Origin of the sequence: Micromonospora nigra (assembly GCF_900091585.1) — a bacterium.
In the GTDB taxonomy this organism is placed as follows: Bacteria; Actinomycetota; Actinomycetes; order Mycobacteriales; family Micromonosporaceae; genus Micromonospora; species Micromonospora nigra.
In genome coordinates this window covers 1-57,671 of the sequence record NZ_FMHT01000002.1, presented here as the reverse complement: position 1 = coordinate 57,671, position 57,671 = coordinate 1, and the positions used below count along the sequence as shown (strand labels likewise).

Genomic DNA, 57,671 nt, shown 5'->3' with positions numbered 1-57,671 from the left:
GCGGATAACCGGCTGGGTGATGCCGTGCAACAGTGGAGCGATCCACCGGGTGTGTACCGGCTCGGGTGTCACCGCAGACGCGGGGATGGCCGCGACGCGGTGCCACCAGGCCTCATCCACCACTGCGGCGTGCCGCAACGTGCGGCGCGATCGAAGCCAGGTGCCGGAGGTGACGTCGACCGTCTGATCGACGGGGTACTGCGGGTTTTGCAGATGGCGCAGCAGCGCCGCGAGGCGGTGGGTGCTCACCAGCCGCGGATTGCGCAGATCCGCTCGACGTGCCAGCGTCGACACCCAGTGCGCCTGCTCCACCGCCAGCTGTGCCCACCCCGCTTCCCCCTCCCCGTGGGCAGCGGCGGCCCGCGCGAACACCGCGGTGACCGGTAGCCGCAGCACGAGGTAGTGGCGCATCATCTCGGTCGCGCCAGCGGTCATCCGTACCAGCTCGGCATAGGACTGGATCAGCGTCGCCGGCGCCAGCGGGTCCACGTGGTCGGCCGCCCACCGCTCGTGCACGGCGGAGTCGGTGGGCATGATGCGGGTGACCGACTGGATGCCAGAGATCAAGCCTTCGTCGCGTGCCAACCGGGCCAGCAGGTGCCCGTACGCTGCTGCGGCCCGGTCGTAGTCGCTTTGGGCGCGCAGCCCCGGGGGCTGGCCGTCGACCTCGATGGCCACCGACAGGTAGGACTGCTCGCCGGGGGACCGATGCAGGAGCACCGCCGCATCATCCGGCCCGGACAGCCACGTCAGCCCTTCCAGCCCTGGTGCCTCGTCTCGGGTTCGCCGTGCCCATCGACCGGCCGCTCGCCGGTCAGCTTTCGTCGTCGGCACGGGGATTGGCTCGGCTAGGTGGACAGGAGTCAGCTCTGTCTCACCCCGTCGACGACGCAGCTCCCACCACCCGCGCAACACCATCTCTGTGCCCGGTGACCGGCCGGTGAGGTGGCTCTGTCGGGTCAGCACATATCCGCCGCAGAAGATCGCTGCTCCGGACGCCAGTCCGCCGAGCCCGCCGACGCTCACTGCGATGAGGAGACCGGCGCCGAGACAGACGCTGACCACGATGTTGCCGGTACGACTGCGGGCGCCCCCAAGGAATCCACGCGCCCGGATCTCTCCGCCGAGCCGGGAGGTGCGAACCGGTGCGTCACTCACTGGCTAATCTCCCACCACGTCGCCTGCGCGATGCGCAGCATCGTCGATCTTCTGCTTAGTGGCTGCGGCGGCCTGCGCGGCGAGCAGAGCCCCTGCGGCCACACCTCCGGTGGCCACGGTCGCGCCGGCACCAGCCGCCGCGCCCGCTCCCCCGGCCGCGCCCGCCCCGGCACCTGCCCCACCGCCAGCGGACGCACCACCGCCGGCAGACGCACTGCCGCCGGCGGACGCGCCACTGCCCGACACGGCCGACGAACCAGCGGCCGACGACCCCGCGCTGCCAGACGATGCCGAGGTCCCCGCGGTGGACCGCGAAGGTGCCGCCTCAGCCTGGCCCCCACCGCTGCCCTGCCCTGCGCGGCTGGACGCGGAGCGCGGCTGCGTCGACGACTGCGCAGTGGCGCCTTGATGCTGCGGCGAGCGTGACCCGGACCCGTTCTGACCACCATCGGCGGGGCGAGGACCGCCTCCGCCCCCTCCACCAGAGTCGGACGATGGACCGGAGGACATCCGTCGATACGCCATCTGCATCATCGCCGAGCTGGCAACCCCGCTGAACGCGCTGTTCGATGACCGCTTTGATCGGGCTATTCGCTCCGCGCCGCCACCGGGCAACACTGGCGCGAACTTCACCACCGCCCACGGCGCGAACCCGACGAACAGCAGCATCAATGCCGCTACCAGCGCCGATACCAGCGCCCGCATCCCGTCGTCCTGGATGGCCGCCACGCTGAAAGAGTTGTCACCGTACTTGGCCACCACACCCAGCATGAAGAACACCAGGGGTCGGCCAGCCAGCAACCACAACCACAGGGCCGGCAGCTTCTGCGCCTGGGGCCGAGTCGCCGGGTCGATCGCCAGAACGAACGCGATCGCCATGACTGCGCCGGTGAGGTACAGGGTCAGCAGCTGCACGAGCAGACCCACCAGCAGCGCGAACGCCCCTACCAGCGCGGCCACCATGATGAGAATCACGATCAAAGGGCCGCCCGGGATCAGCCCTATGTTGGCCGGCACCGCCATCTGATTCAGCTTCGCCGCCAGCGATGCCACATCCGTGGCGAAATAGCCCATGATGCTGGCCGTCGCGCCGTTGGACAGCTGCACCAGCAGGTAACCCAGGCCCGGCCCGAACAGCACTAGGACCATCGCCCACGGCAGTCGCCGCCACACTGAATCAGCCAGCTCCTCGCCCGTCATTTCGCCCGACCCGGCTTTGTAGAAGACCCGCGCGAGCATCGCCGCCAGGACGAACATGGCGATCCCGGAGCCCGCCGCATATGACTGGACGAACGCCTCTGACCGCACATCTGGCGCGGTCAGATGCGCCAGGTTCGTCACTACCCGGGTCAGCAGGTCACTCAGCGACGTGCCCAGGTGATCCGCCACCCGTTTCATGGCCTGGCCCCAGGGATCCTGAGCGAAGTCGACGCCTGCCTTCAGCGTCGCGAGTCGCTGCTGGTACTCCTCGGCGATGCCCGCCATGAGCTGCTTCACCCGACTGCAGACATCGCCCACCAGCGGCAGATCAGGCAACCACTCACAGATTCGCTCGACCGCGTCTCCGGTCGACGCCGCGCCCTCCTTGAGAGCGTCGACCAAGCGGGACTCGCAGACCTGCACGAACGGCCGGGGGATCATCAGGTCCTCGCGCACCTTCGCGCACCGCCCTGCCGCGACCTCCGCCGCTGCCTGGTCTTCGGCCGGGTCCGCCGATGCTGGTGATGCCGCCGGCATCACCGCCAGGCACGCCACCACGATCACCAGACACCGCGCCGCCCACCGACCGGCCTTGCGGAGGTTGTCAGCAGTCGCCACTGGCGTACCTGCGGAATCCGTTGGCGCTCAGCGCCGACCCGTAGCGGGACCAGTCCTGATCGGTGACCGCCGCGCCCTGCAAGGGCTTCACTCCGTCGGGGAGTTCACTGCTCGCCGCCGACACCACCGCCCACCGATCCGCCAGCCGGTCCAGGCGGACGTCGACAGCCCGCCAGTCGTCGTGCACCGCAGCACCCGTGGACCACCGCACTGGCAGCAGCACGGTCACCGTGGCGCTAGTCCCGTCCCCCATCACTCGGAAGGCGCCACGTGACGGCTGCGGGTGACTGACCGTCATCCGCGACAGGTAGGGTGCCTGCCCCTGCTGGAGGGCTATCAGCTCCGGCGATCCGAAGTCGTTGCCTACCCGACGCACCATGTCTACCGCCCCCGGCTGGGCGAACACGGTGCTCTCTGTCCACCGCACCACCGCGGCGGCCGTTTCCGCCGCGCCCTCCGGGGTCGCTGCGGTGGTCAGGGTCGCTACAACCGCCTGCGCCGGTTCGGCGCCACCCGAGCAAGCGGGCACATCCGAGCGTAAACCAAGCTCACCGGCCGGCGGTGTGGCGCTCGTAGCTGGAGCGGGGCTCTCGTCCCCACCGCGAGTCAAGGCCACGATGGCACCGGCAACAGCCAGCGCAGCGACCACCGCCACCAGGAGCAGGGATCGGCGAGACCAACCCGCACGTCCCCATTCCCCTGCCGTACCCGCGGCCTGATCCTTGTTGCTCACGTCAGTTCTCCTCAGTCCAATGACGTCGCATACAGCCGCCACCCTTGACCGATGCCGGTCAGGGCATCTGCCTTGTCCACTGCGGACGGCTCCGGTACACCCGGGTCAGGCCCGTCCTCGATCACCAGGTCCGACACCAGACGCCAGTCCCCCTCCGCTGCCGCCCACCGCAGCTGCACCTTCGCGCGATGCCACCGCAGCGGTGCCGCCGGCTCGCCAGCCACCCGTACACCTAGCGTGTACGCGTACCAGATGTCGATCTCAGCCGATACGGATGAGAAGCGGGCCACCCGATACGCACCGCGATCCAGCCACACCACCGCCATCACCGGCCCCCGAGCGGAGAGCCCGCGGTCATCCAGCCCAAGCACCAGAGCCCGCGCCGTTAGCCGTGCCTGCGCCGCCTGGACGAACTCGCCGCCGCCGATCCCGGAGAGCAACGCCTCGCGTCGGGAGGCATCCAGACCCGCCGCGCCTTCAACCAACGCCAGCCATGCCGTCGCCGCCTGCACCGCTCCCTGCTCAGTACGCGCGTACCCGACCGGCACGCCCTCGCTGACCCGCGCGGCGCCCTCCCCCGGTATTACTTCGGATCGCGGCAGCCCTACTACCGGTGGGTGCTGCACACTCCAACCCGATGGCAGGGTCGGGGGTGATGCCGCCGGCATCACTGTTCGGCCGGTCGGCACGAGCCACGCCACCGCCACCGCGGCGATCACGGCCACCGCGACCGCCAACCCACCCCGACGCGTCACGACTACCCCACCGCGGCGATCACTGCGCCGACGATCAACGGCAGCAGCACCACGCCCCCCAGCGCCGCCAAGCGCAGCTTCACGCTGCTCGTTGCCTCGCTCATCATGTGTGAGTTGTTCAGCTGGCGAGCCTGCGCCATGGACACAAAACCCGCCCCGACATACAGGGCCACCACCGCGATCATCAGCGCCCAGATCGCACCCGCGACGCGCACCCAGGTAGCCGTGAAGGGACCACCCAGCACCCCCATGTCCGGCGTCACCCCGTCCAGCGGGTTCTTGACCCCGCCTCCCCCCGGTGCCGGAGTCGGTGTCGGCGCCGCCGCCCACCACTCGATGACCGTCCGCAGTGCGCTCATCCCTCATGCCCCCTTCTGCTGCTGCGCTGCTGACAGAGCGTCAACGACTGCGACGGCCGCCATCAGGAGCGCTCGACGAAGCGGTTCTCCCAAGTCCCGGTACGTCACCCGGTCGCCGGCGCTCAGCCGTGGGTCGAACGGCAACACCACCACCTCCCGCACCACCTCGCGGTAGCGCTCGACGATGGCGGTGAGCAAGCCGTGGTCCACCTTCGGGTCCGCGCACGACACCACCGCCACCGCACCGCGAACCAAATCAGTACGACCCAGACGCGCGAGGTGATGCAGCATCCACAAACCGGTTTCCGCGACATCCGCCCGTACCGTCGTCGGCACCACAAGACAGTCGGCCGATGAGGTCGCCGCCCACCAATTCGCGGCCCTCACATTGTTGCCCGTATCGATAACCATGAACCGATAGAAGCGGCCAAGGACATCAGCGAGTTGATGGAAACCGGCAGCGTCGATGACGTCCATTCGTCCGGGCACATCATCGCTAGCGAGCACATCGAAATGCGCGCTCTGCGGACGAACGAAACCGCCGAGGTGCCCGACGCTGGCACGAGCGTTCAGGAAGCCGTCGATGGACTTGAGCAGGTCCACGACGTTCCTCTCGTGCACTGCCTCCTCCGCCCGCAGCCCCAGGGTGCCGCGCGTCTCGTTGTTGTCCCAGGCCAAGGTGTAACCGCCCCGGAACCATCCCAACGTGGCGGCCAAGCCCAGCGTGACCGGCGTCTTGCCCGCACCCCCCTTGGGATTGGCGACCACCACCTGCTGCGGCGCGGCGAACGCCCGGAGGACTTGCACCTGGCCCACCCGATAGGCCCGCTCCTCCCGAGTAGCAGGCACCCTGGCCATGCCGAACGTCCACCTGTTCAGGCGCCCCCGCCACCCCCATTCGGCTGCCGCGACCACCCCGCCCGCGGCATCCACCAGCCGTCGACCGCGCTCACCGTCGCGATCCGTGCTGCCCTGCGACCGGTGCTTCCGGTCGCCCGCCGGCCCGACAACCTCCTGGTCAGCGGCGGGCACCACCGGTGGCGGCGGTATCTGCGCCTGCGCCTCCGACGAGGTGTCTCGCACGCTCGGCGGTGACGGCGGCGCTCCGTACGCGCGTGCTCGCTCCGCTCCCGGAAACAGCACATCGCGACTTTGACCCTCGGTCACGGTATCTTCTCCCCCGTTCAACATGGAGTACGGTACCAACTTATGCGGCGAGTGACACGACCCGGCGGCTGCACCCCGAGCGGTCCGTCGCCACGGCGCTGGAAGACCAACAGCCCGGAAGCGCCCGGAATCACGAACCGGCCTATTGACAGGATGGAGAAGATATGCTACAGAGGCTTGCAACGTTCGTGGATGGCGATAAACCGATGAGCCGGCTCGCCGCCGCCGGTGCCGGCGTCGTCCTCCTGCTCGGCGGTGTCATCGTCGCCACCACCGCAGCGACTCCCAGGCAGTCCGCCGTCGCCAGCGCCACGGACTGCCTGACCTCCACGGGAACCGCATGGCGCTTGGACCCCGAGCAGCAACGCCACGCCCGAACCATCCTCGCCATCGGCCAACAGCGACAGCTTCCGCCGCGAGCCTGGGCTATCGCCATCGCCACGGCCGCCCAGGAATCCAGCTTGCGCAACGACCCCACACCGGACCGCCACGGATCCAGCGGGCTGTTCCAGCAAACTCCGCCCGGCTGGGGCACCCGTGAGCAGGTCAACGACCCCACCTACGCGGCGACGGCCTTCTACACCGCCCTGTCCAAAGTGCCGGACTGGCAGACCCTGCCGCTGACCGTGGCAGCCCAGACCGTCCAGCGCAGCGCCTATCCCGACGCGTACGCCAAGCACACCGCTACCGCCCTGGCGGCCCTGCGTGAGCTCGCAGACACCGAGCTCGACTGCGACCAGATCACCGCAGGCTCAGCGGCACCCGCACCCCGCAACCCCGACGGGACCTGGCCCAAAGAGGGCTGCGTCGTGCGCCCCGACCCCACCACCAACCGGGGCTGCCTGACCCCGCGAACCGCCCACCTCATCGCCCAGGCCAAGGGCGCCGGCTATGCCAACCCCGGCTGCTTCAGACCGTCCGGCCCGGGCGAGCATCCCAAGGGCCGCGCCTGCGACTGGATGATGACCTCCGGAGGTGCCGCCACCGGAGCCCAGCGCGCACGCGGCGACGCCATGGCGGCGTGGGCCGTCGCCAACGCCGACCGACTCGGGATCATGTACGTCATCTGGTACCGGCAGGTGTGGTCCCCCGCCGAGGGATGGCACTCCTACACCAATCCCTTCGGCGGCACCGGACCGAGCGGAGAACACACCAACCACGTCCACATATCCGTCTACTGAAGACGGACCACCCAGCCGCCCTAGACAGCCTTAGAAATCCGACGAAAAACGCTTCCACACACGCCGAAAACACGCCGGAGGAATTGTGGTACGTACCGGGTCCGGCATGGTTGGATCATCACATGCCACAGCGCAGAGGAGCACGCCTCGGAGCCCCGCAGAAGGGCAACCCGCCGCAGTACGACGCCTCATCCGGTGGCACCTGGCGGCCGAACCCGACGATCGAACCGGCCAACGCCGCCAAGCTCAACCAGGCGATGAAGGCGATGGGCACCAGCGCATCGGCAGTGATCAACGAACTGCTCGCCCGGATGCCCGTCGACGAGGACGGCCTACCCGTCTGGGCCACCCGGCCCACCGAACAGGCGTCCCTGGTCGACCTGCCTCACCGCGCGTCCTACGCCGCCTGACGAACGCCTACACCACGGAAAGGATCTCGCCAGACGCTGACATGAAGAACGCCCCGGTACGGAACCGGGGCGCACTAGCGAGGTAAGGCCGAGGGTCGCAGCTCGGCCACCTCACAACTGAAGACCAGCACTCAGTCCGAGATTCCTTGTGGTTGCCCGCCGCCGGAGGTCCCGAACCGAGTTGCGCTATGCCTGTGGAGGCGTCGCTGCCATGACGGTAGCACCTGCCCCGCTGGCACGCATCAGCCTGTCCGAAATCGGCCCGGCGTGTCACCGCGTGCCCGCGGTCCAGACCCCTCTCCCCGGCCTCACGCCGGCGGGAGCCGACCACCCGGCGATGCCCTCGGCATCACCGCCCCCGACCATTCCTCCTAGCAGACTAGGAAGCCCGGCGGAGTGTGACCCGCGTCAGGTCGCGGAGCACACCTGGCGAGCCCTCGCGCCCCACCTCACCCGCAGCCCCTACATGCGCCTGCGCCGCTACTCGCGCACACAACGCCGGCACGTCTATCCGCGCGACCAGCGACTCACCCCGACCCTGCCCGACCGGCCCGCAGCCCTCCGGCTCTACAGCGGGGGAGTGGGCTGGGCTCTCGGCCTCGACTTCGACCCCAAGGGCCACGACGCCGCCACTGTCGCCGCCCACGCCAACGACGCCGCACAGTTCTTCCGGCAGCTCGGCGGCCGACCCATCTGCGACGTCGCCGCCAGCGGCGGCCGCCACGTCTGGATCCCCCTCGCAGTCCCCATCACCCTCGATCAAGTCCGCCAACTCGTCACCGCCTGCCGCCGCCTCTGGCCCACTCTCGACATCAGCCCCACGGTCAACCCCGACGAGGGCTGCCTCACCGCCCCCGGCTCGCCCTGCAAAGACGGCGGATTCCGCCGCCTGACCACCCCGCTACCCGAGGCCTACCAGGCGGTGACCACCCGATCAGCGGCCGACCTCGTCACCCGCGCCCTGGCCCGCCTCGCGGACCTAACCCCCGACCACCAGCCCATCACCACCACGCCGCACGTTCTGCAGGCCGGTCGGCCCCGCCCGCTAAGCCCCCTGCACACGGCGATCGCCGAGCAAGGCGTATGGCCCGACTCCCACACCACCCACGACGGCCGCCCCTGGACCCGCTCAGAAGCCTGCTATGCCGTCCTCTGCGCCGCCGCCGCGCGGGGCCACACCCACACCGACGTCCTGCATAACCTGGACACCGGACGCTGGTCAGGCCTACTCACCCTCTACACCGGACGCTACGGACCCCGCTGGCGCCGTCGCCTAGCCGCAGAATGGCGCAAGGCCCACGCTGCCGTCAGCGCGTCCACACATGCCCCACAAGCAACCCACAACACCGGGGGGGTAGGGGAGAGGTCACTGATCGTGATTTCGTTCGTCGCTGGCTCGCGGTCGCACTCGCAGCCGTCGACCAGCTCGTCAGCGGAAGACAAAGACACAACGCCCGGGTGCTGCTGTGGGGGATGGCCTGGCTCGGCTGGCGCGTCGGCCGCCGCCACGTAGAGGCCGGAACCCGCTCCTACTCGCGAGCATGCGCGGGCATCATCGACCACACCACCGCGGCGGCCATCCTGCGCGAGCTGCGTGACCTTCCAACGGAGCAGGCCGTCGTGCGGCGCGTGTCAGCCGGACGCGGAACCCACGGTGACCTGTACGAACTCGTCATCCCGGCCGCGTACCGCCACCTGGCCACCGACCCCGAAGCCTGGCCCGAACCCCGACCGATCCCCGCTGTCTTCGGCGTGCGCAACCGCGCGAGATCACGGCCCTTGCTCGGAGCGACCGGCTGGCGCGTCCACCAGGCCCTCACGGCTGGCGCGAACGGCACGGCCCCCGAGATCGCCGTAGCGGCCGGCGTCAGCCGCTCCGAGGCCTACAACATCCTGCCCGAACTCGTCCGACTCGGACTCGCCCGCGCGCACCCGAGAACCGCTAGCTCCGGGGTCGAGTGGGGGGAGGGGCGGACCACAACCCGGCAGGCCGGAGAGGCCGTCGACGCCACGGCGTACCTCGCGCGCCTCGACGCTAGGCACCGCCGCGAGCGGCGACTGTGGCGCGAGGCGTTGGACCGCTTCGCCGCGCGCCGCCGAGCCGCGACCCCCACACCGAGCGAGCCGGTCTGGTGGCCACCGGATTGGGCCGACGAACCCCTCCCCGGCAGCGCTGGCCATACCGATGGGCACGCAGAAATCCGCGCACTAGCGGTTCTCGCCACGGCGTTCGAGGTCCGGATCATCTAACGTCAAAACGTTTGAACGTTAGGGCGACAGAACGCTAGAACGTTTGATACGATAGGAATGTGACGGAGGAGACGTTGCCCACTCAGACCCGGACGTGCCAGCACCCGGCATGCGACAACGAAGCCCAAGACGACGGGTGGTGCGCGAACCCTGATCACGCGCCGTGCCAGTTCCCCGGGGGCTGCGAGGAGCCGATCAAGCCCCGCAAACCGGGCCAGTCGAAGCCGAACAGTTACTGCTTCACGGTCAAGCCCAACAGCCGAGGGGAGGAGGTCGAGCACAACAGGAACACTGCCTATGCCGAATCGAACAGGCTTGCACGACGTGATGCCGCCGGCATCACCCCCGATTCCTCTTCGCGTCCGTTCAGTCTGGGGATTGACCGAGCGGAGTTCGTGCGCGAGCAGATCGCCAAGACCGTCACTGACCTGCAATCACAGATCAGTCGAGCGGTAGCGGAACTGTCCACCCTGTCCAATCCCAGCACCGCCGCTGAGGAGATCGCGGCCGTCCGCAGCGAAGCCGCTGAACTCATTGCCAACGCGGAGCGACGAGCAGTCGACACCGATCGTCGTGCCCGCAGAGCCGAGGAACTTCGCCAAGAGGCCCGGCAGGAGGCCGCTGAACTTGAGTCTGAGCGTGACGAGGCGTTGCGTCAGGCCGAGGCCCAGCGGGTCGCTGCGGAGGAGGCAACCGAGCGTGCAGCGCAGCAGGTTGCGTCGGCCGAGGCGCAACGGGTGGCGGCAGAGGAGCAACAGGCAGCGGCGCTGCGACGAGCTGACGAAGCCGACGAACGGGCCGCCCGCGAGAGGACCGCCCGCGAGACCGCCGAAACCGAGCGGGATAAGGCCTCTGCCGACGCGGCCAGCGCCCGCGTCGCGAGAGACGAGGCGCTGGAGAAGACGCGAGCCGCCGAGGCCGCGCGCCAGAAGGCGCAGCGGGATGCCGAGGACGCCAACCGGCGTGCTGAGGCTGCGACAAACGCGAACATAGCCGCCGAAGCCGCCCGGGACGCCGCAGTCGCGGGGCAGCGCGAGGCAGACACCGCGGCAGCCCGAGCCAGCGAGCGCGCCGAACGAGCCCTCGCGGATCTCGCGGACGCTGAACGGGCCCGAGAGGAACGAGCCGCCGAGGCCGCCGAACTCCGCGACCAAGTCGACACTCTGCGCCGCGACCTCGCCGCCATCACAGCCACTCGCGATGCTGCAATCGAAGCACGAGACGCTGCCAGCCAGCGGGCGGACGAACTCGCAGGCCGCCTCACGACGACCGAGAGACGCCTCGCGACCGCCGAAGCCGATCGCACCGCCGCCGACAACGCCCGTACCTCAGCAGAACGGGCACTGGCCGACCTTCGCGCCGCGCATGACCAGCTCGCCCGCGAGCACAACACCACGGCGCAGCAACTCGCCACTATCAACGCCAACCTGACGGCCGCCCAAGAACAACTCGCCGCTGAACGCGTCCACGGCGAGCAGCGCATCAATGACCTGCGCGAACAGTACGAACAGCGGCTGGCCGAGCTGCGAACTGCACAAGGTGAGTCGGCCACCGTGCCGAAACCGGCGAAACGAGGCCAAGGCCCCCGCTCAGCAGCACAAAGGCCTACCGGCGCGGAGGAATAGGGGCCGGCGGACGACAAAAAGGCGCTGCCCGCACGGGGGAACGGGCAGCGCCTGTCCCAACACGATAGACCAAGAACCGCCGCCCTCGCGCCCCTGGGAACAGCCCGTTATACCGCGATAGGAGATCCGCGTGCCGCAACTGGCGCCGGTCAAACTGACGGTGCAGCTCGACCGGCAGACCCTCGCTCAGATCCTGTTCATCACCGACCTCTTCGACCGAGCCACCACCTCCCAGATCCGCCTAGCGGTGGGTGAAGCCATCGCCGAACACGGCACCCGAGGCTGCCGCCGGCGCTACGACCTCGCCGCCCGCGACGCCGAAAAGCTCGACGAGATCGAACCCGATGCCCGCCACCGCCACTACCACAGCCAGCGCCTGCTCTGGTGCCTCGAACAGGTCGACCGAGCCTTCCGCCCCCGACCACCGCGGCGACAGCGCACCGCGGCGGCAAAACCGTTGATCGAAGTCCTCGGCGAACCGTTGTTCGACACACTGCTGGACGAACCAGACTGACGCGAATTGCTCTCAGAAATCCCCGTCGTCAACTCCCTACGCCGCTACCCACCTGGCAGGGGAGAGGGGAGAAGGGGGAGTGGGGGGTGATGCCGGCGGCATCACCCCCCACTTGTCAACCCCTATCTCCTGCGGAAAGGCCCGAATGGCCCGCCCGTAGTTTCCGGACTAGAGGTGCCGCTAAGGATCAGCGTCGGCGGCGGCCGGTTGCTGTCGTCGTTCGGCAGTGATGGGGGTTCGACGGCGACGACCCGGCCCGGTACATGGGCCGCGCGGTGTCCGACATCGCCGCCTGCCTCCGCGCGCAGTAAGGGGTAGGTGCGGGCGTCGGCCCGGACCGCTACTGTCCCGGCATGAACGACCCGACCTTCGAGGTGCCGCTCCTGCTCGCGGCCAGCACCGGCATCCTCACCACGCTGGCCGGGATGCTCTTCGCCGTCGACCGGTTGCGCCCCTCCTTGTTCATGACAGCATGGCTCAGCCTGGCCACCCTGGCGGAGCTGGGGCTTGTCGCCACCACGGTCTGGCGCGGCCACTGGTTCTTCGCCGTTCCAGCCGTCGGACTCGGCCTGCTGCTGGTCGCGCAGTGGAACATGCACCTGGGAGCGCGCCGCGGTGACGGCGGCCGGCTCCTCGCGCTCATCGCCCGGCGGTTCCTGACCCGGCAGTCGCCCCGGGTCGACGGCCGGCCGCTGCGGCCGATGGACGACCTGCGCGCCGAGTACGGCCAGGGCATCCTCGACGATTCACGACGGGATCCGACCCTCGCGCACCTGCTCGACCAAGCCGCCGCCACGCTCGATGACCGGCTGTTCGGCAAGGGCCGGTCGAAGGAACTGCCGCTGATCCGGATCGAGGCCTACACCAACGGGCTCGTCGACGCGCTGAGCGAACCGGGCCGGGCACCGTCGCAGCACCGCTACCGGGGCTACTCCTCCGACATGATCCTGATCGCCGCGCTGTGCCAGCTGTACGACCGGTACGACGAGGTCGACAGCCGGACCTAAGCCCTCTCGGGGCCCTGCGGTGCACGCCGTCCACTCTGCGACGGAGGTGCCACGATGACCCGCAACACCACCAAGGCTCCAGCGAGCAAGACCGGAGCCCAGGACGGGGACCAGGCGTAGTTTTTCAGCCCCGGCATCAACGGTAACGCTGGTCAAGTGGTCGCCGGTACGAGCGGCCCCGCCCTCCTGCGGGACCAGCTCTGACCAGCGTTGCCGTTGGTCTCTCGCTGATTACTACCGGAAGGCCTGAATGGGCCACTAACGACGCAGCCGCGCAGGTGGGTGATCGGTTGATGCCTGCTCGGCAGCCGCCAGAGTGGCTCAGAGAGCGGCTGGTGGCCGGCTGACGGCGGCCGCAGGCTGCTGCACCCGCGCCAGACGAGAGGTGATCGCGCCGTGGTTGCGGCCGAACTCCTCCATCAACTCAGCGATGCCCGCGCCTTCTGCGGCGCGTCGGGCGAGCCGATCGTCGTCCTCGGGTGTCCAGGGCCTGTGCGAGTTCGGGTGGACCTGGCGCAGGTCGTCCATCGTGTACGCCGGCGTTCGCGCAGGTGCCGGTGGCCGACTGGTGTTCGGTCCGGGAAACGGGGCCAGGCCAAGGGCGTGCAGCTTGTACCGGATGCTGTTGGCGGTTCGCCCCAGCTCCACGGCGATCGCCTCCGCGTCGGCCCCGTCGTGGTGGCGGCTGGCCACGTACGCGGTCTCCTCCTCCGACCAGGACCGAGGATGGCGGGCCGCCGGAACGCGGGTCGACGCGCCGGGGCTCGCCGCGGCGGCGAGGAACACCCGCGCCACCAGGGACAGGTCACCGCCCGGCAGGTGCCCAGCGAGCTGAGCAATGAGCTGGCCCTCGATGCCGGCGCCGGTCACCTCGACGGTCGGGCCGTCCACGCCCGTGGTGAGGGTCAACGTGTAGTGCCGCCCGGCGTCGCTGACCTCCCACGACAGCACCACCGGCGTCGGATCCGGAGCCGCTGGTGCGGCGGAAGCGGCCGGCACGAGATCGTGCGCGGTTGGCGGCCAGGAGGTGATGGGCAGCCGGTGCAGGTCCATGCCGAACAGCAGCTCGTCGACCTCGTCGGTGGCGTAGTGCACCGTGCCGTCGTCGAGCCGGTACGCGACCTCGCCGGCCACCTGCTCGTCAATGCTGGCCACCGCGACGCGCAACGTCTGCCCGGCGAACCTGCTGTCGGCACCCGGGTCGGCGAGACCAGGACGGAACGTCAACGTCGCGTAGGTCGCGCGCCCCATCCCCCGCCAGGTCCTGCCATGGTTGCCGTGCCAACTGCCGTCCTCGTCTTGAAACGCATAGATCAGCGCCACGAGCGCACCCTACGATCGGCCACCGACAGTTTCAACATCGTCGCCGTCGGCCCAGCCGGAGCCCTTCCTGCGGGCGCCAGCTTTTATCCTGTCCCGGCTGGCGGCCGGTCGACCGTCGCGTGAACATCACCGGTCTTGGCACCGCGCCGGATCCGCGTTGGGCGCAGGCAGAGCAACCGCACGAGCGAGTCCGGCAGGGGTGCGATGCGCAAATCCTTGTCGACGAGATAGGGCCGATCACCCACGATCGAGCCTGGACCCACGACGTACCCGCCCGACAGTCGCCCCGGCGCGCGGACATCGATCCCCGGGCCGAGGACACCGATGGTGCTGACGATCACCCGGCCAGGCGGGGCCGCGAAGTAAAGATGCTGCCCACCGCTCGGCGTCGCGACGGTGAAGGTCACCGGCCAGCTACAGCCCTGCTGGTCGAGCAGACCAGCGAACCCGGCCACCCCGTCGACGCCGTTCTTGCGGTCCAGATCCAACACGACGATGCCGCTGGCTCGGCATCCGACACCGACGTTGCTGTCGATCGGCCAAGCCGGACCGGGGTCCCTGGAAACGAGAGCCTGCCAGCCTGGTGGTGCTTTCCGCGCGCCCGCCGGAATCGGAAAGACGGCCAAGCCGCGAGCCAACGCCGCCGCGAGACCTGCGGACAGAGAGCTCACTGGGCGTACTCGTAGCAGGAGCACTGGTAGTTGCTGTCGGCTCCGCACTCGTCGCAGTACACCTCGTCGCATCGGCACGGATCGCCGCCGCAATCCGGGCACCAGCCAGGGTCGCTGGCGTGGAAGGTGATTCGACGTACGCCATCGAACTGGCGGAAGCCGCTCCCAAAGTGTTCGCCCCACGGCACATCGGGTAGATCCACACTGGCCTCGAACTCCTCCCCACAACTGTCGCAGGCGTAGAAGTCGTACCAACCGTCGACCGTCAGCAGCGACGCGGCGAGCCGGTCGTGGTGAACAAGCCTGCCGGTGCAGGAGCCGATGCCGTCCTCGCCGTTGTTGCACAGCTGGCCATGCAGGCATTGTCCTGAGCAGCGGCAGGGCCGGTCAGCGGTCACCGGACGCCAGACCGATTCGGCGCGGGCGCGCTGACCCGCGGAGGCATCGACGGCCAGAACCCGCCAGCCCAGCTCATCAGTGGTGACCGGCTGCCAGCCGTCGCCAGCATCCGCCGGCCGAACCAACTCGTCCGGGTAGGGCACCAGCAGCCGCGGGTCGATCCCCGGCCGAGTGGCAGCCATGCCCGGCTTCGCCTGTTCGCGGGCGATCGCCCGCGAAGCGGTGGTGTAGTTCTCTCCCGTACGGCCCATGCGCTGCCGAACGGCCTTCTTACGCGCTGAATCGCTGACCATGACGACGTCCTTCGAGCAGGGCGAGCCCACGCCCTCACCCCGCGCCAGGTTCGTCATGCAGCAGGGATGCGGTCTGCGCGATCCGATGGACCTTGTCCTCGTCGCCGCCGCAGCGTGGGCGTGCTGACGGCTCAGAGCGCGGCGGGCGCATCCGCCGTACCGGAGCTTATCGACCACCTACGACACTCCGCACACCCAACCCTCGCCATCACCGCAAAATCTCCCTAGATAAATCGCCCCCCGCCGCCTGGGCAGCGCGACGGAGGATGTCCCCCGTCGTCAGGACCCGGCGCCTCAACTCCTCGCGGCGCCGTAACGCCTCGGCGGACGGGCCCAACCCCATCGCTTGGCGCAACTCGGCAGCGAAACCCTCAGCGCCCTCGGCCGCTGGGCCCCGCCCGTACCGGTCCGCCCACGCCAGCAACTCTCGCACCGCCTCCGCCGACTCCCAGTAGGCCGCCCGCCTCACCTGCTCCCCCACCTCACTCGGCAGCTCCACGTACAGCCGCTCGGTCAACCCGACGCCAATCGACAAGTCACTCAACGGCGAGCGACCCAACGGCCTACCCGGCATCCCCCGCTCCCCCGCCGGAACCGGGTCGTACGCCCTGGCCCAACCCTGCTCCGCCAGCGTCCGCCGTGTAAAGAACGTCAACAGATGCCGCTGAGTCGGCAAACACTCCCCGGCCTCGCGCCGCCGGCGTCGATCCCGCCGCAACTCCGCCAACGCCTCCCTCCGGCGCGACCCATGCAACCCCTGCACGCCGAGCTCAACCCGCCGCTGCTGCCACCACTGCTGCTCCAGCTCGACCTCGCGGGCCACCCGCGCACGAACAGCCAGCAGCACCTCCTCCTCCACCGCCACAACAAACTGCACTGTCATTTAAATCTCCCTAGATAAAGCGCACCCGGCGCACCGGCCCGGCCGATCAGAACAGAGCGCGTGAAGACTTCGCCGCCTTCACCGCCTCCTGCGCTCGCGCCACCAACTCGTCTCGCACCATCGCAGGCGGACTGAAACCGTCGGCCTTGCCGAGCAAGAAGTGCTCCGCCACCTGCTTCCGCGCCCCAGACGTCCGCGCCTGCTGATACTCAGCTACGGTCGTCAATTCGGCGGCCAGCTCCCCCAACCGCTGAGTTACCGGCTCATACGCCGCCGCGGCCAACTCGTCCGCCTGGCGCACCGCCTCCCTCACCGCATCCCACCGCACCCAGCGATGGGTGTCGGCGGGCATCAACTGACTGGCCAACCGCTGCCGCGCGCCACCAGTCGACTTCGCCGCCCGGAACTCCGGCATCGCCACCAGTTTCTGCGCCAACTCGTCCGCCAGCCTGTCGCGCTCCTCTTCGCTCAGGCGCTCATCCCCATGCCCATCCTCATCCTCGCGCGGCAGCGACACGCGCGTCGACGCCTGCTCCTCCAGCGTCAACCAGTCCTCAAACCACGTCGCAGTGACCTCCCAGAAATGCACCACGCCATTGACGGCGAACGCGACGCTCACCCGGCCGACCTGCCCCCGCCGCGCCATCAGATGCGACGGCACCTGGTCGACCGCGACATCCGCGCCAGGGTCGAGCCTCTCCGTCTCCAGGTAGAGCACCCCACCGCCCAGCTTGCCCGCAAGATCCAGAAACTCGGGCAACCCCAACACGTCAGGCGTGATGCTCACCTCCGGCCCGTAGCCCCGCTCCGGAACAACCGGCACGACCGTCACCGCAGCACCGGCCGCGAACTCCTCGACGACATCCACCAGATGCCCGACGCTGTCCACGCGGGAACCGTACCCGGCGCCTACGACACCCTGGGCCGTACACACCGGGCCTCAAAGATGATGTCGTGTGTGCGTCGTGGTGGGGACCGTTGCTCCCGCCGTGACCGGGCGGGGGCCCACCAGTGGGCCCCCTCGCCCTGCCGGGTGCGCGTGCAGTTGACTACCGCGGCGGGCCGCCGCCGGCGCCGGCCGGTTCGCGGGTGATGCCGGCGGCATCACCGGGGTTCGGGCCGTAGGGCCTCTCCCCCACCGCGGTGCCCGCGCTATCGGCCCTGCGGGCCGATGGCCTTCAGCCGGACCAGCGTCCCGCCGCTGGACCGCGTCCCCTCGCCGGGGAGGCAGGCTCCAGGATGGTCCCTCCCCGATCCATCCCACCGGCCTGCCACAAGGGCAACCACGGCCGGGGCCGGGGCCGCAACCACACCCCGGTTGCACCCCCGACCCCGACCATGGTCGGTCAGGACCAGGCCGCCGGGATGGATCTCCTCTCCGCACCGGACGCACGAAAAAACCCAGGTCAGAACCCTTCCAACCCGGCATGTGTGCTAGAATTTTAAGTGTGAGGGAGGGGGACGGCGAACCCCCCGACCACACACCACACCAGCCCAACGGTGGCCGTCGCGACGACGCCGCCAGCCCAAGGAGCAACATGCACATCTTCGACGCCGCACGCGGTACCGACGCCGACCGCGAGCGCTTCGTGAAGCGTGGAGCGCTGCTGTATGCCCTGTACCTGCTGCCTGTCTGCACCTTCACCGGAACCCCGGTCCGACCGACGATGCCGTCGTGATGATCCTCGCGATCGACTCGGCTGCCGACACCGTCAGCGTCTTCCGCGCCCCCGTGTGGGACCTCATCGCAACCAAAGCCCAGGAGGCCGCCGCCCTGACCGGCGCGACCGCCCTCATTCTCGACGGCCGGGAGCTTTTCGCCCCCGCAACCAGCTAGCGCTGCCGATGACGGGACCGGCCGCTACCGCCGGTCCCGTCACCCGCACCGATGCCGCCAGCATCACCCCCGGCCAGGCATAGACACGAGAAAAGCGCAGGTCAGCCCACCAAAGACAGGCCAAGTGTGCTAGAATTTTAAGTGTGAGGGAGGGGGACGGCGAACCCCCCGACCACACACCACACCAGCCCAACACGAGGAGTGCCCCAGTGCTCGGACACACGGAAATCCTGCTCGGCACCACGACCGCATCATGCTTCGCGCTGATCTGGCGGTGCGCGCGACTCCGCGCCGACCTGGCGACCGCGCAGCACGACGCGAACCACGACCCCCTGACCGGTCTGCCCAACCGTCGCGCCCTGCTCGCCCACCTCCGAGCCCTGCTGGCCGACCGCACCCGACCCGTGACCGTCGCCCTGCTCGACCTCAACCGGTTCAAGGACATCAACGACGAACACGGGCACTCCGCAGGCGACGCCGTACTACGGCGAGTCGCCCAAGCACTCGCGGCGCTGGACCTTCCCGCAGCCTACGTCGGCCGACTCAGCGGCGATGAGTTCCTGATCATCACCGACGGAGGGTGCCGCCAGGGCCGCGCCAACGCTCAGGCCGCCGCCCGAGCACTGGCCGCAGCGACGGTCACGCTCGACGGCACCGCCGTCGGCTGCGCCGCAAGCGTCGGTGTCGCCATCGCTGACCACAACGACACCACCGCCGAGCAGCTACTACACCGCGCAGACACCGCCATGTACTGCGCCAAGCGCGAAGGAGTCGCCGTCATGGAGCACCGCCCCTTCATGGAGGCGAAGACCCTGACCGCCAACGGATCCCAGCGCCGCCGCTTCCGATAGCGCGCCCGGTCGGGGGCGACCTCAGCAGGCCGCCCCCGACCACCTCACAGACCCGAGAGGACCGGCGAACCCCTCTCGACACCCACCAAACCCCAACCCCAGGAGAACCCGTGGCAGTCCCCACCGCACCCACGATGACCCTTCCGACCCTGCCCACCGAACGCCGCGCCCGACAGGTCTGCGAACTGCTCGACCAGGCGCGCCGCCACATGGAACGGGTGACGAGTCACCTGCACCTGTGCGAGCACGCCCCCGCCTGGCCCACCGCACCCATCAGCGACATCACGACCGCTGTCGAGTTCCGCCGCGCCATCGTCGAACTGATCAAGTACGCCCGCCGCCACCAGTGTGCCGACAGCAACCCTGGCCGCATGCGCGCTCTGCTCCGACTCGCCGTGATGTGCCTGGACCTGTGGCAAACGGGCAAGCGCTACGTCTACAACCCGAACGTCTACCCGCTCACCCTCACGCGCCGCGCCGCACGGATGTTGCACGACACGGCGGCATGGACCACCACCGGACAAGCTCGACACCTCCTTGGCCAACCGGCCTGACCGCATGTTGCCCGGCCGCCACCAGCGGCCGGGCAACACGGAGGGCAAACGTCGTCGACGCGCATCGAGCGCGCCGACGCCGGCTGCCGCTCCCGTCACTCGCGCCCCCCACCGCACATCAGCCGATCAGGAGAACGACTGTGGACAGCATCGCCGACCTGTCGCCCGCCGACCGCGACCGCTACACCCGCATGGACACGCTCACCATCACCCCGTACCCCACCGGCCCGGAGTATGGCTGCGAACCCGCCGCCCGCCAGGTCGCCGAAGCGGTCTGCCGCCTGTACGGAGGCAACGCGTGGCGTGCCGAGCACAAGTCGCCAGCATGGCCGCACCCCGAAAACGAGCTTCACAGCGAGCTGACCATCACGATCAACAACGTGCGGACCATCGTGCACCGGCACACCGTCCCAGCCCACACGGGGCGCGACCTGTTCGCCCTCACCGTGGACGGCCGCGCCGTACCCGCTCACCTGCCACCCCACGCGCTGCCCCACCAGCCGGCCACCATCGTTGCCAACCTCTGGCGCGACCTGCACCAGGTCGCCCCCACCGACTGCGACAGCCTCGGATGCCCCGACGTACCGACGATCCTCACGTACGGGGCCGCCCTCTGCCCCACCCACGCCCAGCGGTACGCGACAACCGGCCATATCTGATTACCACCAGCTCGGAAACTGTGCTAGAATTTTAAGTGTCAGGGGGGCGGCGATCCTCCGCCGCTCCACCGCTCGTGCTGACTCAGGAGGTTGACGTGTTGCTTGTCCGAATCTGCCGCTACTGCACGGCCCCGCTCGGAAACACCACCGCCGACTATGACGCGCACATGAGCACCTGCGCCAAAGCACCCCACCACGTCGTCGACGCCGCTACCGCTCGGCAGTCCCGGCACGCCTGACGCCACCTGATCGCAGTATCAGGCCGGATGGACCACAGAACAGGAGTTCACCCCCATGCCCCGCAAGTCCACCGCCCGTAACGCCACCTCCCGCAAGAGCGGAACCCGCAGCCGGTACAGCGACGAGCAGATCAAGGAATTCCGCCAGCGTGACCGGCAGGTCATGAGCCGCTCCACTGAGCACCTCGAAGACGCCGAAGGAATCCGCCGCTTCGCGCAACACGCCGCGACTGGCGGCGTGTCCCTGCGGATCCTCGCCTACAGCCTGCGAAACCAAGCCCTGCTCGCGCAGCAGGCCGACGAACGCGGTTTCGTCCTGTCCGACGTCGACAGCGTCAAGGGATGGCGGCAGCGCGGACGGTTCGTCAGGAAGGGTGAAACCGGGCTGCGCCTGATCAAGCCGGTCGGTAAGGACAAGAAGGACACCGACGCAGACGAGCCCGAGGCCTCAGACGAGCGCGAGGACGACGCCGACGACACTGACGAGACGGGCGAGGACAACGGCAAGCCCAAATTCCGTACCGGCGTCGTCTTCGACGTCGCCCAGACCGCCGAGATCCCTCCCGAGGAGCGCGGCCAGTGCGCCGCCTGCAACGCCGAAGCGGGCGAGCCGTGCAACCCCGGGTGCCTGTGCCCCACCTGCACCGACTACGAGCCGGTGGGCGACGCCGCAGAAATCCTGTGGAACAACCTTCTCGACCAGCTCACCGCCGCCGGGTACGCCCTCGACTGGCCCGCGCCGGCAGACGCGCTGCACGGCCACCGCGTGCACGTCGACCATGAGGGCCGCACCGTCGCCGCCGCTTTCGAGGTCACCGCCGAGCACCCCGCCGCCGTGGCCGACCTCGCCGCCGCAGTAGCGCAGATCATCGCCCGCAGCGACCGGGAGCGGGAGACCCGCCGGGAACAGCGCCGCACCGCCCGCGCCGCTCTCACCGCAACGCCCGCCACCGCATAGCGTGCTAGAATTTTAGGCACGGGGAGGGTGCTCCCTCCCCGTGCCTCCCCACCAGGAGGCACCATGACCAGCCCCACCGACCCCCGCGCGAAGATCGCCGCGCGCATCGCCGCCTGCCTCGCCCTCGCCGAGAGGGAAACCACACCGCTCGGCGAACGAGAGGCCGCCGCCGCGAAGGCCGCCGAACTCATCGCCCGTCACGGCATCACCGCCGACCAAGCCGCCGCCGCCCGAGGCGACGCCCCCGAAGGCATCACCTGTGCACCCGTCGCCCTGCTCAACACCGACGGACACGGCGAAGCGCGCGCCGACCTGGCCAACGACGTTGCCCGCGCCATGGGCTGCCGCGCCATCTTGAAACCCACACGCGCCCCACGCCCCTACACCGTGATTGTGGTCGGTACGACCTCCGACGTTCACCACCTGCGGCAACTCCTCCCGCTGATCCTCGCCCAGGCCCAGACCGCCGCCGCGAACACCGACCCGGAGAAGCGCCGCGCCCGAGACTTCCTCTCCTCATTCCTGTCCGGCTACGGCGACATCGTCGCAGCGCGGATCACCGCGCGCCGCCGCCCGCTGACCGACCCCGCCACCAACCCCGGCGCAGCGCTCATCCTCGCCGACCGCGCCAAGCGGATTGACGACTTCATCGCCGAGCGATTCGGCGAGCTCAACGAGCGCACCCACCAGGCCAGCCAGGACGGAAAGACCGCCGGCCGCGCCGCCGCCCGCCGCGCCGACATCGGAGACCCCGGCGTCAAGGCCACCAGCCGCCGCGCCCTGCCGACCTAACCGCCGGCCACGGGGTCGGGCGCATCGAGCGCCCGACCCCGTGCGGGGCGCTCACGCGCCGCCCCCGCACCCCCGGCTACGCCGCCCCACTCCCCCATCACCCGATGCCGCCGGCATCACTCCAGAGGAAGAGACCCACCATGCCCACCACGCCCGCCCCCCACGTCATCGACCACGTTGCCGCCCACCTCACCGTCGCAACCGACCCGACCGCCCCCACCGAACTCCGCGAGGCAGCCCGCCGCACCGCGGCTGACCTCATGTCCCGTCACGACATCACCCCCGCCGCAGCCCGCGCAGCCTGCGGCACCGGACACTCACGACTCACCATCGACAGCCACCCCGTATCCGGCACCGGCGGCCACGGCCAGGCCCGTGCCAGCTTCCTCATCAGCATCGCTACCGCCCTCGGCTGCAAGGGTGTCCACCAGCCTGCCCCCGCACCGGAGCCCTACGGCGTGGTGCTGCTCGGCCAGGCCGCAGAGGTCCGCGCGGCACGCAGGCTCACCCGAGGGATCTTCGCCAGGATCCACAGCGCCATCGCGCCCGACGATCCCCAGCTACCCGACCTCATCGGCGGCTACGGCCACACCGTCGCCGCAGCGATCGCCCGCCACTACGAGTCCAGCGAGCTGCACGCCGGCCACCGCGCCCGACTCGACGCATTGCTCACCGCACGATTCCCCCGCCTGGCCACCCTCACCGTCGAGCCCCGCGCGTACGACCCAACCGCCAGACGGGCTGCCGCAGACCGTGACGTGGTCCACGAACTGATCGACGCAAGCCACACCCCCACCAGCGCAGAACACAGCGACCCAGCAACCGACAACCAGTGACCCCGTACCCGGCGCCGCGCCAGGCGCCGCGCCAACCCCGTCGGCCGGGCAACAGCCCTGACCAAGCTACGGAGACGAACGATGTACGACGGCCCCAATGACAACGACTTCCTCTCGTGGCGCGAGCACGACGAGCACGCAGGCGACGCCGCCGAGATCGACGCCGAGTACCGAGCCGAGGCACGCCAGGAGGCAGAGCAGCGCCACGCCACCTCCATCATGGGTTGCCCCACCTGCGCGGCCCAGCCCGGCCAGGAGTGCAAGGAGGGCACCACACATCCGGCCCGCATGCACGCCGCTAGCCTGCCCTGCGGCACCGACTGCCCAGCCTGCCCGATCACCCTGCGACTCAATCCCACCCGACCGGCCGACGAGATGCCGGGGTATTGGTCGGGGCACAACAAACTCCGCGTCGGCGACGAGGTGCACGGGGTCGGATACGCCGACCACCTCGCGAGGGGCAGCGTCGCCCGACCCAAGCCCTTCGGAGCGCACCTGTGGCCCGTCCGTGGGTTCAGGCACCGCTACGAGCCGGAAGACCTGCTCACGCCCCCGGGGTCGACCGTGCTCATCAACGGCAGCGCCTACGAGATCACCATGCACGACGGTGAGGCCGAACTACACATGGCCGCCATCCAGCCGCCGCGCCCTCACACGCTCACCAGCGCCGCCGAGGAGATCGCGGCCGCCATCGGCAAGGCCCTCGACCGCATCGACACCGCCACTGACGCGCTGGCCGAGCTGACCAACAGTGCCCCGGAGCCCGGCACCCCAACCGCCACCCTCGCCACCATGCGCCAGCGCCTGTGCGCCGCCATCGACGACCTACGCGCCGTCCACCAGTGCGCCGAAGACCTCACCGATCCCCAGCCCCGAACCTGACCGCCGGCCACGGGGCCGGGCGCATCGAGCGCCCGACCCCGGGCGGGGCGCTCACGCGCCGCCCCCGCACCCCCGGCTACGCCGCCCCGCTCCCCCACCGACGGATGCCGCCGGCATCACCAACACGAACGGACCCAGACGTGACCACATCCACCCGAGCTCAGTGGAACCAGCACACCACCGCCACCGGCACCCCACGCCCATGGTCACAGTCACCCACCGACGTAGACGCCGTCACCGCCCCACGCTGCCCCGCCCGGTGCCTGACGAGCCTCGTCGAGCAGCCCGGCCATGCCCACCTGGGCGCCGTCGGCACGATGGCCCTCGCAGTGCTCATCCACGCCGGCGAGACCCACCACACCATCCGCGGCACCGACATCCCCACCGAGGTCCGCGACAAGCTGATCCGGACGGGACACCTCAACCCCGTCCCCGGTGCCCCGGATACCTACTGCGCCGCTCTGCCCTGCAAGTGCCCACCCGGCGAGCCCATCGCCGGGCAGCACCGTCGAGACTGCGCCGTCACCAGAACCTACGACCACCTCGCCGACGCCCTCGACGAACTGACCCACAAGGCCGCCCAGGCCAGCGAGGCGTACCACGAACTCGCCGTCCTGCTCTCCCCGGCCGACACCGCCCACCTGGCCGCCCAGCTCGCCCTCCTCGACCAGGCCACCACCGCCCTGGCCCAGCTCCGCGACCACGCCGACCGCATGACGAACCCCGCCACCGCACCCCGCTGACAGCTTGGGGCGCGGCCTGCGACGGCCGCGCCCCCAACCCGGAGCACACCATGACCGACCGCCGCACCCTCGCCCTACACAGCCCCTACACCGACCTCAACACCGCCGAAATCCTCGACACCCACACCGGCCGGGTCACCTACCGATTCCGCGCCCCCCGAGCCGCCGGAACGATCGTCATCGGGCCCGAGTTCCGAGGTGAAGACTCCCCTATCCCCACCCTCATCTACGTCCAGTTCGGCGACGACGCCTACAACGACAACGACCGCGCCGAACGGCCCGTCATCAACGGCGTGACCATCACCGGCGGCGTCACCCTCAACCCCGCCGAGTACCTCGCCCGCCCCGACGGCGGCTACATCGGCCTCCGACGCAGCATCGACCGCTTCACAAACACCAGCGCACCGACCGCGACCAGCCGCTACGGATCCGCCATCATCCGCGCCCTGGTCGCCGCCTGGCACGAACGCCCCGACCGCGACGACCTCATCCAGGCCGCCGCCCGACACGCCGCGCCCCGACGCCTCACCGAACTCCGCCGATACAAGATCAACCCGATCAAGGAGCAGATCGACAAGCTCACCGACCAGCTCGTCGACCACTACGCCCTCGCCGGCCAACTAAGCCGCCTCGCCGCTGAATACCAGGCCACCCGCGCCAACCCAGAGCACCCCAACGCGAAGCAGGCACTGTCATGACGCCGTCCGACGCCCCCACCACCACCACGGCGCCCACCCGATACCCTGACCGGCGTACGGTCACCGCCCGCCGACCGCCCACCAGCGGCCGGCGGGCGGCCCGCCGTACGGCCGCCGCACCACCGCCGTATCCCCTCACCGGCCCAGGTCCGGCGACCACCGTCGCCCGCACCCAAGCCCGCGAGGACCCCGTGACCGCACCCGGCCAGCACGACCGCACCGACGACCCCGCTGTGCCCACCCGCCTGGTCGACGGCCACCTCTGCACCAACCGCGCAGGCATCGCCCACCTCGCCGGCTGGACCGCAGGCAACTCCGTCAACGTCCGCGCCCGCAACGACCCCGACTTCCCCCACGGCACGAAAGACGGACGCGAATACTGGTACCCCTTCGACGGCCCCCACGGCGTCGACGCCTACATCGCACTGCTCGCCCAACGCGCGGCCGCGAAGAAGCCCCCGCCGGTCAAAGACGGCAACCCTGACGACGAGCTCGCCGGTGAAGACGCAGCAGACGCCCTGCACATCGCTGCCGCGACCCTGCGCTCCTACGTGCGCTACTCCATCCCCTACTGGAACGGCGAGAAGTCCGGCCGCCCCCTCCTGCCACCACCCGACGTCGAAGAAGAGCGCGAGAACGAACGGCTGGGCCCCTACACCCACCGAGCCTGGCGCCGCCGCACCCTCGCCGCCCACCAGGCCACCCGCCCCGGACCCGGCACCGGCGCCGGCCGCCCCCGAGGCCAATAGGCACCCGAGAACGGCAACGGCCGGAGGGTTGGTTTGGCGAACCCCCTCCGGCCGTCTGGCGTCGACGCCACACCGGCCCCAACAGGCCAAAACGTCAACCACCTGGCCACCAGCATACGCAACAACATCACCGATCGCCGCACCAGGGATACGCCCGTCGAAGCAGGTCACCGCCGTGACGAAGCGGTTCGTACGCAGTGAAGAACGATGATGTCGTGTGTGCGTCGTGGTGGGGACCGTTGCTCCCGCCGTGACCGGGCGGGGGCCCACCAGTGGGCCCCCTCGCCCTGCCGGGTGCGCGTGCAGTTGACTACCGCGGCGGGCCGCCGCCGGCGCCGGCCGGTTCGCGGGTGATGCCGGCGGCATCACCGGGGTTCGGGCCGTAGGGCCTCTCCCCCACCGCGGTGCCCGCGCTATCGGCCCTGCGGGCCGATGGCCTTCAGCCGGACCAGCGTCCCGCCGCTGGACCGCGTCCCCTCGCCGGGGAGGCAGGCTCCAGGATGGTCCCTCCCCGATCCATCCCACCGGCCTGCCACAAGGGCAACCACGGCCGGGGCCGGGGCCGCAACCACACCCCGGTTGCACCCCCGACCCCGACCATGGTCGGTCAGGACCAGGCCGCCGGGATGGATCTCCTCTCCGCACCGGACGCACGAAAAAACCCAGGTCAGAACCCTTCCAACCCGGCATGTGTGCTAGAATTTTAAGTGTGAGGGAGGGGGACGGCGAACCCCCCGACCACACACCACACCAGACCAACCCGAGGAGACGCATGGACCCCCACGGCGATGGCCCCGCGCCAGACGTCGAGCCGTACGGCTGCGCCGTCTGCCGTATCCCCCTCAACGCGTACAAGCGCCCCGGCAAGCCGGTCGCGTTCCTGCACCCCGACCGCGCCACCGCCGACCACGCCCCCGACCCGGTGCCGCTGAGTCAGCTACCCACGGTCGAGACCGTCTGTGACTTCTGCTCCGCACCCAACCCGGTCGCCTCCTTCGCCTTCAGCAGCCTCGAAATCATCGCCGTCGACGAGAACGACACCCCCGCGATGACGCAGGACCTGGGCGGTAACTGGGCCGCGTGCGAAGGGTGCGCCCGCCTGGTCGAGATCCGCGACGTTGCAGGCCTGACGGCGCGCGCCGCCGCCCGAGCCCGACGACGCGGCATCCCCGCACCCATGGAGACGTTCGGGCCACTGCATCAAGCCCTGTTCGCTGCCACCCCTACCACGCCGCCGCGCCGCCCTCTACACGTCACCGCCCAGCCAGCCCCACCGACCGCAGCACCAGCGGCGAACCCTTCCCGTCCGGCCGCTCCCCCCGAGGTGCGAGCGCTGCGGCCTCACACGCTGCCGAAGGTGCGGGACCGCCTGGTCAAGTTCTGGCGCACGTCCGGACCTGCCTTCCTGCTCGCCGCACTCACGGACGGAGCCCGCTACCCGATCCCCGGACACATGCTGCCCGGTGCGCCCCTCGACGCTCCGGCCGCCGACATCGATTTCACCAACCCGGAACCCCTCAGCCAGTACACCGCCCTCATGGCCAACCACATCGAGAACGGTCGCATGTTCTGGGTCGACAACGACTTCACCGCCCTCGCCGCCCACGCCGCCCGCGACCTCTCCGACGTGCGTGCGCTGCCAGCCGAGCTCCCCGCCCCGGATGGCCTGCTGGTCTGGCAGACGCCGATCTGCCACGTGACGGAACCCGAAGCCGGAGCCGTACTGCCGATCATCGCCGCGCAATGGGGACCCATCCCCGGCGGCGTGTGGGTCACCTTCTACACCCCGGCCGAAACGGTCGTGCACGGCCGCCACCTCACCGAACGCGAAATGCAGGAGCTACGCGAGCGCATCGGGTGGCTCGCCCCCGTCAACACCGGCGCAGGCCTTCACTACGGCAAGACCTACACCCCCGCCACCGAACAGAGCCGCGCCATGCTGGCCGCCCTGATCGCCACATGGATTCTCACCACTCAGCCCGACGCCGAACTCACCGACGAGCCCGCCGACAAGGCCACCCGCAAGGCTTACCACCGCACCAACCGCCCCGCGCCTGTCGTGCGCCTGGTGAGGCTGCGCCGTAAGCAGCAGGCCCGCACCGACGCCCCGGTCAGTGCGACCGCCCGCACCTACACCCGGCGGTGGTGGGTACGCGGATTCTTCCGGGAGCAGCCCTACGGCCCACGCGGCACCCTCCGCCGCAGGACCTACGTACGCCCCCACCTCAAAGGACCCGCAGACGCGCCGCTCATCCTGACCGAACAGGTGCGCGTGCTCGGAAGCCCCACCACCCCCGCCCAGAAGTAAACGGCTGGGGGGAGCCGGACACCCCGACTCCCCCCAGCCCACCAGGACGCCGGGCGCGACGGCGGCAGCGCGCATCGAGCGCGCCGCCGCCGGCTACCGCTCCCGTCCCGCAAGGCCCGCGCCACCCACAACCGGCACCCACCGGGACGCCACGGCCCGCGCCACCCCGGAAACCGCATCTCCCAGCCGCTACCCTGACGGGCGTACGAAGCCCGCCCACCGGCCCCCGGCCTCCCGGTGCCGTGCCGGACACGCAACGCAAAGTAGTCAAACAACTTCTCTAAAATGGCTTTGATGTCTAAGAAAGTTTAGATACGATAGACATGCAAGTCGGAAGTCGTAAGGCGGAAGACGAGCAACGGCCGTGGGGGCAGCTGACCGCCCAAGGACAAGCCACCCCCACAGCAATTTCACCCACCCGTAGTGTACCCAAGGAGCCGACATGGCCGTCAGAGGTAATCGTGGTCTGAAGACCAACCCGCTCGCTCAGCTTTCGGACGACGAACAGCAGGAACAGGCCATCGTCCAGGCCGCCCAGATCGACGGCACCGCCGTCCGCGACCTGCCGATCAACGCCGTTGCCCCCGACCCGGAGAACCCCAAGAGCCGCCTCACCCCTGACTCCGGCCTCGTCGCCTCCATGAAGGGCGAAGGCCAGCTTGGACCCGGCGTGGTGGTTGCCATCGAGGTCTGGGCCAGCTACGGCAACAACCCCGACGACATCTACGCCGCCCGCGCCGAGGCCGAAGGTGCCGATGTCGACGGTGACCCGGCCGATTACGCCAAGGCCGTCGCCAAGGCCAAGGAAGAGATCAAGTACGTCATCAACTACGGCCACCGCCGGTGGGCCGCCGCCCGGGCCGCCGGACTGGAAACCTACCGCGCCGTTGTGTCCGACACCCTCAAGGACAACACCACCAAGCGCGTCCACCGGCTGATCGAGAACGTCCAGCGCGAAGACCTGACGCCGTTGGAGGAAGCTCGCGAATACAAGCGGCTGTTGGAGGTTGACAAGCTCAGTCAGCGGGAAGTCAGCCGCCGCACGGGTATCCCTCAGCCGCACATCTCCAAGCGGATCGGCCTGCTCAACCTCCCCGAGGAGGCACAGGCCGCGCTCGACCAGGGGATTATCCCTGTCGAGGCTGCCGTCGAGCTGTCCAAGATCGCCAAGGACCCCGATCGCATCAAGCGGGTTCTCGACGCCGTCGCCGCCATGCCCGCCAGTGACGATAGCGAGCGCACCGCCCGTGCTCGCCTCGCCGTTGACCAGGCCCGCAAGGAGTACAACGGCTACAAGGCCGCTAAGGACAAGGCGGACAAGCGCAAGAAGCTCGCCGCCGAGGGCATCGTCATCATCGACAATCTCAACTCCTACTTCGCCGACAAGCCCGGCGACCGGTGGGACTACGAGATCGGCGACGAGGACAAGATCACCGCCGCCCGCGAAGCGGGCACCCTCGCGGCTTACGTCGTCAGCCCGGACCACGTCACGTACTTCCTGACCGAGTTGCCGCCGCCCCCGGAGCCCGAGGAGCCGGAAGCAGCCGACGACGAGCAGCACGCGGAGCCGGATGCCGCAGCCGCCGAGGCTACGGACGCCGAGCCGGACGCCACCGACAGCGCCGCGCCGGACGCCAACGGCACCGTGGTCAAGGTCGAGCGCACCACCACCACCGTCCCCGCGCCCCGCGCCGAGCCGCAGGAGACGGCAGAGCAGCGGGAAGCCCGTGAGAAGCGTGAGCAGGAGGAACGCGAACGCGAAGCCACCGCGAAGGCGCGCGCCGCTGCCTGCGCCCGTATCGCTTCCAAGGCACCCAGCCGGGAAATTCTCACCGCCCGGCTCGCCCGCCGAATCCTGCTGGTCGAGGAGGACCACAGCTTCGAGGCTCAGCAGCTCGCCGTGAAGTGGCTCAAGGCCGCCTCTGTGGTGGACGAGGCCACCACCGTCTACACCCTGTTCGGCTACGACACCAACGTCGATGCGAAGCTCGCCGCTCGGGCCGCCTACGTCTACGACCTGGCCCTGTCGGAGATCCGGGCGCAGGACAGCATGTACTACGACGCCGAGGACGCCCAGCACATCAAGCGCCTCATCGAGGAAGCCGACTACGAGCCCGCCGAGTGGGAACAGCAAGCGCTACTCACGGCCGCCGAAAAGTAGCCAAGCCCAGGGTGGGCGCGCCGCAAAACCCAGCGGCGCGCCCACCCTCCGCCCCCTCACGACCGCTTAAAGCGCCCAGGAGTCGTCATGTCCAACGCTTCCGCAACCGATGCCGCCGGCATCACCCCACCCAGCCAGCGCAACCCCAGCAACCGCGAAACACGCCGCGCCGCCGATCGCCTCGCCCGCAAGCTGGTTCGCGCCGTTGTGATCGCCGTCGCGAACCAGAAGGGTGGCAGTGGGAAGACCACCACCATCCTCGCCCTCGCAGGCGAGCTCGCCCGTCGGGGCTTCCGAGTCCTCGTCATCGACTGCGACGAACAGGGCAACGCCACCACCGGGCTCGGCGTCCCCGTCGCCAAACTCGACAACGAAGGCACGTACTACCTCCTGATGGACGACGAGGCCAAGCCAGCCGACGTCATCACGCCCACCCCCCACGACAACATCTCCGTCATCGCCGGAGGCGAGAAGCTGTCGGAGGTCACCGCAGCACTCGCCAGCGAGATGGGTAACCACACGTTCCTGTCCGCGCACGTCGAAACCCTGCGCGACGAGTTCGACGTCATCCTCCTGGACACGCCGCCCGCGCTGTCCCTCTTGACTCTCAACGCCCTCTACGCCGCCGACGAAATCGCCACCCCGATCAACCCCGGTGTGTTCGACCTGGCCGGCATCGCGAAACTGACGAAGACCGTCAAGCGCCTCAACACGCGACTGAACAAGAACATCGCGATCGCCCACACCTTCCTCATCAACTTCAACCCCCGCCGCCGCAACGACCAGGACGCGTACGGCTTCGTCAAAGGTGCGTTCCCCGACGCGCTCATCGACACTGCCGACCCGCAGCCCGACAGGGAATGGCACGGCAGCGGAGTCCCCCAATCCGCATCAGTCAACAGCTCACAAAGCGCCGGGGTGCCCCTCACCCTCTACGACCCCCGCACGGCCGTCAGCCGCGCGTACTGCCGGGTCGCCGACGTCATCGAGCAGAGGAGCCTTCGTGGCTAGGCGAAATGCCACACCGGACGAACCAGAACCCACCGCCGGGCGTCGCGACAGCGACGCCCCGGCGGCGTCCGGGGATACTCCCAAAGACCGGCCCATCAGCGCCAAGATCGGCCACGAGACAGCCGAACGCGCGCTGAACGCTTTCTACAGAGCACCCCACGGACTACCCCGCTGGCGCGACTACGTCGAGAAGGCCCTAGCCGACTACACCGAACGACTGGAGCGCGAGCACAACAACGGCCAACCCTTCCCCCAACGCCCCACCGACACGCTCACACCCGGCCGCAAGGTCGGAATCTCTCCCCGCCGCGCCGGCTGACCGACAACCGGCGGTCCCGCGAACGCCCGGGCGGACGGACGCGCATCGAGCACGTCCGCCCGCGCTGCCGCTCCCGTGCCTCACGGCCGCGATCCGCAATGGCGCAGCCCACCTCCCGTACCGCGCATGGCGCCTGCCCCTCAACCGAGAAGGCAGGCGCCATGCCGTCCGCAGCGCACTAGAACAAGCGAGCCTGCTCCGCAGGCTGCAACGCCGCCACCGCGGCCTCCATCCGGGCCACATCCCAGCCGTGCTCTCTGACCACATCCCGCAGCGCTCGCGACCGAGCAGCCCGCGCGCGCCGGTCAAGCCCTCGCGCGTGCCAAGGCCGCGGCGTACCCCCGCCCCGACCCAGGCGCCCCATCTGCGACAGGTTCTCTGCCTGAGTGCTCACCACCACGTGCGCAAGACCACCTTCGACCAGGCCCTCATGCGTCCGCACGCAGATCGGCTCGTCACACACCTCGTGGGCAGCGACGACTGATGCCGTCAGCATCACCCCATGCGTCGCCGCCAAGGCGTACCGAGGCGCACTGACGACGTACTCACGCATCAACGCCCGACCCGGCCTCGACGACGGCCGCGCCCGCCCCTGCTCGTCGAGCACCGGCCGGCGGATCGAGAAGCTGCCGTACCCGTCGTCACCGACCGCCCCGGCCCAGATCCAGCACGCCGAGCCCGGCCCGCGAACCACCTTGGACCAGAACCGGGCAACCTCATCACGGCACGCCACCGGGTCGACCGCCAGGACGAAGCCGCTCACGATGGCATCACACCCGCTCGTCCGCCCCGCTCGTCACCTGGGCACCCGCCTCATCCGCGTCCTCGTCCGAGGCGCCGGCGGCCGTCTCGGCCTCACCCGCCGCAGCCCGGGCCCGTCGACGCGCGGCGCGCACTTCCGCCGGCGACAGGTCGAGCAGCGCCGCCACCGCGTCCGGCCGCTCCCCCAGCTCCACCAGCTCGCCCACCGCACGATCCGCCGCCGCCATGTGCTCGGCGATCTGCCTTTCGGCGCGATCCCGAACCTCCTGCACCATGGCCAGGGCCACCGCGTGCTCGTCGGCGAGCTCACGGATGCGCCGGTCGCGATCCCGCCGCTTCTCCATCGCCGCCGACACCCGCGACCTCGCCGCGGCCCTCGCCTGAGCCGCCACCGTCGAAGACCGTCGTACCGCCATCGAACACCCCCGAGAACTAGCGGTTGCCGGGCCGAGGCCAGTGGAATCGGCGCCGGCCGATGATCGCCAGCCTAGCCGCGCGCCACAAGAGCCGCCAACGATCATCCACAGGTGACCAGCTTGCTGGTCACCTGTGGATGATCGACGCGCCGGAGGCGCGTGCTGACCGACGAATCGGAGCCGCAAGCGGCCCTGCTTTCTGACCAGTCGATCAGCTACACACCTCTTGCACTATTAGTGATCTTGTAGGCTTAAGAGCGTGATGACCCTGCACCCGCTGCACGGCGGTGACGGTTACACCTACCTCACCCGGGAGGTGGCCACCGCCGACGTGCACCGTGCTCGCGGGCAGTCAATCACGGACTACTACCACGCCGAAGGCAACCCGCCCGGGCAATGGACCGGCCGCGCCAGAGCTGAATTGGCCGTCGAAGGCACGGTCACCGAGGCGCAGATGAAGGCGCTGTTCGGCGAAGGACTACACCCCAACGCCACCGCGCTGATCGAGCAGCTCATCGATGACGGCATGTCGGCCAAGGCCGCAGAGCAACAGGTCCGACTCGGCCGCAAGCCACTCGCGTACGAGCCCGTCGAGACCTACCGGGAACGCGTCGACGAGCGCTACGCCGCGCACGAGCGGATGACCGGCCGCCCCCCTACCCAGGGTGAGAAGACCAGGCTCGCTCGTGCGGTCGGCGCGCGGATGTTTGCCGAGCAGCACGGACGCCGGCCCCGCGACAGCACCGAACTGCGCAAGTACATCGCCCAAGTCGCCAAGCCGAAGGCGCAGGCGGTCACGGGCTACGACCTGGTGTTCACACCGCCCAAGAGCGTCAGCGTCCTTTGGGGGCTCGGCGATGACGCCACTCGCCGCACCATCGAGGAAGCGCACGAGCAGGCCTGGCGATCAGTCATCTCGGACGCCGAGAGCACCGTCATTAAGACCCGCGCCGGCCGCGGTGGCGTCGCCCAGCTCGACGCGCCCAGTGGCGTCATCGCCGCAACCTTTCGACACCACGACAGCCGCACCGGCGACCCCAACCTGCACACCCACGTCGCCATCGCCAACCGGGTCAAGGCCGCCGATGGACGTTGGCGCACGATCGACGGTCGAGCGCTGTTCGCGGCCGCCGTGTCGATGAGCGAGAGCTACAACGCCCGAGTCGTGAACGAGGTCGCCAGACGCCTCGGGGCCACCACAAGCGCGATCGACCCGGGCCGTGGCCGCCGCCCAGTGCACGAGATCGCTGGTGTGCACCAGGACCTGCTCACGCTGTTCAGCGGGCGCTCCGCCACCATCGCCAGCCGCACGGCCGAGCTGGTCGACCAGTACACCCGCGACCACGGGCATGAACCGACCGAGGAAGTACGGCACAAGCTCGTCCAGCAAGCAACACTCGACAGCCGCCCCGCCAAACCCCATGCCCGAAGCCTCGGAGCCATGCGGGCGGAGTGGCGAACCCGCGCCGTCGAGACGATCGGAGCTCGCCGCGTCGACCGTCTACTCAAGGACGTCATAGCCGCCGCGAGGAAGGCCGATGCCGCCAGCATCAGACCAGGCAGCGACAGCATCAGCGACGACCGAAAGATGCAGCTGGCGCACAACGCGGTGAGCACCGTCGAGCAGCAACGCGCGACGTGGACACGTCACCACATCGAGGCCGAGGTGCGTCGCCAGCTGTCCGGAGCAGGCCTCGGCGCTCGGGACGACATCGCACAGCAGGTCACCGACCTCGCGCTGCACCGACAGTCGATCCGCCTCACCATGCCCAGCACCGAACCCACCATGCCGGAGCTGACCCGGAGCGACGGCGAGTCCGTATTCACCCACAGCCAAACCATCCGATACTCCTCCCCTCGGATCCTCAACGCCGAGGACCGCGTCGTCGTCGCCGCCCGGACAGAGGTCATCGCCCCGGTCTCCGGCGAGGTGTTCGACCGCACCCTTCAGCAGGTGCAGACGGCGCCAGGCGGCCGACAGCTCGACCCCGGACAGATCGCCGTCGCCCGCGCGTTCGCCACCGATACTCGACTCGTTGTGGCCGGCATCGGACCAGCCGGGGCCGGCAAGACCACCACCATGAACGTCGTGGCCCGCGCCGTCGAAGCGTCCGGCGGTCGGGTCATCGGCCTGGCCCCCTCAGCCCGCGCCGCCGAGGTGCTGTCCAAGGACATCGCAGTGCCAGCCCACACGCTGCACCGATGGATCCACCACCGCGAGAAGGGCTCCAGGGCTCAGGCCTGGCAGCTACGCGCCGGGGACGTCATCCTCGTCGACGAGGCTGGCATGGCCGGCACCCTCAACCTCGACGCCATCATCAGCGACGCCCGCCGGGCCGGCGCCGTCGTGCGGCTTCTGGGTGACCCGCAACAACTCGGGGCGGTCGAGTCCGGCGGCATGCTGCGCCTGGTGCAGCAAGAGGCCGGCGCAGTCGAACTGGACCAGCTGCACCGCTTCGCGGACCCCGAGGAAGGTGCGGCCTCACTCAACCTTCGAGACGGCACCGACAACGCCTGGCGGTGGTACTGGAGCAAGGACCGTATCCAGCACGGCGACCGCGACACCCTGCTCGACCGCGTCTACCAGGCGTGGCAAGCGGACGCGAGCAGAGGCCACGTCTCGCTCATGGTCGCCCCAACGAACAACGACACGCGCCAGCTCAACGATCGAGCCCGCGCCGAGCGCGTCGCCGCCGGCGAGGTGGAAGCAGCAGGGGTACCACTGCACGACGGCACGCAGGCCGGCCGCGGCGATCTCATCGTGACCCGACGAAACGAAAGCCGACTACGACTACGCCACGGCCGCGACATGGTGCTCAATGGCGCGTTGTGGACCGTCGACGAGCGCCACGACGACGGCAGTCTCACCGTGCGGCACGCTGAACACGGCGGCCGTATCCGGCTACCTCACCGCTACGTTGCCGCCGACGTCGAACTCGCCTACGCCACCACCATCCACCGCACCCAGGGCATGACCGTGGACAAGGTCCACGCCCTCGTCGACGCCAGCGTCAGCCGCGTCCAGGCCTACGTGGCGCTAACCCGTGGCCGGCTGGCCAACAGCCTCTACACCATCACCGAGGCCGGTCAGCGGGTCCACGACACCCTCGACAGCATCCGCCGCAACTTCGGCGCCGCAGTCTCGGCAACCGAGTTCACCCGAACCACCCTTGCCGAAGCCGAGCACCTGCCCAACCTCGCCGCCCGTTACCTCTACGCCGCCGACCAGGCAGCAGCGCAACGGCACCGCCGCGCCGTCGAAACCGCTCTTGGCGACCAAGCGAAGACGGTCCTCACCTCCCGGTCCTGGCCACGGCTCGCCGCAGCAATCAACCGGGCCGAACGGGCAGGATGGTCCCCGGCGGACATCCTCGATGCCGCCGGCATCAACCGGCTCGACGGCGCCGCAGATCCTGCCGCCCTGCTCGCGCATCGTGTCCGCGTCAGTCAGCAACTCGCCGCGCAGCGACTCACCACAGCGCCAGAGCGGCCCCTGGTCGGCGTCACCGACGTGGCCCTGGCCAGGCTGCGGGCACGCGCCTCTCAACGCCTGGCCGACGCCGAAACCGCCCTCGCCTGGGCGCAGCACGACCACAGCGAACTCCCCGCGCCCATCCGCGCTCGCGGCCGCGAGCACCCCGCCTGGCCCGAACGTCCATACGGGGGGCTGCCGGACGCCGCTCTCGCTCAGGCGCACCGAGACAGCCGCACCGAACTCGACCAGATCGAGCGCCAGCTGGCCGCCGCTCGGCGCCAAGTACGCGAGGCCACTACGCCCAACCAAGCCACCGCCGCCTCGCGCCACCGAGCCCGAGTCGAAGCCCATGCGAGGGCTGAACGGCACCAGGCCGAGCAGCTACGCAAGGAGCAGCGGCTCCGTACCGCTATGCGACCCGACGATCGCGCCCGTGAAGCCGCCCAGCGGCTCTCCGCCAGCACACCTCGTACCTCCGCCGAGCTGACCACTGCCCGCGTCAGCACCGATCTCAGCGTCGAGATGACCGCCGCCCGCGTGGAACGAGCGCGACTCATCGTCAGCCGCATCGATGACGAAGCGGCCTGGCGTCGGAGTCTTCCCACCGCAGTTCGCCAGACCGAGCAGGCACACCGTGACGGCCGCAGCCCGAGCCACTCCCCGCCGACGTACCGGAGTGGGTTGCGGACGTCCGGCACAGGATCAGCAGCGACGTGTCCCGGTGGTCGGAACACCTGGAGGCACGACGTGAGCACCTCGCGGGGCGCCTTGCCGACCTGGCCCACGAGGTCGCCCGTCAGCAGCCGGCCTGGGCCGTGCAAACGCTGGGCCAACGCCCCAGCGATGCTGACGCAGCGGCAGCCTGGGACCGGTCCGCCGCGCTCAGCGCCGCGTACCGGCAGAGCTTCGGCGTCGCTGACGACGACCCTCGCATCCTCGGACGCGAGCCCCGCCCCACCGACGGCGTCCGCCGACGAGCGTACGAAGAGACGACGGCCGCGATCGAACCTGTCCGTGCGTCGCGAGCACGGAACAACCGAGCGGCAGCCGCCGAACAGGCACGCGAGGAGCTACGTCGAAAGCTTCAACGTGTCAGCCAGCGAGAGCCCATCGCAGTCGATGCGGGCCGCCCACCGGCTGCGAGGGAGGAGCAGCCACGAGCGCGACGGGAGGCTGAGATCCAGCAGGCCAATCGCATCCGCGAAGATCGTGAGCGTGAACAGCGCCGCGCCGAGCAGGAACGGCTCGCCGCCAACCAGCGCCGTGAACCGCCCGGCCCGCAACGCGGCGCCCAGATGTGACCACAGCACCGCGGCTAACCCGCACAGTCAGAACCAGCCACTGGTGGATCCCAGCGGACATCACCGCACCCCCGCCACCGGCACGAGAGAAGCATGTGGCCGCCGCACGAGCAGGCCCGCCAACCGCGCCCGGCGCGGGTAGCGGACCCTCCGTCGTAGGGATGACCCCTGGCGCAGGCCTGCGGCACCTCGCCGCTCAGCTCGTAAACGACGCGGTGCCGCACCGCGGTTGTATCAGGATGAGCCCGAGCCCAGGTCACCACGGCGCGAAGCGCCGCTACGGTGTCCACCCGGCGAGCCGACGGCCGTCCGGCAGCTCGGCCAGGGCACCACCGGATCTCTACCTCCCAGCGCCGTACCCACTCAGACACGCAAGAAGGCTATCGAACAAGCGTTCTACGGGCAGCCCCTACCGGTCCTTACTGCCGCCGCACCGGAACGGAACGGCGACAAGACTGCCCCCCCGGCCATGAACGGGCAGTAGTTATCCACAGGCAGATTACTTCCCTTGATAAGACTTCTGTCTCGGCGGATAATATAGGGGTGTTAAATGACTTGATTGCGGAAAGCTTAAGCGTCATCGCTACGGTCGAATCCCCCGACGATGCAGAATTCCAATCCGCTTTACTGCTGTCGTACAACGTGTGCATGGAAGCCGCGGACCGCGACGAGGTCCACAGCGACAAGTGGACCTTCGCTGGCCTGGCTATTCACGACTCTTACGATCGGCTGACCCGCGAACTGCCAGATGACCTGGTGGCGGTCGGCGGTCCGGTACCCGGTGCGCTCGAACCCGACGAGGCTCGCGCGCCAGCAGCGGACCTGGTCGCTGGCCTGGCAACGCTGGCCGCGACCGCTGCCACGTCGGAATCCCACTCCCCGTGGCGACGACTGGTGTGGTCCTCGGTCGCGACTCACCTAGATAGAGCGCTACAGGAGCTGCGGTGACCTACGGCGAGCTCTTAGAGCAAACTGCCTCGGCTGTAGCGCGGGCTCAGGCGCTGCTTCGCGACCCACCAAGGGCGACCACCGCAGACTGCCTAGCGGTCGCTATAGCCCGCACCAACCTCTACCGGGCGATCGAAAGGCAAGTTGATCGCCTCGGAGGACCTGAGTACAGGGCAGAGTTCCCACAGCAACTACGAATGGCCACCGGCGAAAGCCGACTGACCGCTCCCTTGCAGCAGCCCTCGGCACATCCCGTTGCTCAGGCATATCAGGAAGCAGCGCACGCCATCAGGGCCGCAAGCGATGTGCTCAACTCGCATTTTCATCCGATCACAGGCGAACCCGTATCATCCGAAGGATTTGCCATCAAGGCAGGCGTCGAGCGCTATCAAAATATCGGGGCGCTAGCACAGCTCGCCAAAGCGGCAAGTGAATCAGACGGCCCGCTGGCCCAATGGCTTCGTAAATCTTCCGCAGAAGTGAGCCTACCAATAATCGAGAAGGCCGTCATCGACGCGGAGGGTACATTCAGCGCACTGCAACATGCCGCCACCTCGGCAATACCACGGCCCACCGCAGCGACGACGTCCAGCCTTCAGCAAATGGGGCCCCCTCCTTTGGTGAGCGACGCCGAGCGGTGGAACACCATCCAGACCCCACGGGAGTTCATCGAAACCCTTGACGCCGCCCGGACCTGGCTCGTGCAGAACCGCACCGCCCTTACCGCAAGCGACTTACGAACGCTGGCGCGAACGGCCATGGCTCTCACCTATGAAGCCGACTACCTCATCGGCGTCGGATCAGACGCCGCAGGCATCACACACCTCGTCCGGTCAACCACCACGACGCAGCTCGCGGCCACATGGCGTCGCACCGCACGCGCCGCCGATCAACTTCACAGCCTGGGCAGGCCTGAGCCCGGGACCGGGCCCGCCATCCTCGCGAGGGCAGAGGAGTGGCTGCGCGGCCAGGTCCGGGATGACGGGAGTTGGCGACGCTGGTCCGACCTGCGGCGCGGCATCGACGTCGCCGTCTGGAAGGGCCTGGGACAGGACCTGACAGCCCGACTGCCTGACATCGCGACACTGGTCAACCGCGGTGCCCGTGTGGCACTTCATCGCGGCCAACTGTACGAACAACTTCCGACCGGTGCCGTTGAAATGATCCGACGAAGTGGCTGGTCCCAGGCAAGCGTCTACCAAGGAAAAGGCTTTGACCTTGCGCTGGCGGCTAGCCAGCTACGGAAACACTCGATGGCTCTTGCTGCGGAGGCCGGCGTAGCGCCAATGCCGGGTTTGCACGAGGCGGATCCCAGCAATCAAGCTGGACGGAATGACGTGAGAGCGAGACTGCGGCGCATTGCCGCTACACCAGCTATTGACGCCAAGGCGGTCGATCAACCTGCTCGGCAACACAGAGAGGAAACCACCCGTTTGGCCCGTTCTCGCGTAGAGAGTGAGGACCGCTCTGCTGAAATGCGTAAGCTCGACGCCAATAACAGGAACATCGCTACCGAGGGAAGGGCGCTCGGCGGCTAATTCGTCGAGGTGATGCCGGCAGCATAACTCACTCTTCAATGGGCAATATGGGACCGCCCTCGTCGAGCCCTGCGTACAATGCAGGAACCGCCGTCAACACATCGCAGTCGTGCCACACCGCAGCCAACACCGCTGACGCCGCATCTGCTCGACCGATGACCTCATGGGTGGACGTGCCAAGGGAGCGCCACTCTTCCGCCGGCAGATCGAGCAGCACCGTCGCCGAATGGTTCGCCAGCAGAGTAAGGCGGGCTTCATCACGGGCCAGTCGGCTCGCCTCCGCCAGACACAGCACGGGCAGGCCGGTGAGCCCTTCCTCGTCATCCACCTCGGCGATCAGTTCGCCCACCGGAACCGAGCCATCCGTGAAAGCAACGATCGCCGAGGTGTCCAGAACCAGGCGAACCGGACGGGATTGATCGCTCACGCAGCGCGCTGAGGATCGACGCCGAGCTGCCTACGCCACGTTGCCCGCAGCTCAGGCGTGCGGCGAGCCGCAGCCTCAGAAAGCCGCCTCCGGGCACGCTCCTTGCCTGCCTCGGTCACCGGGATGCCGACCGAGGCGAGCTGCGCCGTCGTGTCGTCATGCACGCCGGGGGGCTCAGGGTTCGTCATGCGGTCATGATACAGCTCACCCTGCATGCGGGCAGGCAGCACGGGGGGATCTTTGGCGCCAGCGGGTGGTCAGCTTCTCTCCTCGATACGTACGGTTACGAAGTATCCTTAATGCCCTGTTTTTTGCCTCGCCCGTGAAGCCGGAGCCAATGAGCGGTTCAGGAGAACAAGCCGGGTGCGTGGCGGTGGGCTCTGCGGGCGAGGTCGGGGACGGGGAAGACGCCGGCTGCGGTCAGGTCGGCGACGGTGATCTGTGGGCCGGCGACGATGCGGTCGAGTAGATCCTCCTGGTGTGGCTCTAGGTCGGCAAGGCGGCGGAGCACGGTCAGCAGGTCGTTGAGTTCCGCAGTCCACTCGTGCGGCCAGCGGTCGACATGGATCGCATCGAGCGGGCTGGATCGGCGCCCACCGGGGTTGGCCTTTCGGTAGGAGAACCACTTCTTGATTACCTGCATCCCGCCGACGTCGTATTCCCAGACGGCGGCGGGGACTGGCGCGAACGAGCCGGTTCCGACGTGCAGGGTCTCGGTTGTGGGGTTGTGGCTGATCGTGTCGGGCACCGAGTCGACGGCGATCGCGGTGGTGTTTAGCGGGCGTCGGGGATCGTCGGCTGGGTAGCGGATGTTCTTCCTTGGGCGCTCGGATGTCGGGTCGGTGAAGGCTTCGCCGTAGGTGTGCAGCCAGATAACCTGCTGGCCGACGGCGACGGCCTCGGCCCACAGTTGGGGATCTGCGGTGAGGGGCACCCGAATGCCGGGCGTGACCAGTTCCTCGGCGAACCGTGGGGTGAACGCGCGGTGTGCCGCAGTGCCGGCGATGTATGCGACCAGGTCTTCGACCGACACCGCACACCCGAGCCGGCCGCTGAGCGAGGTAAGCAGCAGCGGCGGCACATTGGGCACGCCGCCCGAGTGCCGCATCGGAAGCACACGGCCGCCCTCCGACCCCTTGAAATGGTGCATGTCCGGGACCAGCGCCGCGAAGGTGATTGCAGGCCCGCTGGTCAGCGGTGCCGAATGAAGCTCACTGATGAAGACCTGGCCGGCGTCGACTGCTCGCCAGAGATCCGGGCGCGAGAAGTCGATGAGGCGGCTGTCCGGAATGATCCACTGTCGGTCCAAGCTGCGGAACGCGACTCGCACTGGCGGGCGGCACTCGCTCTGATCTTCGGCAAGGGTCTTCTGGTGAGACTCAAAGCCAGGGAGTGGCTCGACCCTTGTATCGATCGTGCGGTCACGCGTCTCCTTCATCAGCTCCTTGCGCTCATCACGGTTGCTAGCGCTCTTAAGCCCTGACCACCGGTCTTGGAGCACGCTCGGATGCGGCGCATAGACCCAGGTGCGATTGGGCTTGACTCCGGGCACGGCCCATGGGAGTAGGTCGCCCAGGGCCGGGTAGTCGTCCCAGGCAGACTCGGCTGCTGGGGTAAGCGGGGCGGTCCAGTCCGTGCGTGCTCGTCGCCACCCGTCGCCGTCGAGCGTCAAGTTCTGGAGCTGGTTGTACTTGGCCTGGCGGCGGCCATGGAGGGCGGTGTACCAGATCCGGGCGGGTTGCTCGCGGTCGGTGTCGGGGCGACGGACGAAGATGCCGATGGCCAGTGGCTGCTGGACGCCGGGGAAGACGCGGGTGGCCACGTCGGGGCGCATGCCTTCCGGGGAGACATCGATGATCCAACCCTCGTCGCAGGTCTCCCGCAGGTACTTGCGGAAGCCCTTGAAACCGGGACCTCGTAGGTAGCCGGCGGTGGTGATGAACGCGACGACACCTTGCCCCTGTCCAGGGTGGGCATCGAAGGCCTTCCACGTGGCCCATCGCCAGAAGTAGACGTAGAGGTTCTTGAGCACGTACTCGGTGCGGCCGTTGCCGGCCAGCCGGAAGCCGTTCAACGGGGCCGGCGTGTGTGGTGAGCCGTTCTCGACCCAGCCGCCGAGTCCTTCGGCCCGTTCGCGGTAGGGCGGGTTACCGATGACCACCGTGACCGGCTGATCTGCCTTGATCTTGTTCGCCCGGCGACGGGACCGTGACAGCGGCGCGTAGGTGGAGGCAATCAGCTGTTCCTCGGCGTACGGGTCGTCGAGGGTGTCGGTGACGTACAAGTGCTGACCACCGGCCGGGAGCGAGGCCGCGTACTTGCGCAGCATGTCGGACTGGCGCAGCTCGGCGACGGCGTACGGACCCATCTGCAACTCGAAGCCGATCAGCCGCGTGGCGAGCTGCTCGATGGCCTGCGGTACCGCGCCCGGGCCCTCGGCGTCGGTGACCTGCTCGGCGACCCTTTTGATGATCGCGTGCAGGAACGTGCCGGTGCCCATAGCCGGGTCGACGGTGACAACCTGCGGGGACCAGAACCCGTCGGCACAGCCAAGCCGGGTGCGTAGGACGTCTTCGACCAGGCGGGCCATCTCGGTGACGACCTGCGTCGGGGTGTAGTAGGTGCCGGAGGCTTTGCGTAGGTCGTCGTCGTATACCTCAAGGAAGTCTTCGTACAGGTGCAGGTAGGCGTCGGCGCGGCCAGCACGGATGCGATCCCACTTCACCGCGTCGACGACCCGGACGAGCAGGTCGAGGGAGACCCGGAACCGGTCGGAGACACTGTCAGTGAGCAGTTGCAAGGCCTTACCCATGACCGAGTGAGTGTTGCCGAGCTTGCGGCCCACCTCGTGCAGGTTGCCATCGGCCAGCGGAATGTTCTCGGAGCGGGCGAGGAGCAGAGCGAAAGTGACCGCCTGGGCATAGCCGTCGGCGAACACACTGTTGTCCGCCGTGGGGAACAGCAGGCGCCGCCAGTCCTTGGCCAGACCAGTAAAGGGCTGCTCTCCCTCGGCCTGCCCGGCGCGGATCGCTGTTGCTTCGCGGTCGAGCTGGTCGAGGACCTCTTGCCTGAGCAGACGGCACAGCGGTGCGATCGCCCGGACGAGCTGCTGCACGGACCGGATCGGCGCAGGCTTCCAGGTCAGAAAGTTGCGTAGCAGCTGCTCGAAGCGGCCGTCGCGGACGGTCAGCAGGCTGCCGGCGGTGGCGAAGGATCTGTCGAGGTGGACGGTATCGCCGACCTGCTCGCCGTCGCGGTAGAGCATCCACGAGCCGCCGTTGGTGTACAGCAGGTTCGGCAGGTCCTTCAACCGTTCCCACTGGGTGCGGTTGTGCCCGCGGAAAGCGGCCGGGTCGATGTCCGTGCTGGGCTTCTTAACCTCCAGGTAGCCGGTAATCGCCCCGTCGATCCGGATCGCGTAGTCAGGCCGAACCTTCAGGTCATCGAGGGCAGCCTCCGGGTAGTAGGCCATGACCGCGCCGAGATGATCGCAGAAGGCGCGTAGCAGCCGCTCGATCGGCGGACGGATAGCCGCCTCAGGCTCACCCGGGCCGGCCAGCGCATCCTTGCAGTCCCGGCCGAAGTCAGCCACGGCCGAACTGAGCCATGCCTCTGTGGTGTGCGTCATCGCATGGCCCTCCCCGAGGTACGTCCACCCCTTGCAGACACCCTGAGACACTAATGGATCAACAGAACGCGGCCTCCAGCCCGCCATCCACCGGTCGGGTCGCCAGGGCCACTGCACCCTGCTCGACCTCGGATGCATGCTGGGCCGTCAGGACGCCGTCAGGTCTGGACCGGTGGGGCCGTAGCGACCGGTGAAGTCGGCTGGGTGGCAGCCAGGCGGGCACGGATGATCCACCCGGCGATGACCTGGGCCGACTCGGGGTCGACCTTCCGGGCGATAGCCTCACGGGTGCGCTGTTCGTAGTCGCTGGTCTCGACCCCGCCGATTAGCAGTGCCTCCGCCAGGACCATCGCCGAGACACCGGCAAGGTCATCGGATGACCGCGTCGGGATGCCGTGAGCAATGGCAGCGAACTGCATGCGCGCTTGCGCATGCGATGCATACGGGCCGTTGTCGCGGTGCGGGCTGGGCTCCATCGGTGCCTCCGAGGTGATGGGGTATCGGAGTGTTGTCGGGATGGGCGTTCGTGTTGTCGGGATCGACCCCGACAGTGTCCTCGCGGGTGATGCCGGCGGCATCGCCGGTCAGCTTCCGTGTGGCGGGCCGATGGTCGCCGCAGCCCACCCATACACAGCGCGCTGCGCCTGGCCGTCCCAGGTGTGGCGGATGTAGCGGTCGGTGGTGCCACTGCCGTGGCCGAGGACACGGGCGATAACCGGTCGAGGGGCGCCTGCGGCCTCGGCGGCAGTGGCGAACCCAGCCCGCAGCGAATGGCCAGCGAGTTGGTCGACGACCTCGGCAAGCTGTCCGGCAGCCTCGGCGGTGGCTTTGACGACCCGGGCCACGTGCCGGTCGGTTATCGCAGTGCGGCGTAACCGAGCGCCGACGGTGATGCCGGACAGCAGCGGCACCGCGCCGGTGCGGACGCGGCCGGGCCGGTGCAGGTACTGCCGGCGGCCGGAGACATCCAGCCATGCGAGCGCCGCGCGCACCGGACACAGCCATGCGACCGATTCCGGCGCCCACGGTAGATCGATCCGACGCCCGCTCGCGTGCTGGTCGGCCTTCGACCGGGCGACCAACAGCCGTAGCCCTTCCGGGCGCAGCTCCAGGTGATCGACGGGCAGCCCGGCCAGCTCCTCCCGGCGCAGCGCCGCCAGGTAGCCGACTGTGAGGAGGCAGCGGTCACGCAGCGCGGCGAGGTGCGTCCGCCGGTCAGCCAGGGGTGTGTCCGCGCCCGGGGCCGGGCCGGCAGGCAGGCTGGCCAGCATCGCGGCGAGCAGAGGCAGGCCGATCGCATCGACGCCTTCGGTAGGCCGTCCACGCACCCGCCGTACCCCGTCGCGGACGCGGCGCAGCCGCAGATCGTCGGTCGGGGGCAGCAGCCCGGCTTCGAGGTGCCGGTCGCGGATCGCGGCGAGCCGACCATCCATGGTGGAGATGGCAAGACGGTCCCGACCCATCTGAGCCAGGTAGAGCGCGACCACCTCCACGGCGGCCGGTGGCCCGGCCTCGAACCCGAACTCGGCGCACCAATCGGTGAACGCGGCCCACCCGCTGTCGTACTTGCGCATGGTGGCAGGCGCGCGGGACGCCTGCGCGTACATGGCCACGTCGTCGGCCAGGTCGCGGAGCCGAGCGAGGTCGGCGCCGTCCCGGGGCCTGTGGTCGGCCAGCCACCGCTCGACGTCGAGGCGGGCCGGTCCCGGACCGGCGGCCAGGACGCCGCCGGTCCGCACGGCGACCAGCTCGCCGTGCAGCACCTCCCCCGTCGCCCCGGTGCCCGGACCGGGTCCGCCCTGGGCCAGCGCGGCGGGTGCCGCGGCGACCGGTTCCCGGGGAGCCGGCGGCGCGGCCGGGAGCGGACCGGCCGGGTCAGCCGCCGTGGCGGTGGATTCGGTCACGCCGGCGTGACCACGGCCGGGGTATCGGTGGCCGGCGTCGGAGCCAGGTCTCGGTAGTCGACCAGCGAGACGCCGCCTGCCGCACCGGGCAACTCGCCGACCGGTCGGCCGAGCAGCGCCGGCACGCCGAGGTGCGCGGCCAGCGCGATCGTTGCCCGCTCGGCGTCGGTCAGCCCGGCATCGGCGGTGCGCAGCGCGAACTCGCGTGTGCGGACCGGTGCCCACTCGGTGTCGAGACCGGCGGTCCGCAGCCCGAGGGCGGTCAGGACGTCCATCACCTGCTCGTGGCCGTCGATCTGTCCGCCAATCGTGTCGGCCGCCGCCAGGCCGGCGGCGAGCAGCACCATGAACAGGTCGTTCTCGGCCGCATCGGTGATGACGGTCCGGGGCAGCAGCGGCACCAGGGCCTCGGCGTCCGGGTCGCCGTCGAGCAGCGCCACCAGCGGCGCCGCGTCGCAGACGATCCAGCCCTCGGCCGGCAGGTCGACCGGGACGCCGGCTGCCGGACCGTGCGCGGCCCGGCCGAGCCCGTCGACCAGCGCGGCCCGCAGCGAGCCGTGCACGCCGTGCGCGGCGACGGTGGCGGCCAAGGCGGCGCGCACCCGGGCCAGGGCCGCACCGGGTGTGGTCACCAGCAGCTCGCCGGGCCGCTCCCCGCGCAGCACGACCACCGGGCCCGGGGTGATGCCGGCGGCATCAGCCAGCGTCGTGGGCAGGGTGAACCGCCTCCGGTAGTCCACCGTTGAGGGACGAGCGACGGTGCCCGTGCTCGCTACCAGCTTCATCGCTGCACCAGCTCCGTTCCGGGTGGCAGCGGGGCATCCGGGCCCACCGCAGTCATCATCTCCTGGTAGCTGTCGAACAACGGCGGCCAGTCCTCACCGGGCTTGAGGGCTGCCGGATCGATCAGACCAAGGATGACGCCGAAGCGGACCAGCGGGTGCTCCCGGCCGACCACCGCGACGTGCCCGGCGCACACGTGCGGATTGCCCGAGGAGACGTGGTGGCAGGCGAACCGCGTCCCCAACGCCGCTTGCGGGTCGCCGTCGACGGGCTCGCCAAACCCCGGCTCACCGGGAATGGTTCCGGCGGCGTACTCCGGCAGGTTGCCGTACCGCTTGCGGTCCGCGTTGTCCCGCCGCCAGGGGCAGGGACCACACGGCCGGGCGCACATCTGTAACCGATCGACCTCGCCCACCCGGGACACAACCGATCCCGGGGCTTTCGGTCGACCAACAGATCGGTCGTCGCCATCGAGGGCTGGCACCACCGCGGGGGCCAGCCCTGACGGTGGGACTGATGCCACAGCCGAGGTCCATAGTTCCTGTGGGGGCATATTGGGACCCTAGCCCACGCTGGACAGTCCGCGGGAGCCGTCAATCTGTGCCCCGCGACGGTTGGAGTCCATACCATCAGGCCTAGGCCCACAGGTTGCCGATTGTGGGCAGCGTTTGCCTAACGGGCTGATCCAGCCTCGCACCCCTGCTGGTTGCACTCCCCGCAACCTGTCTCAGCCCCCGATGGAACAGGTTGGGGCTGCTCTGGAAGCAGGGGCACGCGCCTACCCGGAAGTAAGGTCCGGGAATGTTCCGTTCTCGGACCTAACTCCGACGGGCGTCGGCGGGCCCGTCGACCGTCGATCCTCGCGCTACGAGTGATGCCGACAGCATCACCGTGATGACTCGCCGGTATTGCGATGGTGTCGTGTCCGAACGGGACTGTTACCGTTCACGCAACAGAGAGGTTTGGACATGACAGTGACACGGTCTCGCCCGCACACCCTCGCGCAGTTCGCCCGGCGGGCGCGGATGAGCGCCCAGCGGCTGCGCAAGCTGCACGGCGAGCGGCGCCTGCCGGCACCCGACGGCGCCGATCCCGACGGCGCCGAGGTGTGGAGCACCGCGACCATCGATCGGTGGCTGCGCGCCACCGGCCGGGCGGTGCCCGACGACGCGGTGTGGCCGTTCGGCTGGCCCGACGCGACCGAGCCCGCCGAGGTGATCTGGTCAGGGGACATCGACCTGCCACGCGGGCACACCGCGGCGGTGACCATCTTCGACGGCGCCGGCCAGCCGGTCGTCTACGCCGTCGGCTACGTCGGGCAGGACGTCAGCCGCGACACCATCGCCGAGGCCGCCATCGCGCGACTCGACCCGGACCGCCGCCCCGGCGCCGTCGTCGTGCAGCCCTTCCTGCTCGATCCGCGCCCGGACGGGCCGTACCCGCACCTGGAGCTGTGGCGGATGCCGGAACAGCCCGACCCCGCGCCGGATCCCGCGCCGGCCGCGCTGCCCGCGATGCTGCGCCGCTTCCTGCCCCAGCGCGAGCCGGTGGCCGCCATGCGGCAACCCGTCATCGGCCGGCAGCGCCGCCCGGATGCACCGGAGTACGCCGGCTCCGTGTTCGCCTCCGAAGCCGCCCGGGTGCTGGGCCGGCCCCTGCCGCTGTGGTGGGCCGGCACCACCACCCCGGAGCTGATGCGGACCGTCCGGCTGCTCGACCAGCCGCGCCCGGTGTCCATCCCCGACACCATCACCGAGTGGCCCGCCGCCATCGCCCGGCTCACCGCGGCGCTGGAGCACTCCATGCACACCAGCTACCCGCAGGCCTTCGCCCTACTGGCCCGGGAGACGCGCGCCGTACACCGCGACGTGAGCACCGCGCTGACCCACCCGAGCACCGGCGACGGCTGGTACCTTGCGGCCGCACCCCAGCCACCCACCTGGCCCGCCGTGGCCGAGCAGCGCGCCGCCGTCGCCGCCGGCCGCGACCTCGACCCCGAGGCCGCCGCCGACGAACTCGACCGGCTCGCGCAGGTCGAGGCCGACAGGCCGTGGCGGCCCGGCGACCCGTACGGCGACGCGCTGCGCCAGGCGATCCTGCTGCTACGCGGCGAGCTCGCCACCACCCATCCCGAGCGGGTCTACACCTTCTGCGTCACCTACAGCTGGCCCGACGCCCACGGGCCGATCCACGACGAATACCGCCGCCACCTCACCCGGCTGACCCCGGCCGACGCGCACGGCGACCCAGCTCGTCCCACCCGCCGGCTGGTCCGCCTGCTCACCGAGGACGCCACCGACACCGCCATCGCCCACCACCAGATGCTCGACCGCGCCCGCGAGCGCCTGGTCGACCTCTACCGCGACCCCGAGGGACGCCTCGTCGCGCACCTCACCGCCGGTGTTGGGGGCATCGCCGACCACCTGCTCATCGAATGGCCCACCAGCATGCCACCGGCCGGCTGGACAACGCAGACCGTCATCGCCGCCGACAAGACCTACTCCGCCACCGGCCTGTTCGCCCTGACCCCCGGCCCCGACGGGACGCTGCTGGCGCCGCAGCCGGTGCCCAATCCCGGCGACGAGCCGCGATACACCTTCGGCTACGACGGCAACTCCCCGGCCGTGCTGTACCAAGCCCTCGTGCGGTGCGCGCTGGGCGACTGGACGGCCGCCGCCCAAGAGAGCTGGATCCAGCGGCTATCCGCTCAACCCGACGACCACCGGGGCCGCCCGCACAGTCAGCTCTGGCAGCAGATCGTCACCAGCCAGGGCGCGCTGCGCCTGTCGTGGGCCGACGTCCAGCGGTGGGCCCGCGACGATCAGCCGGCCCTGGACCGGCGACGCCCGCGCCCGTCGCGATGACGGTGGTCGCGACCGTGACACCGCAGGTGATGCCGCCAGCATCAGTACCAGCAGACGCCACGCTGGCGCAGGCAGCGCGCACGCAACGGTGTGCGGGAAGGGTGTCCGGCACCACGCCTACAGTGACCGGCATGCCGGAGGGGCCTGGCCGATGAACAGGGACTGGAAGCTCGACAGTGAGCTGTCGACGGTGTCGGAGCTGCTGGTGGAGGCCGGCCACCAGCGGGCAGCCAACCTGGTGTCCCTGGTGCAGGCCGCCGAGACCATTCCGTCGCCGTCCGCGGCCTGGCTGGCCCCGGCAACGGTGGTGCTGCGGGTGCGGCCGATGTTCATGGCGTTGTTCGAGCCGGCGGACCTGCGGGCGATCGGTGCGCAGTTCGACAAGCTGCGGATCGGTGTCGGCCAGCACGAGGTGACGATCGCCCCGATGCTCGTGGACCCGATGGCCCGCGTGGAGGCGGGCACCCGGGGGGCCACGTCTATCCAGCTGCGCGAGGCCATCGCGGAAGCCCTGCACCAGGTCAAGTCCTACGACCTGCCCACGGTGTGCCGGTCGTTCGGACTGGCCGACGGCGAGATCGAGGACGCGCACTACAGCAAGCGCGGCTACGTCCGGGCCCGGATCCAGACGTTGACCGACGAGCAGCTCGCCGAGCTCGGCACTCGGGTGGTGGAGGTCTACTACCTGCCGCACCTGTGGGGTCTGCTGCAACTGGCGGGCGCCCGCCGCGGTGGTGTCCGCTCCACCTTCAAGAACCTGATCTTCGCCGCCGACGGTCCCAAGCCGGAGCTGGTGCTGGTCGACGCGGTCAGCAACACGATCCAGATCACCAAGAACGGGCAGTTCTGCCTGGTGTACGACCGCCCGCTTCCCGCCGCCGGGCTCAGCTGGGCGGACCTGGTCGACTGGTGGCGGCAGACCCGGGGGCATCCCGGCGTGAGCGAACGCGACGCCGCGAACGGCCTGCACGCCCGCCTGGTGCTCTCCCTCGACCGGGACCGCGACCCGTCGGCGGGCCGAGGACCCGAGTACCTCATGTTCCAGACCTACGCGGCGCTGCTCAAGGAGCACGGTTTCGGCCTACCCGCCCTCATTCCGCAGGTCTACCTCCACTACGACCCCCGCACCCGGGCGCAACGACATGCGCCCGGCCCGCTCGCTCGACAGCGCATGGACTTCCTCATGCTCCTGCGCGACCAGCGACGCCTGGTCATCGAGATCGACGGCAAGCAGCACTATGCCGAGGGTGACCTGGCCAGCCCACGGCTGTACGCCGAGATGGTCGCCGAAGACCGCGACCTCCAGCTCGCCGGGTACGACGTGGTCCGCTTCGGCGGATATGAGTTCCGTGACGCCGACGCTGCCCGGGCCACGGTCACCTGCTTCTTCGAGCGGGTCCTCCGTCAGCACGGCTACCTGCCCGATCAGACGGGCTGAGAGTCAGCTCGCGTCGGCGCTGCGCGTCACAGGCTCGACCGCCACGCCGATGGCCGCGCGGGATAATTTTCCCCCTTCCAGCGGCGACCTCTCAACGACCACAAACTCCTTGGTCCTCCGGTACGACTTTGTGGTTGCTGAGGGGAGAAGCGCCCCAAGATCACGGGCGCGACAGTGGGCGAAAAGTCAGCCATCCTGGGCCTCGTCGCGCCGCCCGGCGCGAGACAGATGAGGGGCCCGTCCCCCGATCGCCCTGGTAAGCACCGAGGGGCGGACCCCTTGCCGTACCAGTTGGAGCGTCGCACATGAATGAACTCGCTGACCAGCTCGGGTGGAGCGTGATCGTCTTCGCCTTGCCTGTGGCCACGGTGACGATCGGCGTCGTCCTGGTCGCGCTGGCCGCCCTCACCGCTCGTCGACCCGCCACCCGCCGCCACTGCCTGCGCGTGCTCGCCTCGCTGACCCGGTACGTCACCGCGCTGCGAGGCGAGCGGTGACCGTGCCGGTGGAGCTGTCTACCGGCGACCGAGCCCGGGCGGGCTTGGTCAAGGCACTGCGCGAGGCATACGACGTCGACCCGACCCGACCGCTGGCCACAGCGGTTCGGGCGAACCTGCGGCACCTGTGGCAGCACGGCGGCCGCAAGGGTGACAACGGGCCCGGCCGGCAGCCGGAGTGGATCTACATCCGGAAGTCGTTCGTGGTGCAGCCGGCCGACGGGCCGGCGCCCGCGATGTCCCGGCTGATCAAGTCCCGCGGGTTGCAGCTGCGCCTGTTCCTGCTGATGCTGTTCGACGCGCAATGCCGATGCGGGCCGAGCGACACCGTCCGCAACGTGCGCTGGATCAGCGGGAGTCCGGCTGAGGAGTACGAGCCGTGGCGGCAGCTCGTCCTCTCCGAGACACTGCCGACCACCGGCACCGCCCGCACGGCGGCCGCCCTGCGCGCCCGCCAGATCACCGAGGCGATGCGCGCCCTGGAGGACGAGCACCTGCTGCAGCTGCCCCGCCAGCGTCCCGACGGAGCGCGCCGTCGCTACGACCCCGACGCCAACGGAGCGAGCTGGCAGCTGCACGCCGAGTCGAGCACCGCAGAGGAACACCCCCGATACGTCGTGCCCGAGCCGCGGACGGCGTTCCGGATCGCGCCGGCGTTCTTCACCAACCTCTGGGTATTCGCCCTTACCGACACCGAGCTCGCCGCGTACCTCGCCCTGGCCATGCTGCGCGACCAGTTTCCCGCCCGACATCAGCAGCAGGGCGTCTACCTGCGCGCCGACCACCGGGAGGAACGCTTCCGGCTCGCTCGCGCAACGTGGAGGGCAACCGAGCTGCTACACCGCTTCCGGCTGGTCGACCGGGCACGCGACCCTCGGCGCAACTTCCGCACAGGCAAGGTCGGCGACCGGGACAACCGATGGGCGAACCGACAGGTCATGCCTGCCCTGTTCACCGTCAACGACACCGCGCTGGACCGGCCCGCGCTGGACGCCATCCACCAGGTCCTCACCGCCCCGACTGACGAGGACCAGCTACGACGCGAAAAGGGCCAAGCCGCCGTCGACGAGGCCCGCGCGTTCAGCGCGCTTTAGGCCGGCCTCGCCAGCCCAGCGGCGGTCGGCGGCATCGACTAGACCGGAAAGCTGGCCCGCGCCGTCGGCGTCACCCAGACGGCCCTCGACGCGGCCAAGCGACGCCGCGTCCCGTGCGCGCACGAGCCCCAAGGCAACCGCCATCCAGGGCAACAGAAGGCTTGCCATGCGAGGGCTCGCGGGACAACTACGACGCTGTGCGATCGCTGCTGCGCGGGTCCTGCACGCGGCGCTGTTCGTAGATCACCCCGGCGCGGGCGGTGGCGCGCCAGGGTCGGGCGGCCTTAAGAGCCACATTCAGCTCCGGCGCATGCCGGTCAAGGTCGACACACACCAATCCACTGCGACCGTCGGAGGCGCACCGCCCTAGCCAGGTGCCGTCCGGGCCCACGACTCCGCTTGGCATGGCCAGGCTGCACTGGGCGGGCACCGAAACGCTGATCCACTGACAGTTGCCTGCGGCGTAACCCTGGGCGATCACGCCGAACACCGGGTCCTGGGAGAAGGAGGAAAGCAGCACGCAGTCCACGTCACGATGCAGGTAGTCGAGGAACACCTCCGCAAAATTGATCTCGATACAGAGCGCCAAGCCGAAACGGAAGCCGGGCACATCGATGACCACCGGCTCGAAGCCGGGCGAATAGAAATCGGTCACCTCGGCGTGGGAGAGGTACCGCTTGTCGTAACGATCAACGATCTCTCCCCGGTTGGAGATCACATACAGGCTGTTGTGCGGGCGATGGGAGCCAGTCAGGCGGTGGTTGCCGCCCAGTACGACCCATAGATTGAGCTCACCCGCGAGTTCAGCGATCTCGTCGAGCTGCGCCCGTACGGGCGTCCAGTCGATGGCCCAGCCGGCAAAGTGCCCCTTCGCCTGCCCGGCGTAGCCGGTGAGTGCTCCCTCGGGAAAATGCAGCAGGCGTGCTCCCCGCTCATGCGCCTCGCGCATGAGTACGCGCGTAATTGATCCGTTCGCAGCGGGCTCGCAAGTCACCATCGGTTGAGCAACGGCGATCGTTATGGCATCCACGAGTGCCACACTGCCCACTACCACCCGACGCCGCCAAGCGCACCCACAGCGCTACGGCGGCGGTTGCACGATCGTCTCGAACATACGCCGATCCTTGGCGCCGTACCGGCAGTAGCCCCCAGTTGGGCTCGCTGGCTAACCGATGCTGCCGGCATCAGGCGCACACATGACAGACCCTTGCATACTATGCAGCTACTTGCCTACTGTAAGGGTATGCCTGATCTCACCGATGACATCGCCGCCCTGCTCCACCCTTGCCTCGCCCCCTGCCTGCCCACGCTGACGACCACGAAACCGACCTCTACGAGCGGCAGCTGAAGGAGGTGCTGACATGCCGAGCCGACACCGTGCGGCGACTGCGCGAAGTGTGGACCACACACGACTACGATCCGCTGCTGTTCGCCCTAGGCGAGCAGCAGCGTGTCAAGGCCGCAGCCGAGGAGCGCATCCGGCTGTTGGTTGCCTATGCCCGCGAGTTCGTCAGCCCGCGCCCGTATACGCAGGAGGCGCTGGCCGCTGAAATGGAGGCATCACCATCAGCAGTGCGTGGAGCGTATGACCACCAGGATGTCGAGATCGTGGCCAGCGCCACCGGTCGGCGCACCACTGTGGTGCAGCAACCGGCGGCACCGGGCACGCTGAACGCGCTGATCAGCGAGCTCGAAGACCGAACCTCGGCCCCCGGCCGGGAGCACGTCGCCGGGGTCGCGCAGGCCTTGCTCGACCACGGTTGGACGCCCTACCCGCCGGTGCGGCGTACGCCGAACCCCAAGTACGCGAGGCGCTACGTACGCTGGGAGCGGCGGTGGCCGCACGGGACTGTCATCTCGCTGTACCAGGAGCCCGCTGGCTTCCTCGGCACCTACGCGAGGATGGCCCCTGACGACCCGCGTTGGTTCTCCGAAACCTATGGCATCAACGCCGACGGCGAGAAAGTCACTGCTTCCGACATCGCTACGGCGCTCGCCGCCTACATCAACCGGGTCAGCCAGCACGACGCCGAACGAGGTCGCCGATAACGAATCGGCCGCCCCGAGGGGGCACCCGGCCCCGGTACACCAGACGGAGCCGTCACCGGACGACCTCCGACTGCCAGCCTCGCCACCCCCGCCCTGCAGCGGGCGGTGCGCCCCCATACAACGGTAGGTGATGCCGCCGGCATCAATCCCGGCGCATCGTCGGCCGGGTCCCTAATACATCTGGTGCTCGCGGTTGCCGCTCATGGGCCGCGATCGCCTAGCGGACGGGTATGAATGTGTGCCCAGCAGACCCGCCCGCAGCTCGTCGCCAGATGCTGCTCATGCTCTTGGTGCCAGAGCCGGTCGCTCACCACCCGGCGTTAACCCGTGTCCTTGCGGTGGCAGGATCGGGTACCTCAATCTTGACCGTTTTGTAGCGATTCACTCAGGACTTGGGCGGTCTCCTGGAGCAGCTCAGCGAGCTGTTGTGTTGAGCCGATGTCTTCATGCTCGGGAAGAGGGTTAAAGGCGGTAGCTGCCTCGACGATGCTGTCGACATCGGGCTGCTGTCCAAAGTCGATGGTCTTCTGCAGGTCGGCGCAGTGAGCGAGGGTTGCGGCCAAGCCTCGGGCGACCTTCACGGTCCATGCAGGCACGGCCACCAACTCGTCCGGGTCGTAGGCCCCCACAGCCGTGACTTCGTTGTCTGGATGGCACTGCTGGGCTATTGCGTAACTGGTCCTGGACATGGTCGTCTACCCCGTAGTCATGCCCTAGCTTCGATATGGGTCGGTCCTGTAGCTTCCTTTGCACCAGCCATGAGGTCTGAGCTGGTCGAAGTTGGTGTACGGATGCCAAGAGGCGGGCTGGCGGCAACATGGCGCAACGGTTAGAGGGGCACGATGGAGGGACCGCCGCACCGCGGTCGCCTCTCATCGCGCCCCTCCACCCCCGTTACCCCTGTGAAGGTCACGCTCCGCCCCTTCACGCTAGTTGAGCGATGGCCCGCCTGAGTCTAAGCTCAGGTAAGCTACGGATTCAACTGATGTGATGGTCAAACCACACCGGATCCACGCCGGTTGTCGCGGGAAGCTGGGGGAACGATGGCCGCGAGCGAGCCAGGCGAAGGCGTAGAGGCTAGCGTGGATCGATCGAGGTGGTCGCTAGCCGATAAGATCAATAACCTGTTTGACACGATTCGTCGACCGGATGGCACGCCCCACAGCAATGAAGAAGTTGCTGCGGCGATGGCGAAGTCGGGCAGGGAACTCAACGATCTCCGCAAGTTACCTGTGGATGCTGCGACGCGGCGAGCGCGACAACCCGACAAAACGTCACCTGGAATCTCTGGCGAGCTTCTTCGACGTCTCACCGGCCTACTTTTTCGACGACGCGAAATCGCGCGCCATCGCTGACGAACTGGCCCTAGTCAAACTGCTTGCTGACGCAGGGGTTACCCGAGTCGCAACACGGCTGGGCGGCCTATCGCCGAAGAGTCTGAGTCATATCGCCGACATTGTGGAGCATGTTCGCGCTATCGAAGGGCTCGACACCTCTCCCCGGCGACCGACGGATCGAGAGTCCGGAAACTGATTCGGCCTACTCGAAGATGTCGCGGAGGCTAGCAAGCACCTCGCGATCGTGGCCGACGGCTCGACCCTCCTGCTCACGAGTTACTTGCTCCATAACAACAGAGGCGAAAACCTCCGCTTCGCGCTCCTCATGGGCATCATAGGATCCCCGGCCTAGGGCACGGCGAACGACTGCTGGACTCAGGTTTGGGAAGCTGAGATGCAGGCTTTCCCGCCCCAAGACGCCTTGGTGGTCGTAGACGAGGTGACCCAGCTCGTGCAGCACTATGTGATCGCGGTGCGTCTTCGTTGCCGCTTTGGCTACCATGACGTAGTCGACGGTGTCCGTCTCCACCCAAAGCCCACAAGGCCCGGTAGCATCAAGGCGGTCGACCTCAAGAATGACGATAGGCGGTTGCGTTGCCGGCTAACGGCGGCGCATAGAGCGTCAGCTGAGAATGGCGAAGGCAGTTCAAGGTTCAGCTCGCGAAGCTTAGACCGCGCAGTCGATTTAGGCGACTTGGCACAACGCCCAGAACCTTTGCGAGCGGCGAGGCGGTTTGATATCGGCGTGGTGATCCGACGGAGAGTAGGCAAGATCAAAGCTCTCACCGGCCCTCTGCATTACGTGTCTGAAGACGAGCAAACTCCCTGCTCAAGGTGCACAACCAGGCTACATCTTCTCACCGATACTTGGGTGGCACCGGATGCGGTCGGCCGGCAGGTTGTCCCAGACGCCGGGCGTTGAGTGCATGCTCGATCATCGCGGCCTCCACCCTTGCGTCTACTTGGTCCGCCTCGATCGACTGCTCCCCCAACTGCGCTCGTAGCCGCTGCTCAGCATCCGGGTCTCTGTAGGGGCGAAGCGCAAGGATCCCGTCCAGGATCTCGAC

General features: G+C 69.2%; 56 protein-coding genes (1 of these 56 running past the window's edge). 33 read left to right on the top strand and 23 right to left on the bottom strand.

Going from position 1 to position 57,671, the window contains the following annotated elements; all coding sequences use genetic code 11:
* The 6 genes from GA0070616_RS00415 to GA0070616_RS00380 all read right to left on the bottom strand — a co-directional run.
* On the bottom strand, positions 1-1,158 hold the 5' portion of the coding sequence (locus GA0070616_RS00415) for an SCO6880 family protein (RefSeq protein WP_342672250.1). It extends 381 nt beyond the left edge of the window; the window shows 1,158 of its 1,539 coding nt (coding positions 1-1,158); it begins with the start codon at positions 1,156-1,158; the stop codon falls past the left edge of the window.
* Positions 1,159-1,161: 3 nt separating this feature from the next.
* Complete coding sequence (locus tag GA0070616_RS27400; protein WP_139128808.1) at positions 1,162-2,976, bottom strand: hypothetical protein; 1,815 nt, start codon at positions 2,974-2,976, stop codon at positions 1,162-1,164.
* Positions 2,963-3,709, bottom strand: coding sequence for a hypothetical protein (locus GA0070616_RS00395; RefSeq protein WP_245712577.1), 747 nt, complete (start codon positions 3,707-3,709; stop codon positions 2,963-2,965). The genes GA0070616_RS27400 and GA0070616_RS00395 overlap by 14 nt, the downstream gene beginning before the upstream one ends.
* An 11-nt stretch (positions 3,710-3,720) precedes the next feature.
* Positions 3,721-4,221, bottom strand: a complete 501-nt coding sequence (locus GA0070616_RS00390) for a hypothetical protein (RefSeq protein WP_091074703.1) — start codon at positions 4,219-4,221, stop codon at positions 3,721-3,723.
* 245 nt (positions 4,222-4,466) lie between these two features.
* On the bottom strand, positions 4,467-4,823 hold the full coding sequence (locus GA0070616_RS00385) for a hypothetical protein (RefSeq protein WP_245712576.1): 357 nt from the start codon (positions 4,821-4,823) through the stop codon (positions 4,467-4,469).
* 3 nt (positions 4,824-4,826) lie between these two features.
* Positions 4,827-5,990, bottom strand: coding sequence for a MinD/ParA family ATP-binding protein (locus GA0070616_RS00380; protein ID WP_245712575.1), 1,164 nt, complete (start codon positions 5,988-5,990; stop codon positions 4,827-4,829).
* A gap of 206 nt (positions 5,991-6,196) precedes the next feature.
* Here GA0070616_RS00380 and GA0070616_RS00375 point away from each other — a divergent pair, with 206 nt between their 5' ends.
* From GA0070616_RS00375 to GA0070616_RS00340, 7 genes are all read left to right on the top strand, one after another.
* Entirely contained in the window at positions 6,197-7,171 is a 975-nt protein-coding gene (locus tag GA0070616_RS00375; RefSeq protein WP_091074701.1) for a VldE C-terminal domain-containing protein, read from the top strand.
* Between the two features lie 122 nt (positions 7,172-7,293).
* Positions 7,294-7,581 carry a hypothetical protein gene (locus GA0070616_RS00370; RefSeq protein WP_091074699.1) on the top strand — a complete coding sequence of 96 codons (288 nt, stop codon included), beginning with the start codon at positions 7,294-7,296 and terminating at the stop codon, positions 7,579-7,581.
* Positions 7,582-8,047: 466 nt separating this feature from the next.
* Positions 8,048-9,094 carry a hypothetical protein gene (locus GA0070616_RS00365; protein WP_139128807.1) on the top strand — a complete coding sequence of 349 codons (1,047 nt, stop codon included), beginning with the start codon at positions 8,048-8,050 and terminating at the stop codon, positions 9,092-9,094.
* On the top strand, positions 9,040-9,831 hold the full coding sequence (locus GA0070616_RS00360; protein ID WP_091074695.1) for a serine/threonine-protein kinase: 792 nt from the start codon (positions 9,040-9,042) through the stop codon (positions 9,829-9,831). Before GA0070616_RS00365 ends, GA0070616_RS00360 begins: the two co-directional genes overlap by 55 nt.
* Before the next feature lie 59 nt (positions 9,832-9,890).
* Complete coding sequence (locus GA0070616_RS27395) at positions 9,891-11,456, top strand: coiled-coil domain-containing protein (protein WP_139128806.1); 1,566 nt, start codon at positions 9,891-9,893, stop codon at positions 11,454-11,456.
* 130 nt (positions 11,457-11,586) lie between these two features.
* Positions 11,587-11,970, top strand: a complete 384-nt coding sequence (locus GA0070616_RS00345) for a hypothetical protein (RefSeq protein ID WP_091074690.1) — start codon at positions 11,587-11,589, stop codon at positions 11,968-11,970.
* A gap of 353 nt (positions 11,971-12,323) precedes the next feature.
* Positions 12,324-12,977 carry a DUF6401 family natural product biosynthesis protein gene (locus GA0070616_RS00340; RefSeq protein WP_091074688.1) on the top strand — a complete coding sequence of 218 codons (654 nt, stop codon included), beginning with the start codon at positions 12,324-12,326 and terminating at the stop codon, positions 12,975-12,977.
* 321 nt (positions 12,978-13,298) lie between these two features.
* Here GA0070616_RS00340 and GA0070616_RS00335 read toward each other — a convergent pair whose 3' ends face one another.
* The 5 genes from GA0070616_RS00335 to GA0070616_RS00320 all read right to left on the bottom strand — a co-directional run bounded on the left by GA0070616_RS00335 (position 13,299) and on the right by GA0070616_RS00320 (position 17,435).
* Positions 13,299-14,300, bottom strand: a complete 1,002-nt coding sequence (locus GA0070616_RS00335) for a hypothetical protein (RefSeq protein ID WP_139128805.1) — start codon at positions 14,298-14,300, stop codon at positions 13,299-13,301.
* An 83-nt stretch (positions 14,301-14,383) separates the two neighbouring features.
* Positions 14,384-14,971, bottom strand: coding sequence for a bifunctional DNA primase/polymerase (locus GA0070616_RS27890; RefSeq protein WP_175439924.1), 588 nt, complete (start codon positions 14,969-14,971; stop codon positions 14,384-14,386).
* The gene (locus GA0070616_RS27885) at positions 14,968-15,720 is read right to left on the bottom strand and encodes a hypothetical protein (protein WP_175439923.1); all 753 of its coding nucleotides are present in this window, start codon (positions 15,718-15,720) and stop codon (positions 14,968-14,970) included. Before GA0070616_RS27885 ends, GA0070616_RS27890 begins: the two co-directional genes overlap by 4 nt.
* 151 nt (positions 15,721-15,871) lie before the next feature.
* The gene (locus GA0070616_RS00325) at positions 15,872-16,546 is read right to left on the bottom strand and encodes a hypothetical protein (RefSeq protein WP_139128804.1); all 675 of its coding nucleotides are present in this window, start codon (positions 16,544-16,546) and stop codon (positions 15,872-15,874) included.
* A 46-nt stretch (positions 16,547-16,592) separates the two neighbouring features.
* Positions 16,593-17,435, bottom strand: coding sequence for a hypothetical protein (locus GA0070616_RS00320; RefSeq protein WP_091074680.1), 843 nt, complete (start codon positions 17,433-17,435; stop codon positions 16,593-16,595).
* A 649-nt stretch (positions 17,436-18,084) separates the two neighbouring features.
* Between GA0070616_RS00320 and GA0070616_RS27880 the strand changes: the two genes are divergently transcribed.
* The 17 genes from GA0070616_RS27880 (at position 18,085) to GA0070616_RS27390 (ending at position 32,143) form a co-directional block, all read left to right on the top strand.
* Positions 18,085-18,225 carry a hypothetical protein gene (locus GA0070616_RS27880; protein WP_175439922.1) on the top strand — a complete coding sequence of 47 codons (141 nt, stop codon included), beginning with the start codon at positions 18,085-18,087 and terminating at the stop codon, positions 18,223-18,225.
* A complete protein-coding gene (locus tag GA0070616_RS27875) occupies positions 18,222-18,383 on the top strand; it encodes a hypothetical protein (protein WP_175439921.1) in 162 nt (53 codons plus the stop codon). Before GA0070616_RS27880 ends, GA0070616_RS27875 begins: the two co-directional genes overlap by 4 nt.
* 209 nt (positions 18,384-18,592) lie before the next feature.
* Complete coding sequence (locus GA0070616_RS00315; protein ID WP_175439920.1) at positions 18,593-19,234, top strand: GGDEF domain-containing protein; 642 nt, start codon at positions 18,593-18,595, stop codon at positions 19,232-19,234.
* A gap of 110 nt (positions 19,235-19,344) precedes the next feature.
* On the top strand, positions 19,345-19,788 hold the full coding sequence (locus GA0070616_RS00310; protein ID WP_139128803.1) for a hypothetical protein: 444 nt from the start codon (positions 19,345-19,347) through the stop codon (positions 19,786-19,788).
* A gap of 140 nt (positions 19,789-19,928) precedes the next feature.
* Complete coding sequence (locus tag GA0070616_RS00305) at positions 19,929-20,447, top strand: hypothetical protein (RefSeq protein WP_091074674.1); 519 nt, start codon at positions 19,929-19,931, stop codon at positions 20,445-20,447.
* A 95-nt stretch (positions 20,448-20,542) separates the two neighbouring features.
* The gene (locus GA0070616_RS27870; RefSeq protein ID WP_175439919.1) at positions 20,543-20,686 is read left to right on the top strand and encodes a hypothetical protein; all 144 of its coding nucleotides are present in this window, start codon (positions 20,543-20,545) and stop codon (positions 20,684-20,686) included.
* Positions 20,687-20,741: 55 nt separating this feature from the next.
* Positions 20,742-21,644 carry an ArdC family protein gene (locus GA0070616_RS00300; protein ID WP_091074672.1) on the top strand — a complete coding sequence of 301 codons (903 nt, stop codon included), beginning with the start codon at positions 20,742-20,744 and terminating at the stop codon, positions 21,642-21,644.
* Positions 21,645-21,707: 63 nt separating this feature from the next.
* Entirely contained in the window at positions 21,708-22,436 is a 729-nt protein-coding gene (locus tag GA0070616_RS29080; protein WP_091074670.1) for a DUF2786 domain-containing protein, read from the top strand.
* A gap of 140 nt (positions 22,437-22,576) precedes the next feature.
* Positions 22,577-23,272 carry a hypothetical protein gene (locus GA0070616_RS00290; protein WP_091074668.1) on the top strand — a complete coding sequence of 232 codons (696 nt, stop codon included), beginning with the start codon at positions 22,577-22,579 and terminating at the stop codon, positions 23,270-23,272.
* A gap of 81 nt (positions 23,273-23,353) precedes the next feature.
* Positions 23,354-24,154, top strand: a complete 801-nt coding sequence (locus GA0070616_RS00285) for a hypothetical protein (RefSeq protein WP_091074666.1) — start codon at positions 23,354-23,356, stop codon at positions 24,152-24,154.
* Positions 24,155-24,294: 140 nt separating this feature from the next.
* Positions 24,295-24,897, top strand: a complete 603-nt coding sequence (locus GA0070616_RS00280; protein WP_139128802.1) for a hypothetical protein — start codon at positions 24,295-24,297, stop codon at positions 24,895-24,897.
* Positions 24,898-24,947: 50 nt separating this feature from the next.
* Entirely contained in the window at positions 24,948-25,595 is a 648-nt protein-coding gene (locus tag GA0070616_RS00275) for a hypothetical protein (protein WP_091074662.1), read from the top strand.
* Positions 25,592-26,344 carry a hypothetical protein gene (locus tag GA0070616_RS00270; RefSeq protein ID WP_091074660.1) on the top strand — a complete coding sequence of 251 codons (753 nt, stop codon included), beginning with the start codon at positions 25,592-25,594 and terminating at the stop codon, positions 26,342-26,344. The genes GA0070616_RS00275 and GA0070616_RS00270 overlap by 4 nt, the downstream gene beginning before the upstream one ends.
* Positions 26,345-27,116: 772 nt before the next feature.
* Positions 27,117-28,652: a hypothetical protein gene (locus GA0070616_RS00265; protein WP_091074658.1), complete on the top strand. Its 1,536-nt coding sequence runs from the start codon at positions 27,117-27,119 to the stop codon at positions 28,650-28,652.
* Between the two features lie 442 nt (positions 28,653-29,094).
* A complete protein-coding gene (locus GA0070616_RS00260; protein WP_091074657.1) occupies positions 29,095-30,813 on the top strand; it encodes a ParB/RepB/Spo0J family partition protein in 1,719 nt (572 codons plus the stop codon).
* Between the two features lie 87 nt (positions 30,814-30,900).
* Positions 30,901-31,824: a ParA family protein gene (locus GA0070616_RS00255; RefSeq protein WP_091074654.1), complete on the top strand. Its 924-nt coding sequence runs from the start codon at positions 30,901-30,903 to the stop codon at positions 31,822-31,824.
* Positions 31,817-32,143, top strand: a complete 327-nt coding sequence (locus GA0070616_RS27390) for a hypothetical protein (RefSeq protein WP_139128801.1) — start codon at positions 31,817-31,819, stop codon at positions 32,141-32,143. Before GA0070616_RS00255 ends, GA0070616_RS27390 begins: the two co-directional genes overlap by 8 nt.
* Before the next feature lie 178 nt (positions 32,144-32,321).
* Here the strand turns inward: GA0070616_RS27390 and GA0070616_RS00250 are convergent, their stop codons facing one another.
* Together GA0070616_RS00250 and GA0070616_RS27865 are read right to left on the bottom strand one after the other, a co-directional pair.
* Positions 32,322-32,906 (bottom strand): hypothetical protein, encoded by a 585-nt coding sequence (locus GA0070616_RS00250; protein ID WP_217628169.1) that lies wholly within the window; start codon positions 32,904-32,906, stop codon positions 32,322-32,324.
* A gap of 7 nt (positions 32,907-32,913) precedes the next feature.
* Positions 32,914-33,297, bottom strand: a complete 384-nt coding sequence (locus GA0070616_RS27865; protein WP_175439918.1) for a hypothetical protein — start codon at positions 33,295-33,297, stop codon at positions 32,914-32,916.
* A 286-nt stretch (positions 33,298-33,583) separates the two neighbouring features.
* Here GA0070616_RS27865 and mobF point away from each other — a divergent pair, with 286 nt between their 5' ends.
* The 3 genes from mobF (at position 33,584) to GA0070616_RS27375 (ending at position 40,583) form a co-directional block, all read left to right on the top strand.
* Positions 33,584-38,239, top strand: coding sequence for a MobF family relaxase (gene mobF, locus GA0070616_RS00240; RefSeq protein WP_091074648.1), 4,656 nt, complete (start codon positions 33,584-33,586; stop codon positions 38,237-38,239).
* Between the two features lie 401 nt (positions 38,240-38,640).
* The gene (locus GA0070616_RS27380) at positions 38,641-39,045 is read left to right on the top strand and encodes a hypothetical protein (protein WP_139128799.1); all 405 of its coding nucleotides are present in this window, start codon (positions 38,641-38,643) and stop codon (positions 39,043-39,045) included.
* Positions 39,046-39,242: 197 nt separating this feature from the next.
* Positions 39,243-40,583, top strand: coding sequence for a hypothetical protein (locus GA0070616_RS27375; RefSeq protein WP_139128798.1), 1,341 nt, complete (start codon positions 39,243-39,245; stop codon positions 40,581-40,583).
* 28 nt (positions 40,584-40,611) lie between these two features.
* On the opposite strand, the gene GA0070616_RS00230 is transcribed toward GA0070616_RS27375, so the two are convergent.
* From GA0070616_RS00230 to GA0070616_RS28415, 7 genes are all read right to left on the bottom strand, one after another.
* On the bottom strand, positions 40,612-41,010 hold the full coding sequence (locus GA0070616_RS00230) for a hypothetical protein (RefSeq protein WP_091074644.1): 399 nt from the start codon (positions 41,008-41,010) through the stop codon (positions 40,612-40,614).
* Positions 41,007-41,198, bottom strand: coding sequence for a hypothetical protein (locus GA0070616_RS00225; protein WP_091074808.1), 192 nt, complete (start codon positions 41,196-41,198; stop codon positions 41,007-41,009). Before GA0070616_RS00225 ends, GA0070616_RS00230 begins: the two co-directional genes overlap by 4 nt.
* 158 nt (positions 41,199-41,356) lie before the next feature.
* Complete coding sequence (locus GA0070616_RS00220) at positions 41,357-44,638, bottom strand: type ISP restriction/modification enzyme (RefSeq protein ID WP_091074642.1); 3,282 nt, start codon at positions 44,636-44,638, stop codon at positions 41,357-41,359.
* Between the two features lie 158 nt (positions 44,639-44,796).
* Entirely contained in the window at positions 44,797-45,114 is a 318-nt protein-coding gene (locus GA0070616_RS00215; RefSeq protein WP_091074640.1) for a hypothetical protein, read from the bottom strand.
* Positions 45,115-45,222: 108 nt separating this feature from the next.
* Positions 45,223-46,542 carry a site-specific integrase gene (locus tag GA0070616_RS00210; RefSeq protein ID WP_245712574.1) on the bottom strand — a complete coding sequence of 440 codons (1,320 nt, stop codon included), beginning with the start codon at positions 46,540-46,542 and terminating at the stop codon, positions 45,223-45,225.
* The gene (locus GA0070616_RS00205) at positions 46,539-47,327 is read right to left on the bottom strand and encodes a hypothetical protein (protein ID WP_091074638.1); all 789 of its coding nucleotides are present in this window, start codon (positions 47,325-47,327) and stop codon (positions 46,539-46,541) included. Before GA0070616_RS00205 ends, GA0070616_RS00210 begins: the two co-directional genes overlap by 4 nt.
* Positions 47,324-47,716, bottom strand: a complete 393-nt coding sequence (locus GA0070616_RS28415) for a DUF6283 family protein (RefSeq protein WP_217628168.1) — start codon at positions 47,714-47,716, stop codon at positions 47,324-47,326. The genes GA0070616_RS00205 and GA0070616_RS28415 overlap by 4 nt, the downstream gene beginning before the upstream one ends.
* 577 nt (positions 47,717-48,293) lie before the next feature.
* Between GA0070616_RS28415 and GA0070616_RS27860 the strand changes: the two genes are divergently transcribed.
* The 4 genes from GA0070616_RS27860 to GA0070616_RS00185 all read left to right on the top strand — a co-directional run bounded on the left by GA0070616_RS27860 (position 48,294) and on the right by GA0070616_RS00185 (position 53,218).
* Complete coding sequence (locus GA0070616_RS27860; RefSeq protein ID WP_175439917.1) at positions 48,294-50,189, top strand: hypothetical protein; 1,896 nt, start codon at positions 48,294-48,296, stop codon at positions 50,187-50,189.
* 151 nt (positions 50,190-50,340) lie between these two features.
* The gene (locus tag GA0070616_RS00190; protein WP_091074634.1) at positions 50,341-51,627 is read left to right on the top strand and encodes a hypothetical protein; all 1,287 of its coding nucleotides are present in this window, start codon (positions 50,341-50,343) and stop codon (positions 51,625-51,627) included.
* A gap of 305 nt (positions 51,628-51,932) precedes the next feature.
* Positions 51,933-52,124, top strand: a complete 192-nt coding sequence (locus tag GA0070616_RS27365) for a hypothetical protein (protein ID WP_139128797.1) — start codon at positions 51,933-51,935, stop codon at positions 52,122-52,124.
* An 8-nt stretch (positions 52,125-52,132) separates the two neighbouring features.
* Positions 52,133-53,218 (top strand): hypothetical protein, encoded by a 1,086-nt coding sequence (locus GA0070616_RS00185; protein WP_139128796.1) that lies wholly within the window; start codon positions 52,133-52,135, stop codon positions 53,216-53,218.
* 187 nt (positions 53,219-53,405) lie between these two features.
* Here GA0070616_RS00185 and GA0070616_RS00180 read toward each other — a convergent pair whose 3' ends face one another.
* On the bottom strand, positions 53,406-54,248 hold the full coding sequence (locus tag GA0070616_RS00180) for a carbon-nitrogen hydrolase family protein (RefSeq protein ID WP_091074630.1): 843 nt from the start codon (positions 54,246-54,248) through the stop codon (positions 53,406-53,408).
* Between the two features lie 254 nt (positions 54,249-54,502).
* On the opposite strand from GA0070616_RS00180, the gene GA0070616_RS00175 reads away from it, so the two are divergent.
* The gene (locus tag GA0070616_RS00175; RefSeq protein ID WP_091074628.1) at positions 54,503-55,267 is read left to right on the top strand and encodes a hypothetical protein; all 765 of its coding nucleotides are present in this window, start codon (positions 54,503-54,505) and stop codon (positions 55,265-55,267) included.
* Positions 55,268-55,623: 356 nt separating this feature from the next.
* Here the strand turns inward: GA0070616_RS00175 and GA0070616_RS00170 are convergent, their stop codons facing one another.
* Positions 55,624-55,956 carry a hypothetical protein gene (locus GA0070616_RS00170; RefSeq protein ID WP_139128795.1) on the bottom strand — a complete coding sequence of 111 codons (333 nt, stop codon included), beginning with the start codon at positions 55,954-55,956 and terminating at the stop codon, positions 55,624-55,626.
* A 478-nt stretch (positions 55,957-56,434) separates the two neighbouring features.
* On the opposite strand from GA0070616_RS00170, the gene GA0070616_RS00165 reads away from it, so the two are divergent.
* Positions 56,435-56,800 (top strand): helix-turn-helix domain-containing protein, encoded by a 366-nt coding sequence (locus GA0070616_RS00165; protein WP_245712573.1) that lies wholly within the window; start codon positions 56,435-56,437, stop codon positions 56,798-56,800.
* 661 nt (positions 56,801-57,461) lie between these two features.
* Here GA0070616_RS00165 and GA0070616_RS28410 read toward each other — a convergent pair.
* Positions 57,462-57,671: DUF6545 domain-containing protein (locus GA0070616_RS28410; RefSeq protein ID WP_217628167.1), on the bottom strand; the 210-nt coding region annotated here is incomplete at its 5' end.

Bases quoted from the DNA above. Each gene is read 5' to 3' on its own strand.
- GA0070616_RS27880 (WP_175439922.1), top strand. From the start codon at position 18,085: ATGCACATCTTCGACGCCGCACGCGGTACCGACGCCGACCGCGAGCGC.
- mobF (WP_091074648.1), top strand. From the start codon at position 33,584: ATGACCCTGCACCCGCTGCACGGCGGTGACGGTTACACCTACCTCACC.
- GA0070616_RS00220 (WP_091074642.1), bottom strand. From the start codon at position 44,638: ATGACGCACACCACAGAGGCATGGCTCAGTTCGGCCGTGGCTGACTTC.
- GA0070616_RS27375 (WP_139128798.1), top strand. From the start codon at position 39,243: ATGGCCACCGGCGAAAGCCGACTGACCGCTCCCTTGCAGCAGCCCTCG.
- GA0070616_RS00255 (WP_091074654.1), top strand. From the start codon at position 30,901: ATGTCCAACGCTTCCGCAACCGATGCCGCCGGCATCACCCCACCCAGC.
- GA0070616_RS00365 (WP_139128807.1), top strand. From the start codon at position 8,048: ATGCGCCTGCGCCGCTACTCGCGCACACAACGCCGGCACGTCTATCCG.
- GA0070616_RS00215 (WP_091074640.1), bottom strand. From the start codon at position 45,114: ATGGAGCCCAGCCCGCACCGCGACAACGGCCCGTATGCATCGCATGCG.
- GA0070616_RS27365 (WP_139128797.1), top strand. From the start codon at position 51,933: ATGAATGAACTCGCTGACCAGCTCGGGTGGAGCGTGATCGTCTTCGCC.
- GA0070616_RS27885 (WP_175439923.1), bottom strand. From the start codon at position 15,720: ATGACGAACCTGGCGCGGGGTGAGGGCGTGGGCTCGCCCTGCTCGAAG.
- GA0070616_RS00385 (WP_245712576.1), bottom strand. From the start codon at position 4,823: ATGAGCGCACTGCGGACGGTCATCGAGTGGTGGGCGGCGGCGCCGACA.
- GA0070616_RS00325 (WP_139128804.1), bottom strand. From the start codon at position 16,546: ATGACAGTGCAGTTTGTTGTGGCGGTGGAGGAGGAGGTGCTGCTGGCT.
- GA0070616_RS29080 (WP_091074670.1), top strand. From the start codon at position 21,708: ATGACCAGCCCCACCGACCCCCGCGCGAAGATCGCCGCGCGCATCGCC.
- GA0070616_RS00370 (WP_091074699.1), top strand. From the start codon at position 7,294: ATGCCACAGCGCAGAGGAGCACGCCTCGGAGCCCCGCAGAAGGGCAAC.
- GA0070616_RS00260 (WP_091074657.1), top strand. From the start codon at position 29,095: ATGGCCGTCAGAGGTAATCGTGGTCTGAAGACCAACCCGCTCGCTCAG.
- GA0070616_RS00290 (WP_091074668.1), top strand. From the start codon at position 22,577: ATGCCCACCACGCCCGCCCCCCACGTCATCGACCACGTTGCCGCCCAC.
- GA0070616_RS00165 (WP_245712573.1), top strand. From the start codon at position 56,435: ATGAAGAAGTTGCTGCGGCGATGGCGAAGTCGGGCAGGGAACTCAACG.
- GA0070616_RS00275 (WP_091074662.1), top strand. From the start codon at position 24,948: ATGACCGACCGCCGCACCCTCGCCCTACACAGCCCCTACACCGACCTC.
- GA0070616_RS00190 (WP_091074634.1), top strand. From the start codon at position 50,341: ATGAACAGGGACTGGAAGCTCGACAGTGAGCTGTCGACGGTGTCGGAG.
- GA0070616_RS00225 (WP_091074808.1), bottom strand. From the start codon at position 41,198: ATGACGAACCCTGAGCCCCCCGGCGTGCATGACGACACGACGGCGCAG.
- GA0070616_RS00205 (WP_091074638.1), bottom strand. From the start codon at position 47,327: ATGAAGCTGGTAGCGAGCACGGGCACCGTCGCTCGTCCCTCAACGGTG.
- GA0070616_RS00170 (WP_139128795.1), bottom strand. From the start codon at position 55,956: ATGTCCAGGACCAGTTACGCAATAGCCCAGCAGTGCCATCCAGACAAC.
- GA0070616_RS00300 (WP_091074672.1), top strand. From the start codon at position 20,742: ATGCCCCGCAAGTCCACCGCCCGTAACGCCACCTCCCGCAAGAGCGGA.
- GA0070616_RS00270 (WP_091074660.1), top strand. From the start codon at position 25,592: ATGACGCCGTCCGACGCCCCCACCACCACCACGGCGCCCACCCGATAC.
- GA0070616_RS00285 (WP_091074666.1), top strand. From the start codon at position 23,354: ATGTACGACGGCCCCAATGACAACGACTTCCTCTCGTGGCGCGAGCAC.
- GA0070616_RS00265 (WP_091074658.1), top strand. From the start codon at position 27,117: ATGGACCCCCACGGCGATGGCCCCGCGCCAGACGTCGAGCCGTACGGC.
- GA0070616_RS28415 (WP_217628168.1), bottom strand. From the start codon at position 47,716: ATGTGCGCCCGGCCGTGTGGTCCCTGCCCCTGGCGGCGGGACAACGCG.
- GA0070616_RS00340 (WP_091074688.1), top strand. From the start codon at position 12,324: ATGAACGACCCGACCTTCGAGGTGCCGCTCCTGCTCGCGGCCAGCACC.
- GA0070616_RS27860 (WP_175439917.1), top strand. From the start codon at position 48,294: ATGACAGTGACACGGTCTCGCCCGCACACCCTCGCGCAGTTCGCCCGG.
- GA0070616_RS00375 (WP_091074701.1), top strand. From the start codon at position 6,197: ATGAGCCGGCTCGCCGCCGCCGGTGCCGGCGTCGTCCTCCTGCTCGGC.